The organism is Paenibacillus sp. DMB20 (assembly GCF_000987955.1).
In the GTDB taxonomy this organism is placed as follows: Bacteria; Bacillota; Bacilli; order Paenibacillales; family Paenibacillaceae; genus Paenibacillus_AQ.
Genome location: NZ_LAZU01000023.1, coordinates 1 through 57,236 on the forward strand (window position 1 = coordinate 1; position 57,236 = coordinate 57,236).

Below are 57,236 nucleotides of genomic sequence, written 5' to 3' on the forward strand. Positions count from 1 at the left end.
GAAATTCGACTCTCTTTCAATTCTATCAGCAAAAAACGAGACGAAGGCAAACCGGCAAAAGTCGCAATTGTCGCTGCTTCTCATAAGCTTTTACGCATTATTTTTGGCATGTGGAACTCAGGATCGGCATTTCAGGCTCATTAAACTCTTAAATTGGATTCTAATTCCAGTTTCGTCTGCTCTCATGGGTAGGTTTATTTAAGTATGTACAATTTTGGAATGACAAAGATTATTTTATCGAAGACTTGACTTTGATTAGCTGGTTTAGTCGAAGTTATTCTGCTTCTTCGCGCACTCTTTCAAATTCTTCTCGAATTAATTTCTGGCATTTATTCCACTTCTCCATTAATTCATCCGTATTCAAATTCATGTTTTTCAAAGAAATATATAATACTATCCTTGAAAGTTCACATGACTTAGACAAAATGTCAGTTGCTGAAAAAAATTAAGGGGCCTACGGCTACTGATAATTCATCATTTTCGTCGAACATAAAACCTTTAGATGCAGTTATATTAGAATGCACATAACTTGAATCAAGTTTATAAACTGCTTCATACCAAAAATCCATATTCACATCTTTAGCCATATCTGCAATAGAAATTTCAGACCATTGAGATTTATTCTTATAATTGCTTTTAGTCGCTTCATAATTTTCTTTAATTTTATTGCGACGTTGTTCATCTATTTTAGAACCACCGTAATGTTTCTCAATAGTTTCAAGCAACCTATGTTCTGCTATATGCCTATATTCAATAAATCTGTCCAATCTTTTTTTCTGGTTCTTTAGATATGTATGCAATAACAATGGCGATTTCGACCATTGTTCTGAGAATAACGCTTGCATCCTCATTAAATCCCGAAACTACTAGTAGCCGAAACGACAGCATTGATTTATGGAACTTAGCTAGAAAATAAAGAGATGTATGCGATAACAAGTTATTTGGAACTTCGCCTCCTAACAAATATTTATCCAGCTCTAAGACCATTAATTTGTGAGCTTCTAATGATTTTGAGTGACGTATTTCCATATCATTTACTACTTCTTTGATATACATCTATCGTCCTCCTCAAGAATAATTTCGACTAACGTTCCTGTATCCACGACGTCCCACCGACTTAAGCGACCATCGGGAGCGGCCGCGATGCGGTTAGTCGGTGCGGATGTGTCCGCCTGATTCCTCTTCCCTGCCAATCTCCTCGAGCGGACCGAGGAGCCATCAGGCTCCGAAGTGTGGATATGATGTTATACGAAGGTCGATGCTTCTCTGATACACTCACAAAATACTCTTATTAGATATCCTTCAATCTTTGAATATCATTACGTGAAACATAGATATAGTCTCCAGTAAACCCTGGACCTAATGATTCTATCTGTATTAGTACATCTTCATATGATTCGTGAATTATTGTATGATTGCCAATTATTCTAAATCGATCATTAAGTAAATTAGGATATAATAGACGGTTTCTCTCTTTGTCTTTGAGTTTATATAACGGTTCCTTTGTTCTTGTTTTCAATAATATCTTGCTTTCTTGTTCAGCTAAACTTAATAGTTCAGTTCGATGACCGACGCCTTCAAGTTTTGTAATAAGCTGCCGTGCAGTTTCGAAATTTAGCACGACCCTGCCTGAAGTTTCATAGCCTTCAGGTACAGGTAAATACTGTTTGACTCGAGCAACTACAAATACAGTATACGTATCAGTAGATTCCCAATACCATGAAGCTATTGGTATTCTATGCTTTTCTAATACAAGACCCGCTTCTTCGATTGTTTCACGATTGAGTGCTGTATTTAGATCTTCGCCCTCTTCAATCCTTCCACCTACAGTAGTCAATGTTTTCTCATTAATATCCCAAACAAATATCACAGATCCATCTTCGGTAATAGGTAGACTATGGATCCCAGCAATCTTCTTATCTTTAGGGTATTCATGGATAGCCTTTAACATCTAATCATCACACCTTACAGATAAATTGGTTTTCGCACTTCCGACTTTCGTATAACTCCATATTCACGAAGTTCGTGAATACCTCAATAATACGCTTGTTGCCGAACTTCGTAAATACACCTCATAAACACTAGATTTACGAATATTTTCCTGTACTTTAGCGGGTTTTCAATAAGCAGCGTAAAATCCTAAACTAGATAGCCGTCCTTCCAACCTGCCTCATAAAATACCCTCTCTCCCCTTTTACATCAAAAAAGCGACAGCCAGCAGCTGTCGCCTTGATATACTATCAATTTACTTAACATAATAATGTAGCGGATACGTCCGGTATTGGGCTGGCGGCATTTTTTCGGAGGTGTAGAAACCGGCCGGGGCCTGGAGAAGATCGGGGATCCGGTTGACCACCGTCGCGCACGTAAGCTCAACCGTGGCAGGACAGGAGATGTTTACCTCGGTTTTCGGTTCGCCCTGAATGACCCAGTCGTTATGGTCCACCTCATCCTCGGCATACACTTTGCCGATGCACTCGGTCACGATGACCGGACCTTGATGGGTCACCGTCGTGACAACAGCGGACATACCGGTGGCATCGCCTGCGGGAATCGTGCGGCCGAGCGTCGTGGATTGCAGATCCTTGTCATGCGTCATCGGCACAAGCTGCTGTTCCATCGATTTGATCGTCCAGCCAAATTGCGAGCAGAGCCATTCGTTCGCATTTCTCATGAAGGACGGGAGATCGTTGTTGCTCGCGATTTTTTCCTCGAATTCCTTCAAGGTCAGGCCGGCCCCATGCACTTCCGCAAGCGCAATGCCGTATTCCTCAACGTTGTAGCTCGACTTGCCTTCGATTCTCGTGATCTGATGAGTCGCTCCAGCCAGTACGGTGATGAGATTGCCCCAGAATACGTCCTGATAACCGGAGCCTGTCAAAGTACAGCCGTTGTCTTTCGCCAACCGGTCGAGACGGCTGGTCAATGCAGGGGAGGTTGTCCACGGATAGAAGGCTTCTTCGCATGTACTGATCGCGTTGACGCCATGACGGGCTGCCAGCTCGAACGCTGCATAGGTATCCGCCATCAAGCTGGTCGTTGATATGATGCAAACCTGCGCATCGCACTCTTTGAACACCTGCTCGGCATCGGAACGTATAGGTACATTCAGCTTCATGCCCAATCCCGCCACATCGCCAACGTCCTTGCCGACAACGCTCGGATTCACGTCGATCGCTCCGACGATTTCCGCGCCTTTTTCATGCAAATATCTTAGGAAAAACAAACCCATTTTCCCGCAGCCATACTGAATCACTCTAATTTTCTCTTTCATGATGGACAACCTCCCACAGATATTGTTATTTTTTTCACATATATCTTGTTGCAACATATTCCAGGAGCTCCTATGTCCTTATCATAAACTCTATAGTAGCTATAGAGTCAATCCTTTTCCGTGATTTCAGCAAGTATAAACTTCAAGGAAAACGCATCCTGATATCGTAAAAGAAACTATCGTTAAAACGGTCTGTCTTCTTGGAGCATTCGTCGATAGACGTTTCCTTCTAGATATAGAATTCATAAGTTATACGCAAAGCCGATGCGAATTCTATATCGCAAGAAAGCCTACTTATAATCGCGGTCGCTCATCGGGAAATTGCTTCGATTGAGGTTTTGTTATAGATATAGAATTGATAAGTTATCAGCGAAGCTGATAGAATTCTATATCGCAAGAAAATCTACCTTATAATCGCGGTCGCTCACCCGGGAATGGCTTCGATTCAAGGTTTTGTTATAGGAACCTGCAGCTTCATGAACATTTTTCGTTCATCGGTATGGAAAACCGGCAGCTCCACGACCACCTCGCAGATATAATCGCCAATCACTTCGTAACCCTTGTCTCTGATATGGTTCAGCAGCCGTTCGGCATATTCCCGTTCCTGAAAAAAGCTGCTGCAATAAATACACGCATACTCATGTTCCGGAATGATCTCCACCCCGGTTTGCATCTCAAAATCTTCGTCAACAAACAAAAACACCTCCGTCGAGACAAACTGTCCCCGTTCCAATGCCTCCCGGCGAATAATCGAGCCGACATTGCAAAAATAGGCCATCGGCAAATGGTTGACGATTGCCTGGTTACGAAGCTCCCTCAAAATATATTCATACGTTTCTAGCGGATGTTCGTAGATGTTGACCTCGCTGTCGTAGCAGTAAATTTTTCGAGCCGGGATATGCTGAAGCATGATGCTTCCGTCTTCCGGCGCATTCATATATGTATTGTAATTCCGAATACTGAGCTGGATCGCTTTGTCCATCTGCTCGAGTTCCTTGCGTTTTTGCTCGATAAGAATGGCCTGCTGGTGCAGCATCACGGGAATGGAGGTTATGTCTTCACTGTCGAACCAAGCCATGATGTTCTCTAAGGACATGCCCAAAACCTTCATATAATGGATCATGTCCAGCCTCGCACATTGTTTGATCGAATAGTAACGGTAACCGGTCTCCTCATCGACGAACTCCGGCTTTAAAAGTCCCAGCTTGTCGTAATAACGAAGCGTCTGCACCGATGTATGGTTCAGTTCCGCCATGCGGCCAATCGATAGTTTATCCATGATGTGTTCCTTCCTTCATTACCTAATCAAGTTACCAATACCAGACAGCAAAAAGCACAGCACAGCGCCGCAACTCACGCCCTGAAAGGCACCCGCTGACCATCGCTTAAGAATCAACCTCGGTCGCTATCCCGACTTGACGCAATTCCCCCATTGCCGATGCCACATCCGGATTCAGCTTTTTGACCATTTCCTCGCTGACCTTGCCACCGCTATAGATTTGCCCGACAATATCGTTCGAAACCTTCATCTCATAATAACTCTCGGCCCACTCGACATAATCCTCCGGCGTTTCATAAATCATGCCCAGCAAAAAATCGGAGCCGTCATCCAGGATCTGGGAATTTTTAACATCCCCTGTTCTCCACGCCGAATCGCCGGATACCCGCCATATACAGAAGGTGGCGTTTTCCTTGTTTAAGGCCTCGTCATCAAGCCGTTTTAGCAATGAATCGGGTGTCTGATCATATATGCCGGGCCAGACCTCATCATCATCCCTGGCATGGGGACTCATGTCCGACTCATGATCAAACCCTTTGATTATGACGCCCTCTGGCGCGAACACGATAAACCCATCGTCGCCCGCACCATTATCGATGCTTGCTAAAGCGGCGTCCTCTCCCCATTTCGGATCAAAACGGTATCTGCGCAGCCATTCCTCGGGACATAGAATGATATCGAGCGCGCTCAAAGCCATCAAACGCCGTTTTAATGCCTCCGGTTCCAGCAAAGGTTTCGGCCAAATGTTCATATATCCCAGACCTCCAAGATCATCTGCATAAAAATCCACCATGAGATTCTACATATGAATCTAATAAAAATCTACATAAGTATCAACAGTAATAAGCCGCAAAACCCTAAATCGTAATTTCAATCAAATTGCCTTCCGGATCCAGAACAACGCTCTCAAAATAACCATCCCCCCGTCGTTCTCGGCTCGCTGAAAATGGTGAACCCGTCTTTTCGCAACGTTTCCGTCAGCCCAATCACCTTGTCTTTACTTCCTACCGAAAAAGCAAGATGTGCGTACCCCATAAAATTGATTCTGTCCGCTTGATCCATTAAGCCGGGTTTCCGCATCAGCTCGATTCTTGCACCACTTTCGAAGGACACAAAATAAGACTCAAATCCCTTGGCCTCGTTCGTATATTTATCATTCGGAACCCCATGAAAGTATTTCATGTAAAATGCCTTCATTGCTTCCAGGTCACGAGTCCATATGGCTAAATGTTCGATTTTCATATGCAACCTTCCTTCTTTCCGGATTAGAGATTCCCCATATCGGGTAATTTGTTGAGCAATTTCTCATTGGCTTTAAGCATCTGCGTGTAATATGCATCATAGGCCGGGCTTAATCTCCTTATAGCCGGAATGAAACGATCATAATAGCCGCTATTTTCGCCAAACTTTCGAAATAATTCCTGGAGTTTTGCCATGTTCGAATTTTGGTACTCCTCTGACCTTTTGAATTCCGCATATTGGGTAATATCATCTTTGTTCTGTTCCCAAAACGTATCAAAATCATGAAAAGCCGTTCTCATAGCCGTGGAAAGGGTTTCGACGTTCTCCTGGTCCATAGCAGGATCCGCTTCGTCCAAAATCGATTGAAGCTCCTCCGGGATCGCGATGGAATCCATATTGTCCAGGAAATCAACCATTTCGTCATACAATCCTTTTTGTTCCTCTGTTTTGATCGGTTCGTTAAGAAACTGGCCGAAGTGAAAACTCACGTATCTCCCAAAATATCCCGGAAACGCCCTGACGAGCTTTTCCTTTATGGTCGTTTGTTGATCCAACAGATTGAGTTCGTCTTCGATTTCATATACGTCCTCGCCATCGATCAGCCGTTCCATCAATCCGAGGCGGGATACATGGGCTTTAACCTGAATCTCCTTAGCCTGTTTAATCGTGGACAGGGTGCGTTTCTTCTCTTTGCTCTCCAGCACCCGTTTAATCTCCTTGGTATTTAAATCCAGTTTTCGAAGCAAGGCGATTTCTTTCAAAATAGACAGATCGGCGTCGGAAAAGATTCGATATCCGTTTTCGCTGATTTCAGGCGACACCAAGCCCTTGGACTGATAATACGCGATCGCCTTTTTGGTCAAACCCGTCCGCCTGCAAATCTCGTTTACATGCATCCCTAACACCTCCTGATTACAGTGTAAGGCGTTCCCTTGGGGATCAGTCAATTACCTAAGGAAATGGAGCGTCTGACCAAATATTCTACGTTCAAATTCAACATACTCAACCCATCTGTTCTTCCTAAAGCTCAACCTTTAATTCCCTTTACGCATCAAGAGCTTGTTCTGAAAATTTTCCGTTCTTCTTTCGCATAAATACATTCAGTCTCTCCGAAAACAGGAACATGGCTGCTGCGGACACAATGATATACAGCGGGAATATCCCGATCGTTGAGCGGGAAGCCAAAAAGCCGAGAAGGGGCGGCATCAGCGTGCTGCCGGTATAGGCCACCGCCATTTGGTAGCCCATGATGGTTTGAGCATGCTTTTTCCCGAATCGGATCGGGGTTTCATGCAGCATGCAGGGATAAATCGGAGCCAAACCCAAACCGATGATCATGAAGCCCGCAAGCGAAAAACCGGACGGCAGCGGCAAAACGAGAAGCACCGATCCGGCCAAAGCCGTGATCTGCCCGCTCCGGATCAGGGCTTTGTTGCTTATCTTGAACGTGATAAATCCGCTAATAAACCTGCCGATCGTGATGCCCGCAAAATATAACGAGACCCATTGCGCCGCCGTAGCTGCAGTAAGGCCTTTCACGTTTACCAAAAAGCTGCTTCCCCATAGACCCACAGTCGCTTCGGCGCCGCAATAGAACAGGAAGGAGACGAGAGCCAGCTTTACTCCCTTAATCTGCAATGGCTTGCGCGGCTCATCTCCATCCTCGACGCTCAAGCCTTCCTGATCCTCCCGCTCTTGATTTGATCCGGTACTGCGGCTTGCTGCTACCCGGTCCCATAAAGGCAAGGTAAGAAACAGAATGACGACCAGCGCGAATTGAATGCCGGAAACCGCCAGATAACCGCCTCTCCAGGAAGATTCTCCGGAGATAAACCGAGCCATGATCATGGGGCTAAGCGTTGCGCCTACTCCCCAAAAGCAGTGCAGCCAACTCATGTGATGCGCCTTATAATGGGCCGCCACGTAATGGTTCAACCCGGCATCGACGGTTCCCGCGCCCAATCCCAAAGGGATCGCGCAAACGATCAGCCAAACCAGGGACGGTGAAAAAGAAAAACCCAACAAAGCCGCTGCCGTCATGATACAGCTGACAAGCGTTACTTTACCCGTACCGAAGCGCTTCAGTATGGCACCGCTCGCCAGGCTCGATACGATCGTGCCGGAGGCGATAATCATGAACAGAAGGCCTGCCGTCTCAAGCGGCGCCTGAAAGTCCGGCTGCATGACCGGCCATGCGGAGCCCAGCATTGAATCGGGGAGCCCCAAGCTGATAAAAGCCAAATAGATAATCAATAAAAAGAAGGTAGCCATAAATAAAATCTCCTACTCTCGTCTATATGCCCGGTTCAGTTATCATGAGGTTAAGCCCAAGATGCTGCAAACCCTGGATATAGTCCAGTTTCCAATCGCTAACGATAAGTTCGGGCAGATGCTGGGCCGGAAAATAAACAGCGCTCCTGTCTGCAATCCGGTCCAGGATAGCCTGATTGACTTCATCACGGTTAAAAACAATCCGGTTCGGATTAAGGATCGCCCCGAAAGAAGCAACCAACCGGCTGACGGCATCCATCCCCTCTTCATGAAGAAAAGCTTGTTCCGGTTTCTTTCCATCGTATAAAGCTTGCTGAAAATTCCGGTCATCGTATTGGGGAATAAATGAAACCTCCCCCGAAAAAAACGTACTCCCACGCACGACGTCTCCGTTGACCAAAATCCCCGCTCCCGGACCGTTCTGACCGAAATACAAGTAGACCAGGGACGGATTATTTTTATGATCCAATCGATGGTAATAGCCCAGGACGGCAGCATTCATGTCATTCTCCACGGCGACGGGAATGGAGAACCTCTGTTCCAAGTATCCCTTCACATCGGCTTGATCGAACCGCTCATAACCCGGGATATAAGTGATCCGACCCTCATGAACCGAAGCGGGAACGCCGACAGCGAGGGAGCGTATCCTCGGATACTTCTCGATGATCTCTGCAATATGCTCAGCGAGGCTTTGAAGATCCTCCATCAGGACGCTGGCCTTATGAAATTGTGCCTTCACTTCACCCAAGCAATTGAATACCGCGTAATTCGTTTCCGTTTTCTCCAAAAAAACAGTCAAGCCCAGCATATACTCCGGGTTGTAAACATAACGTTTAGCTCTTCTTCCTCCGCTGGAATCATCCATTCCAGCTAACGCAAGCTCTCCCTCCTCCTCCATTTGGGACAAAAACTTGCTGACGGTCGGAAAGCTGAGCCCCAGCTTTTTGCTCAGTTCGGCAATCGTTGCGCTTCCTTGTGTCAAAAGCGCCCCGCGGATGCCGCTCCGAATCGCTTTCTTCATCTCTTTTGGATCTGTAACATGCTCATTCACTTTGTTCACCACCTCTTTTTAAAACTTATTAAACACGTTTAATAAGTCCCCGCGATCATAACAGAAACTCCCTCAAATGAGAAGCGGATTTTTTTGAAGCGGTTACACCAGACATCGGATGTCAAGGTTTCTACGCCCGCTGTCACCTAATGGTTTGCTCGTGGCCCTGTATGGCGCGTCATCTTATCCTCGACTTCGTGCCACGTGCAGCAGCCATACACCGCGCGCCGGAAGAGTCACGCGGTAACGTTTTCGAATTCGGGACATCAATCCATTTTATGAGGGAGATGGAACTTCTGCACTTCCAGCGGTCCCGGCATGAACCCCAAGTTGTAATAAACCGATTCTGCGGTATTGCCCTGCATCACATAGAGTCTTAACACAGGATAGTGATCTTTTAAGCCGGTTAATGCTCGCTTCAACATTTTAGTAGCGATGCCTCTTCCATGAAAACCCGGCATTACTGCAATTTCATATACGGCTGAAAAAGTGCCTTCGAGGGAAACCAAACAGGCGCCAACCAGCTTGTTCGTCTGTTTTTCATAGACTAACGACGAAGCATTCAAACAGACCTTATTCGTTAGATAAGGATAAGAACCAATCATCGAAATATACGAATCCACTGTTTCCTGCTTTCTCCTTACGGCATCAATCCTTCCGATGTTGCATTCGTAGAAAAACTTCGTAATTTCATCCTGGTCTATTAACTTTTTATCCTCATTCTCTGTTCGTATTTTCGGTTCTATAACGATAAGCTCACCATCCCAATCCACTGTAAATGCTTCCGTGGGACGCTGCATCCAGCGGCATCGAAATTCATCGGGCCAAAACCCGGCTCGTGCGAACAAATCCGCTTGCTCTGGCAAAATCTCATAGACAATGATCGGTTTTGATGAATCTGACCATTGGATTAAGGCATTTTTCAGTATTTTCAAAACCATTCCTTCCTCGTTAAACGGCGGGATAAAGAACAAAAGATATAGCACATTGGGCTCTATGACCACGCCACCCACTTTATCTTCACCTTTATATATCCAAAAAGGATCTCTTCTCAATTGGAAATCATAAACTTGCTCTTTGAAAAAGCCGTTATACTCTGAACTATAATAAACGGAACAAAATATCCCCCATTCCGCTTTATCTGCTTTCTGCAGCCTGAACTCATCGGATAAAGGGTATGTTTTCTGTTCGATTGACCATGGACTCAATTTCATTTGTACCCTGCCTTTTCTATTAATCGATATAACCATTTAAGCATGGTCCCTCAAAACGACAAACTATATTACTCCGCCTCAAAAAGACTCTTCCGTTTTTTCTCCTTAAAGTTCTATTTCGCTATTTGCGTAATATCTAAAAAAGTAAGCGCTTTTATCGCACCAACAACTCATTTTCTGTAATCCAGCATCTGCAGCATTGTTCACGGTCAACCATATTTTACATCAAATGGACAAGGATGTGAAAAACGATGTTATCACGGTTGCGAAAGTACGGGCTTTTATGTATGGTCGCGGTTTTGGTTGCGGCATGCCTTCCCTCGCCCCCTGCCAAAGCTGCAGCACAGATCACGATTGATTCCCATCAAGAGGGTCAAATCATTGCCCCCGGCATGACGGAGCTGCAGGGAACATACTCCGGCGTATATGATATCGAGCTGATCGTCAACGGCATAACGATGACGGACGTACTCACGGATGACCCGAACGGCGATGACGGCGGCACCTGGTCTTTCAAGCTGGATACGACCAAAATGGACGGAACGGCAGAGGTTGTACTGAAGGCAAAAGACGCGATGACCAGGTACGGGGTCTGGTCCCCTTTTATCCATCTTAATATCGATAATCCCGAGGCGAACATTCCTCTTGTTCAGATTACCATTCCTGCCGAGAACACGCTGCTTAAAAACAAAGTAAACGTCATAATCTCGGTTGAAGGCAAAAATTCGATCGAGCTTGTCCAGCTTCGCATCAACGGGGGCGAATGGCAGCCGGCTCGTCCAGCCAACAGCGGATACATATACAGCTGGGATACGCGTCAAGCCGCAAATCGTGTTCACAGCCTGGAAGCCAGGGCAACGGATATTTACGGAAACACGGGTTACAGTTTAACCGTTTATGCAAGTACCGGTTCAAGGGCATCAATCAGCCAAGATGGAAACGAAGCGGTTTCTGACCACATTGACGTGGAAAATCCGCTAAAGAAGCCCAGCAGCGTAACCGACAGCGTATATGCCGAACCTGCGGCAGATACGGATATGGAAGCAAGCCGATTACATGATAAAAATCCATTGCTGCCGGAACAGGATCGCGCGATCTGGATATGGGAGAACGCCTCCTATCCCCTTGTGCTGAACCCGAACGCCCGGCATGTCCTCTCCTCCATGGCCAAGGATACGTCCACCTTTAACCAGCGCCCGATCACGACTTTATATTTGGGCGTGGACCAATACCACGGAGCGAACATGCTGGAGGATTATCGAACCGAGGTCCGGCATTTCGTGGAATGGGCTCACAACGAAGGCTTTTCCGTTCAGGCATTGATCGCCGGCGGCACCAAGCCTCCCTACTTCGGGGCCTACAGCCGTTATCATGCCCAGGCCGTAAGGGAATTCGAAAAGGTGCTGAATTATAACTTGGCCTCTCCGGAATCAGCCCGTTTCGACGGGGTCAATCTGGATACGGAGCCGTATATTTTGCCTGATTTCAAGACGGCGAAGCCTTCCGTTCAAGTCCAGTATCTCGACATGCTGAAGCTTCTTATGGAACGAAAACAGGCTTCGGGTCTTACCCTACCCGTGGGAGCCGCCATTCCGAGATGGTACGACACCTCTCCCGATGCCGCCGATATTCCTTGGAACGGCGAGACCAAATGGTTGTCCGAGCATATTCAGGACACCGCCGATTACATCTCGATCATGGATTACCGGGATCAGGCAGACGGTTCGGCAGGAATTATAGCCCATGCCATGGGCGAGCTGGCCTATGCATCCCGGATCGGAAAGCCCAAATCGGTCGTGATCGGGGTCGAAACGAAGGATATTGCCGATGGCGGCGATCCCGAAACGATAAGCTTTCACGAAGAGGGCCGTTGTTTTATGGAGCAGGAGTTGAAAAAGGTGTACGCCGCTTTTCCGGAAGACCCTGCTTTCGGAGGCGTTGCCCTTCATCACTACTCCTCGCTCCTTGACTTTCCGAGCGAATGGGGACCGGCCGGCTTCAAATGGGCTCCGCCTGCGGATCGCGAACCTCCGGGCGTGGTCAGCGGGGCCGTCACGGCGACCGCTTTTGATTTTCAAAGGATCGATATAACCTATGGCATGGCACAGGATAACGGCGCAGTGAATGAGTACCGTATATACCGGGGGACAGAGCCTGCATTTGAGGTTGGACCTGAAACCTACGCCGGAAGTTCCGAAGGGCTCGTTTTCAAGGACAAGGGACTGCTGCCGGATACGACTTATTATTATAAGATCACGGCGGTGGATGTCAGCGGGAATGAAGGGCTGCCTAGCGAGGCGGTATCGGCCGTAACCGCGCCTTCCACGCTGAAACCCATGATCATTGGGCAAATGGACATCTCCTATGCGGCAGGCAAAGCCTCCGTCACGCTGCAGGTGGTCGATATGGAAACCAAAGCCCCCGTTCCGGCAAACGTTAGCGGACGTTTCACTCATATGGCTGGAAGGTACGTCCATGCGATGACGAATGCGGAAGGATTCTTTCAGTCCCAGTCCGAGCAAGTATCGGCGGCTCAAGGGGAAATCGGTTTTCTGCCCCGGCGTATTATGGCCGATTCTTACTACTGGGCCAGCGCGTACGATCAGACCCCTTATCCAACGGCCGTTTGGTCGCCCTGAATCCTTTTCCCATTGACTATAATTTAGGCATGCAGCCCGGGCGCAAACCCGGGCTGTCTATTGTTAAAGCTATTGCGTCATACGAACGGAGTACCATTCCAGTGAATTCTGCATTCATCTCGTGAACCATCATCGACAATTTTATAGAATGGCAGAAGACTGCACTCAGGAGACTTTTTCAATTGCGGAAGGCTTCGATTGGCGAATCTATAGAACCTCGTATATTGAATTCGTTTTAGAACGAATCAGAGAACGTTTTTGTCCCCAATCCTGTCCGGAGATTAATCCTGAATAAGGAGCATCCTTCATATAACTCAGAGGTACATCTGGTTGTAGCGACTTTGACATAGCAGAGAGCCGATCCTTTTGCGTGTGGATTGATTCCAATCGCGCCTGTTCCTCTTGTTTCTTCTTCTGCTTTTCTGCTTCAATTTTTTTTGCCTTTCTCTACTTCTTCCGGCGAGGTTACCGAAGCGCTCCATACTGTTCGTGTGCCATCTTCGTGAATGATCAGGCTGGAAGCAACCGTAGTAATGCCATACATCTTATCCGTCCGTTCAAAGCCCGGACGTTCTACATTCGAATAATAATCGATGTATCCTTCCACCTTCGCTCGAAGTGCAGGATCGCCTATCATTTTTTCCGCAATGCTGGGCGCAATCATGACATCCATCATTCCGCCGCTTTTGCCTCGTCTGACGATTTCCTCTTCATTTTTGGGGATGGCCTCCAATCCTACGGACAGACCATATTTTTTGGAAATTCCATCCCTAACCCCTTCCAAATCGACCTTTGACAATAGCTGCTTAAAGTCAACGGAATCGGAGCTTCCGCTTACAACGTTGCTTTGCTTCAAATGCCGCATGTTCATGGCTGATGCCAAATACTCCATATTGTTGGCTGCACTTATATTCACTTTACAACCTCCTTCAAGAATTCATAGTCGACACAACTACCAAAGCTTCCAGCACACTCCTTAATGGTAGTATCGGCATTAATAGAGATTGTCGTTACCTTTTTTTTAGTAACAAATAGCACAATGAGGGTGACTTGTCTTTATTTCCTTTCATAGTCTTTCGCAAGCAATTGCATCTGGATAACCGTCTTCATCCACTTGGAACAAAAAGGAATAAGAATCATCCTTCAGCTTTGAAAAATAGTAATCTTCATCTTGAACAAGCCTTGGGTTTCCGTATATGAATCCATGCTTTTTCATAGTTTTCGAATTCGTCCCCTTTTCCCTTTATGGTTTCTGAAGTTTATACTTTCTTATCTCATAAAAAAAAAAAACGGCCAAAAACGGCCGCTTTTCACTATAAAAAACTATAGACCAACAACTTCATCCAAAAATAAATATCGAACAGAATTCAAAAAAAGTGGAATATTACACCCGAGTACGTTCATATAATCATCACTGGTAGTCCAGTCTGGGCTGATTCATTGGCAGCCAGCGTAACCTCCAGGGTATATGCGGCATCTTCGTATGGAGCAAGAATCAAGCTGCGGTCTCCGGTAGCCACTGCCTGGATGAAAGCATCGTCCTGCTGCTTGTAAAAGTCGCTCTTTCCCTGCCATATGGTCCTTCTGCCCGGTTCAACGATCGCAAGCGTGGTCCCTTTGATCGTGACCCGGAAGTCCCTGCCCATAATTTCAAGGGAAGAACGGTCCTCCGGCTGAGGCAGAAAACCCGTATCGATATGCCCGAGCGCCCCGGACGCAAACACCAGGTTGACCGATGCTGCGTCCGGCGTCGTAATCCCCGGAATGTCGCGATGGAGAAGAAGCGCCATATCGGCGGACACTTTTCGCACGGGGCCGGCCAAATACAGCATCAGATCCACGTTATGCGTGGTTTGTTCCACCAGCTGCCCGCCTGATTTCGCATGGTCGATCCACCAGAATGCCGGAGGCATTCCGCCAAAACGATAGGCACGGACCATCCCGATCTCTTTTCCTTCTAGATACTGCCTTGCCCGTTGTACCGTCTCCATGTATCTCAGGCAGTAGCCCGTGCCGGCCAGAATGCCCGCTTCCGAAATGACGGCCGCTTTACGCCGAACTTCATCCATATGAAGACCAACCGGTTTTTCAACGAGAAGGTGGATGCCCTTGCGGGCAGCCGTCTCCTCGATCTCTCCATGGACGAACGGAGGAACGCATAGGAAAAGCGCATCCAATCGTTCTTTATCCAGCATATCGTCCACCCGGGTGTACGGTACCGCCCCATACCGCCGGGCAGCGGCTTCCGCCAGCTCCGAAACGATGTCGCATACAGCGACGAACTCGGCTTGTTCATTTGCTTCGATATGCTTGAAATGCTCTGCCGCAATAACTCCTGCGCCAACCACGCCGATGCGAACCATGTGCAGTCCTCCTTCACTTACTTCAGATTAGCCGACCATTTTTCGGCGCGCGCCTGCAGATCGTCGAGGAATTTTTGGATGTCCGGCGCATTTCCGGACGCTGCCTGGCTGATAAATCCGTTGATTGCCGGAGCGATGTCGCTCATATAGAACGGATTTGCCTCATCCATCAACTCGGAATGGCCCACATCGGCGATTTCGAGCGCTTTTTTCACGAACTTGTCTTCCGGCGTGACAAAATCGGCGGCCTTCAATGTCGGGCTACTGGAAAAATTTTCATACATATATTTTTGCGTCATGTAGCTGGTCATGAATTTCAACACTTCCCAGGAAGCGTCCACGTCTTTCGCGTTTTTTGCCATGACGAACGGGTCGACCGCAACCCATCCTTCGCCTTTCGGTCCCATGTTCAGCACGGGCTCAAAACGGTCCAACAGTTCCTTGTTCTGCTTCGAACGGTATTCGCTCATCGTGGAGCCTCCGCTGGAATCGAGCGCGATGGCGATGTTATTCTTCTCGAGACCGAAGTTTTCCGCGCCCTGGGCGTTCACGAATCCGGCCGGCGGCAGCTTGGCGGCTTCCTTCAGCCATTCCAGCACCTTGACCATTTCCGGGGAGTTCAGATGCCACTTGATGCTTTTCACGTCCTTCAACGTTCCTTCCGCCCCTTTGGCGCCGAAAGCCAGGGTTAACGCAACGAAGGTCGATCCGTTCAGCGAATTGCCGCTCCAGTACAGGCCATAGTTGTCTTCCCCGGTTTTCGGATTTTTTCCGGTCATTTTCTTGGCCTTTTCCAATATCTCATCCGGTCCCGCCTGGGCGGACAGCGGCTCGACTCCCCAGTCCTCAAACAGCTTCTTGTCATAAATCGTCATCCGGCGGCCCAGGACGGCCGGTATCCCGAACTGTTTGCTCCCGTCCGGCGATTTGGTGCTGTAGGAATTGTTCATGATGCCTTCCAGGTAGGTGCTTGCATCAAACGATTTATCCTTTTCGATCAGATCATCCAGATCCCGCAAAAGTCCGTCCTGGTACCATTGCGATGCGAAGGCCCCGCCGGTATAAAGCACGTCCGCGTCGCCGGACAGCAGCATGGCCGTCTGTTTTGCCTTCACGTTCTCCCACGGGATTTGGTAGACCTCAAGCTTGATGTTGGGGTACATTTTCTTGAACGTTTTGTCAAGATATTCGTTGAGGCCGATCGTCGGGTTGCCCGTCAGGGCATCGATCCCGTTTTCCAGCTGCCAGCCCGCGAGGGCCATGCGCACGGTCCCTTCCATGTCCGACACCTTCTCGATCTTGACGCCGCCGGTTACGTCTTTACCCGAGCTGTCCGAGCAAGCAGCCATGGTAAACGCCAGCATAAAGGATAAAATCAGCAGTACCGCTTTTTTCATAACCCGTTCATCCCTCCATCAAATAGATTTCCTATGGTTTCATTACTGCTTGATGCCGGATAGCGCGATGCTCTCGATGATATAACGCTGCAAAAACAGGTATACGATCACGACCGGGATCAGGCTTGTCGTCGTGGCGGCCATGATAATGGACGGCTGCTGGTTGATCCCGTTGTTGTAGGTGAACATGGCCAGGCCGATCTGGATCGTATACTTGGCCGCCGATTTCAGGATCAGCAGAGGCCATAGCATGTCGTTCCATACGCCGAGAAACAGCAGGATGACCATGGTTGCGATAATCGGCGTGCAAAGCGGCAGGTACACCCGGCTGAACACCGTAAACTCCTTGGCGCCATCGAGTACGGCGGCTTCCCGCAAGCTGCTTGGCAGTTGATCGAAGAACGCTTTGGCCAAAAAGGTGCCGAACGCATAGTTCATCGCCGGCAAATAAAAAGCCAGGTAATTGTCGACCAAACCGAGCTTGCTGAACAAAAGGTATTGCGGAATCATGGTCATTTCAAACGGAATCATCATCGTGCTGAGCGCAAGCAGCAAGACGAAATTAGCTCCTTTAAAGCGCAGCTTTGACAAAGCGTAACCCGACAATAATGCGGACAGCGAGCTGATCACGATGACCCCGGCACTTACCAGCGTCGAATTGCCGATATAGCGGAACATTTTGATATTCGTAAACGCAGCCTCGAACGTCCGCAGGGAAGGCTCCTCCGGCCAGATTTTCGGCGGAAATGAAATGTTGAGCCGCGCTCCCCAATCGAAGCTTGTCACCAGCATCCACAAAAAAGGCACAATCATCACAAACGAGCCCAAAAACAGAACAATGCTCAAGATCAGCTGATTCAGCGTGATCGCTTTACGACGCACGGTTTCCTTGGGCAAGGCTGTACCGGCCATGGTCTCCCCCCTGTCCTTTTAGTAAACGATACTTGGATTGGCGAATGAGGATCATCGTTAATCCAGACTGTCCTTGCGGCGGTTAAGCAGCATAAGGAAGACGGTCAGGATGAGGATAATCAGGAACAACAGATAAGACACTGCGGTCGCCAAACCCATCTGCGAGGCCAGGAACGCATTCCGGTAAATGTAAAGCACCACCGTCATCAGGCTTCCGCCCGGATTTCCCGCGGTTCCCCCGATGAGCCATACATCGGTAAAGCGCTTCATGCCCCCGATGGTTCCCATGATGAGCATGAACACAAAGATCGGCCGCAAATACGGGATGGTGATATACAGCCACTTCCGGTACGTGCCCGCCCCGTCCACCTCGGCCGCTTCATACAGGTCTCGTGGAACGCTTTGCAGGCCGGCCAGGAAAATAATCGTGTTATAACCCAGCGCTCCCCATAAACTCATCAGCACAATGCTGTACCGCGCCACCTCCGGATTGGTAAACCAGCCGACCGGATCCATGCCGAACAAACCGATCACAAAGTTGATCAACCCTTCCTTGGACGGAAAAAACAAAAAAGAAAACAAAAGACTCGTCGCTACGCCGGACACCACGTTGGGCAAAAAAATACACCGCTTTGAAAAAATTCCGCCCGAAATGCCATTTCAAGTTGTTGATCAAACTGGCCAAAATAAAAGAAAGTGCAATTCCCAACAGAACGGACCAGATCCCCATCATGAACGTGTTTGAAAGCGCTTGCCAAAATAAGGAATCTTCAAGCGCATAACTGTAATTGCTTAGTCCCACCCACGTGCCGGTCAAATTCAGACCCGATGTTTGATGAAAGCTCATAAACAAAGCGGCAAACATCGGATAGATGGCAAATACAAGGACACCGATGATGAGCGGAGCGCTGAATAAATAGCCAATCCAGTCATTTCGGGTAAATCTGAATTTCCGCTTGGGCAGCCTCCTAACCGTGAGCATGTTCCCTTCAGGGGTGGATGACAAATCGAACCTCCTCCTTTCTTGAATAACCGAACAACGTATCGCCGGCTGGACAGGTGAAGCTAATCCATTCTGTACATGTTTATTTGGACGAATCGGGATTATGTATGTTTCTTTTGGAGTAGCCCGAAGTCTCTTTTTACTTGGCGACCTCTTTTTTTTCGACAAAAAAACCTGCGGCATCGCCACAGGTTTGCTTACCCCAATCGGTTATTAGGAATCCAATATGAAATACGGGATGATCATTCGTCTTCTGCCAATGAAACGGACAAGCCTGCTTCAAACATGCGGCTCCAAGGCATATAACAGTCTTTGATTTGAATCCGGTACGGTGCCGCATCCAAATAGCGTGCCGCAAACTGCTCCAACTCCCGGCGAACCAGATTCGTGCTGACGTGCCGACTCGAGCATCGGTCCGCCCGCCGCATTGTTGCATAACACAAGATCCGCATCCCGCCAGAAATCGCATAACAGTCCGCCTGCCGCCAATATTTGATGTTTTACGCTTTCATGAAGCATGCGGTCTTCGTATAAGGATGGCGCCGTTCGCGTCTTTCGCCTCCGCTAAAAGCCACTCCCACAGAGCCTCCACATGGCCAGGCCGTTTTTTGAGCCCCATCAGCTTCCGGCCCGGTCTTACCAATTCCACGTCCGTACCCTTGGCCAGTTCGGCCGGAAAATCGAAATTGCACGGCCGTTCATCCAACGGAATATACAACATTTTCGTTTTCATCGACTCCCCCCATGACATTTTTGGGGGCAGCCCTGCACCGCTCCCGTTTTCCACTCCATATTAATACTTCAGGGCGAATATGGAAGCCGCTACATCGGGCTTTTGGATTCATATGCTAAAAAAATAAAGAACCTGCGGTACCGCCGCAGGCTAATGAACGCATCATCCAGATGGCTTTATAACAGCAGGGTAATCGCCAGCAGGTCAAACAAAGCAAGCGGCAGGATGACACTGCTGTAATACGGGTTAAACGGCGGATAAAAACCCGGATAAAATCCCCGGCTTTCCCCTATCTCCACGCTAAGATACAAAAATTTGAAATCCACCTTCATGACCGTACCTTCATAAACCTCGTCATCTACCGTTTGGATCCGTACTTTTCGGTTAACCATGTCTTTAATCGCACGATACGCCTTATCTTTATGTTGTTTCATGGTATGCGCGAGATGATGGTCGCATTGGTACACGACTTGATGCCCGGGGTAGTTTGACATGAATATCACTCCTTTGCTCTTCTACCCGCATTGTATGCATCAGCCCGCTACAGGGTGTATGCCTATTTTCCCCCTTTGCGCCCGCCCAAATAAAAAAACGGCCGTCCCTCAAACCATCATTCCGATGATTGGGAACAGCCGTCTCTTGCATTTTATCAAAATTTATAATACCCGGTTTGCGCCGTTATACTTGGGGCCCCAATAGGAGCTGCCCAAACTCGCAATCGTTACGCCGCTGTTTGTGGCCGAAATAAACTTGTTATCCCCTATGTATATCCCCACATGCGATGTCGAAACCTTGTTCGTTACAAAAAACACGAGGTCTCCGGGTTTCAGATTGCTTTTGGATACCGCTGTGCCGGCATGGTTATGCATGGAAACGGAGCTGCGCGGCAGGCTGACGCCCATCTTGTTGTACACGTATTTAACGTAGCCCGAGCAATCAAATCCTGCGGAAGGCGATGACCCACCCCACACGTATTGGGTGCCCTGATATTGCTTGGCCAGCGATACGACCTTATTGCCGGCGGAGGTGGCGTGAGCCGGTGCCGTCCAGGCCGGTTTATGGCTTTTTCCGTCGGTGCTGATCATGGCTAGTCTGTTTTTGGCGTTCCATTCCAGGGAATACCCGAAGGTTTCGCTTACAAAACGAAGCGGAACATAGGCTCGTCCGTTAACGACCCGCATGCTTGTATCCATGGCGACTTGTTTGGAGCCAACGCGCGCTATTTTCGAACCGGATTTCAATACGACGACCTTGCTTCCCTTTACTATCGTTACTTTATCTTGGGATGCGCTGATTTTTTCATAATGGACGGCGGCACCCATTTTTTCCGAGATCATGCGAAGCGGCACTTGGGTATAGCCTTTGCTGTCTGCAAAAGGCTGGCCATCCGAGAAAGGCACTAAAGAGTCATTGATTTGAACTTTAATCGAAGAAACTGCTGCGTCTGCCGAAGTCGGCGCAAGTACAAGGGTTGAGGCGGCAATTGCCCCGGATACGATTACGGTTTTAAGAAAGTTATTCATGATGTCATCCTCCTAGTTGCTTCCGAGGTTAGTTGTCGGATTCGGAACGAGGCATTCCTAGTTTATGTAAAATAAACATTCACCCCATATAAAGCTCCCCCGTACCAAACGTTCTGCTCGTTTGGATTCAGCATGTTTAAACCAAGTTAGCCATTATAAAGTAACATATCCAGCTCACGATTTTACGTCTAAATTGTGAACATTCCATGAAATTATGAATATATTGTAACTATTTAACTGTAATTGATACCTCTTTGTTACAAATTGGAAATGGAGTTAAGCCGATCTTGACATTTTACAAATGAATACATTATATTTAAGCCATATCCTCAACTTGAAGGAGAGATTTTGATGTCGGTGGTTGTTCTTAACTAACCCAATTTCATATGCCAAGCAGAAACGAATCCATCGTCTAATTCAAGGACGAGCGCGGTTCTGCGTAAAATATAAGCCAAGTGTCACGGAATTCGATGCTTTCTTATATTTTGGAAAAAACTGTAACATGGCCCGAATAGGCTATGTCTATTTTCTTATGGTTTTTTTCGGCTATGCAATCTAGTTAAGAACGACGGATATCAATTGAAGCCCGGGAGATCTTTCCCTATATATGGCGTCCATGATCCGTGCTGTCTTCAGCACGGATTTTTTAAGGTACCGAAGCAGACACCTCGTGGAAACATGCTTTCCGTACCATAAGAAAAACTACCGCTTTATGCGGTCTGTCTGCATTGGGTTAAAACCGGCAGAGGTTTTTCTGATCATGGGTTATGCAAGTCAAGCATGTCTACCCTGTGATCCAAGGACGCCATAAATAATGGAAAACTCGATAACAAGGCGGAGAATGAACCTGTGTTCATTCTCCGCCTTTTTTGTTTACCGGCAAAAATCTTCATCCAAATGAAAAGGAGCTAATTTAACCATGAACACAGCCGCATTTAAAAAATTGCAGTACGACAAAGTTCAAGAGGAACTGGAGCGGTTCGCGCTCTCCTATCTCGGCAAAAAGCACATCCGGGATATGGTTCCCCTCACCCAGCTGAAATCGGTCCGGCAGCGTCTGGATGAAACGGCAGAGGGCGCGGTGCTGCTGCGGACGGGTGCCAGCGTTCCGATCCCTTCCCTGGAAGGAATCGAGCCCGTATTTCAGCTTCTCGGCACCGGCTATGTCCTGACCGAGCGCGATTTTACCCATATCATACAGTTTTTGCGCAGCTGCAGGCAGCTGATCCGTTACATGGCCTCCAAAAAGGAGATCGCGCCGACGGTCAGCTCCTACGCGGCATCCATGTATGAGCTCGCTCCCCTTCTATCCGGGATCGAACAGTGCATTCACGGCGGACGCGTCGTTGACGGCGCCAGCAAAGAGCTGGCCAAAATCCGAAAAAAAAATCATCGTTGCCGAGGATCGGATCAAGCGCAAGCTGGATTCCCTGCTCAGCAAGCACCGGACGATCATGCAGGAAAGCCTGGTCAGCAAACGAAACGGTCGCTATGTGCTCCCGATCAAGAAAGAACACCGCAAACTGGTGAATGGCGTCGTATTGGATGAATCGGCCAGCGGCCAGACGGTATACATCGAGCCCAGCGACGTATCGAATCTTCAGATGGAGCTCAGTTTTTTGCGAACCGAAGAAGCCCGTGAAGAGACGAAGGTACTCAGCGAACTGACCGCTTTGGCCGAAAAATACAGCCATGAGCTGCAGCTTAACGCCGACACGGTCGGCATGTATGATTTTATTGTCGCGAGGGCGAAATATGGATTATCGATCGGAGGACGAAGCGTCAAGTTGAATGATCAAGGCGTGATTAAGCTGAACCAGGCCGTCCATCCCCTGCTCGGCCATGCCATGATCCCGCTTGACTTCTCCATCGGACGGCGATATTCGTCGCTCGTCATCACGGGTCCCAATACCGGCGGGAAGACGCTGACCCTGAAGACCGTCGGTCTTCTGAGCCTGATGGCACAGTCGGGTCTGCTCATTCCGGTTGGAGAAAACAGCGAGTGCTGCGTATACGATCAGGTATCCGTGGACATCGGCGACGGCCAGAGCATCGAGCATGCCCTGAGCACCTTCTCGGCACATATCCGAAACGTAAACGAAAATCCTGCGCTCGGCTAATGACAGGACGCTCATCCTGCTCGATGAAATGGCCTCCGGAACGGATCCCGGGGAAGGCGTCGGCCTCTCGATCGCCGTGCTCGAGGAGCTGCACCGCCGCAAGTCCACCGTGGTCGTCACTACGCATTTTACCGAAATCAAAAACTTTGCCGGGTCCACTCCGGGCTTTGAGAATGCGCGCATGGAATTCGATACGGTGACCTTGGAGCCGAAATATCGGCTCGTCATCGGCGAGGCCGGCCAGAGCTACGCTTTTGTCATCGCCGAAAAACTGGGGATACCCTCGTCGATCATTGCCCGTTCGCGGGAAATCTCCGAGGCAGGACTGGGCACGACGAACGCTTCCAAATCCCCTGGCTTGTTTAACGGATTTCCGGAGGCATCCGAAATGGCAGAGACGCCGGACGGGAGCCGGGCGGATGAGGCAGCCGATTCCGAAAATTTTGACGAACAAAATGCCTTTCAAGCTGCGTCTCCACACCCTGAGCCATGCAAACCGAAGGACATGATCCGCGAGGTGGACCGGAAAGATGAGGAAGTCAGTCTCCCCCGCACTCTTCAGCTGGGCGATGCCGTGTATGTTCCTTACCTGAACCGCACCGGGATCGTCTGCGAAACCCAGGATGCCCGGGGCATGGTAGGCGTCATGATTCAGAAACAGAAGATCAAAATCAACCATAAGCGCATCCGGCTCCATATCGAGGGCAAAGACTTGTATCCTGACGACTACGACCTGGATATTGTTTTTGAAACCAAGGAAAACCGGAAGAAACGCAAACTTATGGAGCGGAAACATGTGGAGGGCTTAACCATTGAAACGAAGACCGAGAATTGATATCCCCGGGAGATCAAATCATCAATTGGAGGCGGTAAACATGATCAGAACCGAACAATGTCCGGACTACCCTCATGTCGATCAGATGCTGAAGCGCGCATTCAAGACCGGGGAAGAAGCCCGGCTTGTGGAAGGGCTGCGTGCTTCGCAGGACTATATTCCCGAACTGTCCCTCGTGTATGAAACGGACGGTTCCATCGCAGGACACATCTTATTTTCGGAAGCTTCGGTGCAAGAGGATAGCTCCATATACCGGGTAGCGGCGCTCGGTCCATTGGCGGTCGACCCTGCGTTTCAGCGTTCGGGGATCGGAAGCGCCCTGATGAAGGAAGGGCTGGAACGGTGCCGCTCTTATGGCTTTCCGCTGGTTTTTCTGCTCGGGCATCCGGAATATTACCCGAGATTCGGCTTCCTTCCGGCGCGCCGATATGGATTCGAATTGAAACAGTTCCAGGTCAGCGATGACGTATTTATGGTCTGCGAGCTGGAACCCGGTGCCCTGGACCGGCTGCAAGGGGAATTCCGATTCTCCTCCGTCTTTGAAAGCCTTCATTAACCGAGGTAAGCAGAGGATACAACTTTAGCGGGGCTTGTGGCATTATTCTCCGTAAATGTTGTACAATAAAGCTTAAATGACAATTTGAAGGATGGTTTTCAACATGTATGTAGCCGATGACTGGAAAGATTACGAAGTTATAGATACCGGAGGCGGAGAAAAGCTTGAACGCTGGGGCGACGTCATTCTCCGCCGGCCGGACCCGCAAATCATATGGCCGATTAAGAATGAAGGCGGCATCTGGAGAAACGTACACGGACACTATCACCGCAGTTCTTCCGGCGGCGGCAGCTGGGAGATGAAAAAAACGCTGCCCGAGCGCTGGAGCATTTCGTACGACCAACTCAAGTTCCACATCAGACCTACCAACTTCAAGCACACCGGACTGTTCCCTGAGCAGGCGGCGAACTGGCGCTGGATGATGAACAAAGTATCGAACGCCGGCCGGCCGATTTCCGTGCTGAATTTGTTTGCTTACACCGGCGGTGCAACGGTCGCTGCCGCTTATGCGGGAGCCCAGGTCGTTCACGTGGACGCGGCCAAAGGCATGGTGCAGTGGGCGAAGGAAAACCTGGCTTTGTCCGGGCTTGCGGATCGTCCGGTTCGATTCATTACCGACGATGTGTTCAAGTTCGTCCAGCGCGAGAAACGCAGAGGCAACAAGTATGATGCCATCATCATGGACCCTCCTTCCTATGGACGGGGGCCGGGCGGCGAGACGTGGAAATTGGAACAGAGCTTGTATCCTTTCCTCGAAAGCTGCCTGGATATTTTGTCCGACAAACCGCTTTTCCTCCTGATCAACTCTTATACGACCGGCATCTCCCCTACCGTACTGAAAAATATGCTGTCCATGACCCTTCAGCCTAAGTACGGCGGCACCATCAGCGCGGGTGAAATCGGCCTGCCGATTACGCAGTCCGGTCTGAACCTGCCTTGCGGAATATTGGGCCGCTGGGAGGATTAAGGCGATGACCCAACCGAATGCCCGTTATCCCGACATACCGGTATTGTTTGAGGATAATCACGTGCTCGGCGTCTGCAAGCCGGTCAACATCCCGTCCCAGGAGGATGCCACAGGGGATCCGGACATGCTGACGATTTTGAAAGAAGACATTAAAATCCGCTATAACAAGCCCGGTAACGTCTACCTCGGCCTCGTGCATCGGCTGGACCGTCCCGTCGGCGGAGCCATGGTATTCGCCAAAACCTCCAAGGCGGCATCCCGCTTATCCGAAGCGGTCCGAAGCAGGAGCTTCCGCAAGTTGTATGCCGCCGTGGTTCACGGCACACCCGCCAAGCCGGCCGGAAGGCTAACCGATACGCTCCTCAAAGATGCCCGCACCAATACGGTGCGGGTCGTTCCGAAAGGAACCGAAGGGGCCAAGGATGCGGTCCTTGATTACGAAGTACTGGGAACCGAAGGCGGTTTGAGCCTCGTGCTGATCGAGCTGCATACGGGGAGACCGCATCAGATCCGGGTCCAGCTAAGCCATGCCGGCTGTCCTCTGTACGGGGATCAGAAATACGGAAGCAGCCTCAACAAGGCAGGCCAGCAGATTGCGCTTTGGTCGGTGCTTGTCGGCTTTCCGCATCCCGTAAGCAAAGAGGAAGTCATGTTTCAGTCAAGTCCGCCTTCCATCCATCCCTGGAGTCTATTTCCGGATCGACTGCTGCATAATGCGATGGATAAACATCGTTGATCCTGCTCCGCCCCGTATTCATAACTTCTCCATCCAGAGCCGAAGTCTATCTTTTTGATAGATTTCGGCTTTTTGCCGTGCCGCTTTCGTTCTCATTATCATGACATCATGTTTTTTCAATTTATGTCATTTTGCATTATATTCCCCCTGAAAAAGACATATTTATCCTTTACTTATTTGAGTCATTATTTAAAAATAGTTAATACAAATACCAATTGAACCCATACCTGGTGTAAACATGAATCTTGTTTCGCTTATTCCGCAACTCGCTTGTCCACATGCTTTCATTTGACCGCAAGGCATTTCCATTCGATATAAACTCCCGCCGGAGTTTATATATAGGCAAGTGATATGACGCTGGAAGGAGGTTTTGCAGCAAGTTAGGGCGTAACAGGCGGCAGAGGGTCGCCGAGGCATGTATATCATGATTACATTATCCAAGGAGGCAAAATTATGACTTTGACGTCCGGACAAGCTTACAAGCGCTTACATTTGAAGCCGCTGTACATGGTTATCGGTTTTTCCCTTATGTTTATCGCAGTGATGATGATATTTTCGAGCAGTGCTTCTGCGCACGGTTATATAGAATCGCCTGGCAGCCGCGCCTATCTGTGCAAGACGGGACAGAACGCGAATTGCGGCAATGTGCAGTATGAACCGCAATCCCTTGAAGCCAAAGGCAATTTCCCGGAAGCCGGACCGGCCGACGGTCAAATTGCCGGCGCGGGCGTATTTCCTGAGCTTAACGAGCAGACTCCTACCCGCTGGGCCAAAGTAAACCTGAACGGCGGCCAAAATACGTTCACCTGGCGTTTAACGGCTGCGCATGCAACCAAGGAGTGGAAGTACTATATCACCAAAAAAGGCTGGGATTCCAGCAAACCGTTAACCCGTGCCGACCTTGAGCTGTTCTGCTCGTTTAACGATGGCGGCAAAAGACCGGAATCCGTCGTCACCCACACGTGCAACGTGCCGACGGACCGGACCGGATATAACCTGATTCTCGGCGTATGGGAAATCGCCGATACAGGAAATGCGTTTTACAACGTAATCGACGTTAACTTGAACAATGGCGGCGGTAACGGCGGCAGCGAAGATACCCAGGCACCTTCGGCACCTACCGGCCTGCGGTCCACGGACGTAACCTCTACGTCCGTGTCCCTGGCATGGAATGCGTCGAACGACAATGCAGGCGTCACCGGATATGATATTTACCGTGGAAGCCAATTGGCGGGAACGGCTGCCGGAACCGCTCTCAACTATACCGTAGCGGGTCTCGCGGCAAACACGGAATATACCTTTACGGTTAAGGCTCGCGATGCCGCCGGCAACGTTTCGGCAGCAAGCAATCCCCTCAGCGTCACGACATCCGGTTCATCGACACCCGAAATAACGGCATGGGAGCTTAACAAAACTTACGCGGTTGGCGACCTTGTAACCTATGGAAGCCGTACTTACGAATGCCTCCAGCCTCACACTTCCAGTAACGGCTGGGAGCCGCCGAACGTTCCCGCACTCTGGTTGATGAAATAATCATTTCATCCTTGAACAAGCCTGCAAAACAAAAAGCCTTCCGATCCTGCGGCCCCATAGGCCATGATCGGGAGGCTTTAAAACTTCTTGACAGCTTGTGCTCGGTTCGGTCAACAGGACCCCCAAGCTATCCCTTTGAACTCAGTATACAGATCATATAACGGTACTCAGGTGCAAAGCCTTGCTTACACCTCCACGTCCATAATCGGAAATGCCGCGCCGCTCTTCATTTTTACCCTGCCTCCTGCGGGGCGGCGCTGACCTTTCCAAGCAGGTACACCAATAGCTGCTGATTATGCGAGGATATACGGTTAAGCACGTGCGACAAGTAATCGTTCCGCACTTGAATGCCCCGTGCGGCCTCCTGCCGCCCTTTATCCGATATGGACACCCATACGATGCGCCGGTCATTTTCATCGCGCTCGCGAACGATCAATGCGTTTTTCTCCATGCGATCCAGCAGCATGGTTACCGCCGCAGGGCTTGTGGCCATATACGGAATGAAATCGGAAGGCTTCATTCTCCGGTGTTCCTCAAGCACTTCCAATACCGTTAATTGGGCTTCCGTCAATGAAGGGGCCAGACCGTTCTCCATATGCAGCTTATAATCCTTGGCCAGCCTGGACCACACTTTGGCGAATTCGGCTGTATGCATAATAAAATCCCTTCCTTTCCAATAACAAATATCCAACTCTTCTTCAAAAAAGAGTGAGGCCGCACACTTCAAGTTTCCGGTAATTTATATGATTAACTTTCGCGCCGAAAGGCCGTTATTCCTGCTAAAATCGCCAAAAAATAAAACTTCCAATGAACCGACAAAAGCCGCCGTCCCTTGACTGACAAGGTTTTTCAGACACGCCTTCTTTTCGACAGCGGGCGCCATGTTTAAACGGCTCGGCTAAAAAAAAAGACATCCGCACCTCCCATCGGAAGCCCGGATGTCTTTCGTTTTTCCATGTCATGTGGCGATTTATTCCGCCGTCGATGGCTTTAACTGAGGCGCCAGAATCAAGTCCTTGATTTCTCCCTTTTTGCCCACATCGGCCAGGAGTTTCCCGGTTGACTTCCGGTCGCTGATCGGTGCCTGTTCCGAGCTGAAGGCAAAAACGGTTCCTTCCTGGCCGTAAGCAAGGAGTGCCAACGGTTCACGGCAGTAGAAAGCTCCTTTAAGGTAACTGCCGTTCGGCTTTACCCGCTTCCCTTCCTTGAATTCAAAGGTGACAATGCCTTTGCCGCCTCTGCTCTGCGCCGGATAATCCACCAGCAGGGTGCGTTTTCCGTAGCCTAAATCGGTTATGGTCAATATCTCGCCTTCGTCATCCGATACCCACAAAGTCGAGGCCACTTCGTCTCCGTCCCGAAGCTGCATCCCCCTGACGCCGCCGGATACGCGGCCCATCGCATTCACTTCACTCTCGTTAAAGCGAATGCTCAAACCGTCCTTGGAGATAAGCATAATATCCTTGCTGCCGTCGCTCAGGGTTACGGAAAGGATACTGTCATCAGCCGCCACTTTCATGGCTGCTACCGCTCCGGTCCGCTTCGTCGCATATTCCTTCAGCTCCGTCCGCTTGACCTGGCCGTTGCGGGTCACAAACACCAGGGTCTTCCCTTCCTCATCGAAATGGGATACCGGAACAACGGAAACGATCTCGTCTTCCTTCGCCAGCTGAATCACGTTGACGATCGCCGTCCCGGCATCCTTCCATTTGTACTCCGGAATTTGGTGAACCGGCAGCAGGAAGTATTGGCCCTTTTGCGTAAAGATCAGCAAATTCTCAAGGGTGTTCACTTCCAGCAGGCGGGTGATGTAATCGCCCTCCTTCACGCCGGAGCTGTCAGGCTCGCCTCCGGACCGGGTAAAGGACAGCATGCTTGTCCGCTTGATGTATCCGTCTTTGGACAACGTGACAAGCACATCCTCCGCAGCGACCATCACTTCGAGATTGACCTTGATCTCTTCCACTTCCTCCTGGATGAGCGACCGGCGGTCAATACCGTACTTGTCGCGGATCTCCATCAGCTCCTTGCGGATCACGGCGATCAGCTTTTTGTCGCTCTCCAAGATGCCGCGCAGCGTGCCGATTTTTTTCATCAGCTCGTCCAGCTCTTTCTGAAGGGAATGAATCTCCAGATTGGTGAGCCGGTACAGCTGCAGCGTCAGGATGGAATCCGCTTGGCGTTCGGTAAAGCCGAACATCCACTGCAGGTTGTTTTGCGCGTCCTGGCGGTTCTTCGAAGCCTTAATGGCCGCGATGACCTCATCCAGAATGTTCAGTGCCTTGACGAGACCCTCGAGCACGTGCGCGCGGTCTTCCGCCTTCTCCAGCTCATACTGCGTCCGGAAGGTGACGACTTCGCGCTGATGGGCGATATAAGCCTCCAGCATGGCCTTGAGTCCTAGCTGCTGCGGCGTTTTTATTCACGATCGCAACCATATTGAAATTGTAATTGATCTGCAGATCCGTTTTCTTCAGCAGATAGGCAAGGATGCCGTTTGCGTCCGCATCCTTCTTCAGCTCCACCACGATCCGCAGGCCGTCGCGGCCGCTTTCGTCGCGAACCTCCGCGATGCCGTCGACCTTTTTCTCAAGCCGGATGTTCTCCATGGCCGTCACCAGCCGTGATTTCACGACCTGGAAAGGGATCTCCGTAATCACGATCTGCTGCTTGCCTCCGCGCAGGGACTCGATATCGGTCTTCGACCGAAGGTACACGCGGCCCTTGCCGGTCCGGTATGCATCTTCAATGCCGCTTCCGCCCATGATGATGCCGCCTGTCGGAAAGTCCGGTCCTTTGATGAACGTCATGATCTCGCTGAGCTCGATCTCGGGCTTTTGCATGACCGCGATGCACGCATCGATGACCTCGCGCAGATTATGCGGCGGGATTTCGGTGGCGAAACCTGCGGATATCCCGCTCGTTCCGTTCACGAGCAGGTTCGGATACCGCGAGGGAAGCACCACCGGTTCTTTCGCGGTATTGTCGAAGTTGTCTTTGAACAAAACCGTCCGTTTTTCAATATCCCGAAGGAGCTCCATGGCGATCGGAGACAAGCGGGCTTCCGTGTAACGCATCGCGGCGGCCGGATCGTCGTCCTGCGACCCCCAGTTGCCGTGACCGTCCACGAGCACGTGTCCCATTTTCCAAGGCTGCGCCATCCGGACCATGCCTTCATAAATCGAAGCATCCCCGTGCGGGTGATAATTCCCCATCACGTCGCCGACGGTTTTTGCGGATTTGCGGTAAGGTTTGTCAGGGGTATTGCCGGAATCGTACATCGCGTACAAAATCCGCCGCTGAACGGGCTTTAGTCCATCCCGCACATCCGGGATCGCGCGATCCTGGATTATATATTTCGAATACCGACCGAAGCGGTCACCGACGACCTCTTCCAAATAAGCAGGTAAAAATTGTTCCGATAAACTCATGCCTTCACCTTCTATTCCTCAAACTCTGCAAAGTTGACATTTTCAACGATCCAGCGCTTTCGGGGATCGACCTTGTCCCCCATCAATGTGGATACGCGGCGTTCGGCTTTCGCCGCATCGTCGATCTGCACCTGCAGCAGCGTTCTGGATTCGGGATTCATCGTCGTTTCCCACAGCTGGTCGGGATTCATTTCTCCGAGGCCTTTATAGCGCTGCAGCTCGTAATTTTTGAATTCTTTCAAGTAGTTGGCGAGCTGCTCCTCGGTCCAGGCATATCTTACCGTCTCCAGCTTGCCGGACTTGCTGGCGATTTTATACAGCGGAGGCTGTGCGATATAGACCCGGCCCTCGTCGATCAAGGGTTTCATGTACCGGTAGAAGAACGTCAGAAGCAGCACTTGAATATGCGCCCCGTCGGTATCCGCATCGGTCATGATGATGATTTTTGAATAATTGCTGTCCGCAGCCGTAAACTCGGTGCCGATCCCGGCACCGATCGCGGATACAATCGCTCGGTATTCATCGTTTTTCAGAATGTCCGCCAGCTTCGATTTCTCCGGGTTCATCGGCTTCCCTTTCAGCGGCAGGATCGCCTGAATCTTGGAATCGCGCCCTTGCTTTGCCGAACCGCCCGCGGAATCCCCTTCCACGATAAACAACTCGGTTCTCGTGAAATCCTTGGACTGAGCAGGGCTAAGCTTGCCGCCGAGGTTGGAGCTTTCGCTTCGCTTCTTGCCGGTTCTCATTTCGTCGCGGGCTTTGCGCGCCGCTTCGCGGGCCTTGGAAGCCTGGATCGCTTTTTTTCAGAAGCGTTTGCGCGATCTGCGGATTTTCCTCCAGGAAAATCTGCATCTTCTCCGTGACGATGCCCTCGACCGCGCTTCGGGCCGATGCGCTGCCAAGCTGGTCTTTCGTTTGTCCCACGAACTCGACTTCGGACATCTTGACGCTGATGACGGCCATCATGCCTTCGCGCAGATCCCCGCCCTCCAGGTTTTTGTCCTTTTCCTTCAGCAGGTTGTTTTTACGGGCATAGTCGTTCATTACCCGGGTGTATGCCGTCTTGAAGCCGGTCTCATGCGTACCGCCGCCCCGGGTCGGGATCGAGTTCACGAACGAGGCCAGCGTCTCCGTGTAACCGGCGTTGTACTGCATCGCGATCTCCACTTCGATGTCGTCCTTTTCGGCGTAGAAATGAATGACGTCATGCAGCACATCCTTGCCTTCGTTCAAAAACGCTACGAACTGGCTTGCTCCGCCCTCATAAAAGAACTCGTCGGCGTTGCCGCTCCGTTCGTCCTTCAGCACGATCCGAAGCCCCGAATTCAGGAAAGCAATCTCCTGCAGGCGCTCGGACAGCGTTTCGTAGTTCAAATGTATTCCAGAAGCAAACACGCGGGCATCCGGTCGAAACGAAACCTTGGTGCCCGTCTTGTTTGTATTGCCCAGGATTTCAAGCCCCGTTACCGGCTCGCCGACATGCTCTTTGCCTTTTTTGTCCTGCCAGTATTCAAAACGCTGGCGGTGGATTTTGCCGTCGCGGTAAATCTCGACCTCCAGCCATTCCGACAGCGCGTTCGTTACGGAAGCGCCCACGCCGTGAAGGCCCCCGGATTTCTTGTAGCCGGATCCGCCGAATTTCCCCCCCGCATGCAGCATCGTAAATACGACCTGCGGCGTCGGAATGCCGGCTTTATGCATGCCGGTCGGGATTCCCCGGCCGTTATCATATACCGTGACGGAACTGTCCTTGTGCAACGTAATTTCGATTCTCGAGCAGTACTTTGCCAGATGCTCGTCCACTGCATTGTCCACGATTTCCCATACGAGATGGTGGAGACCTGACGAGCTGGTGCTGCCTATGTACATGCCTGGCCGTTTGCGTACCGCAACTAAGCCCTCGAGCACTTGAATGTCGTCAGCATCGTATCCCGAGCGGTTGTTCTGACCGCTTTGTGATGACTCTGCAAACCAATCGATCTGTTCGACCATTCATGCTCCTCCTTCATCTTTCTCTAATAAAGGGGTACCCAGACCCCGAAATGCAAACAAATGTTTTGTATACCTCGTCCATTTTAATTCAAAATGTCCCTTTTCGTAAAGACGGTGAATGAAACGACCACCGCCGCAAGCGCCCAAACCGCCAATACAGCCAACGAAAAGTTCAGCGACATTCCCTCGATCGGCGGGAGGGTACCCGCCAAATAACCCGTGAGGTTCAGGTTAACCATGAACAAATACTTGGCGCTGGTCCAGGCGGAGGCCATATTCGTCAAAATCGTTCCGGCAATCAGCGCGGCCATCATGATGACGATGCTTGCCGCCGTGCTGCGGACGAGAACCGAAACCATGAACGCCAGCATGGCAACCGCTAAGCTGACAAACCAGATCAGTCCTCCCTGCATCAGCAGGTATTTCCATTGAGGTACGGCATGCACGGCCGACATGTCCACGTCGGAGCCTACGATTTTAAAACCCGTAAATACCGGCAACTGAAATCCTTTATAACCGAAAGCGAGGCCTGAAATCAAGTAGGCGATGACAAACGTCGCCAAAACGATCAGCGATACGAACATCACCAGCGCGAGCAGCTTGCTGAGCAGGACCTTCCACCGTTTGACCGGCCGGGTAAGGAGCATTTTTATGGTTCCGTTCGTCCGCTCTCCGGATACGAGATCCGAGGCGACGGCCATGATCAGCAGCGGTATAAAAAGGGATACCGCATTGTTCATAAACTCCCGGGTAAAATTAACGCCGTTTGGTTGATTAGGATTGACGTCATGCTCCAAATAATACTGCATCTGCTGAATAAAAATCATCCTGTACTTTTTCCATTCCTCCGGCACCCGGTCGCTTCCCAGCGAATTTTCATTATCCGTGATCCGCTGCTGAAGTTCAAGCCGCCAATCGCCGTTGAATTTGCCTTTGCTGCGCTCCGCCGATTTCATCTGCGCATAGGTAAACATGGGAACAAGAACAAGCAGTACCAGGAGTATCACATAAAATCGTTTTCGCTTTACGATTTTAACCGTTTCATTCTTCACAAGCGGAAGTATGCTATTCAATGCTCTCCCCCTCCGTCATTTGAAGGAACAGCTGTTCCAGCGTAGGATTGATGCGGTTTACGCCCAGGATTTCCACGCCAGCCGCCACGAGCCGCTTAACCGCATCCGGCGTATCCTCCTCCCGGATTCGCGTAACGATCGATTCTTCCGGCATTCCTGCCAATACGGAATCATCCAGAACGGCCTCGGGACGCTCCACGACCTCACACTGCTGCACCTGTTGCAGGATGCTCCTACCCTGGTTAGCCGGATGCAAATGCCAAACGACATATCCCGCGCTTTCGGCGATTAGCTCTTCTACTCCCCCCACGGCGAGCACCTTCCCGCGGCTGATGATCGCGACACGGTCGCACAGCAGCTGGATCTCGCTGAGCAGATGGCTTGATACAAAGACCGCCATGCCCTCCGCCGCCAGCCGCTTGATAAATTCCCGCATTTCCTTGATTCCTTTGGGGTCGAGGCCGTTTGTAGGCTCGTCCAGGATCAGCAGCTTGGGTCTCCCCAGCAGGGCCTGGGCGATGCCGAGCCGTTGGCGCATGCCAAGCGAATAGGTGCGTACCTTATCGTGAATCCTTTTGTCCATCCGGACGATCTCCACGACTTCGCGGATGCGGTCGTCATCTATGTTATGCTGCATGCGGGCGAAATGCTCCAGGTTCTCCCATCCCGTCAGATAAGTATACATCTCCGGGTTCTCCACAATGGATCCGACATACTGGAGGGCCTGCTCCTGCTGCCGGTTGACATCATAACCGCATACCTTAATGACGCCTTCCGTCGGCTTGATCAGGTCGACCAGCATTCGGATCGTCGTCGTTTTGCCAGCCCCGTTGGGACCGAGAAAACCGAATATCTCGCCGGCCCGGACATCGAAAGTGACGCCCTGAATGATCCACTTCCGGCCGATTTTTTTCTTTACCTGTTCAACGGACAGCACTATCTTCTGTTGAAGATCGACCATTTCCTTTCCCCTCCTTCCACTTTACCGTACGGAATCCTACTGGATTCCCTGTGCAATCCTTTCGGCAATCAGCCGGTAGCCCTCGCCGTTTGGATGAAAATGATCGGAGGACAAATACTTGTCCAGTTTCCCTTGAAAGATGTCAAAGGTCGGTATCATGACCATGTTCGGATCCCGGTTGATGATTTGCAGCGCCGCGTGGTTCCAGGTTGAAACCGCAACATTGCCTGGCAGAAGAAGCTCCTTCAAATCCGCGAACGGGTGGTACAGTCCGACGTAGACCACTTTGGCATCCGGATTAATGGCCCGTATCCGCTCCAGAGTTAACTTTAGCCGCTCCGACGCTTTCGGTATCGCCGCAACCAGCTGCTTCGGATCCAGCTCCCCGGCACCGGCTTGACCGTTCTTGACAAGTCCGCTGCTATCAAACAAATCATTGCCTCCGATGGACAAAAGGATCAAATCCGCCTGTTCCAGGGCGTAGCGGATCCCTTTCTCCTCCAGCTTCGGCAAAAGTCCTTCCGTCGTCAGGCCGTTAATCGCTAGATTGTTTAATAATTCGCTTTTGCGACCGCCTTCATTCAGCATCTCGATGCTCCGGCGGACAAAACCGCTGCCCGTGTTATCCCCCGTGCCCTTGGCTAGCGAATCCCCGATCGCGGTTATTTTCAGCTGTTCGGGCAGTTCAGGCGGCTTCGCCGTTCCTTCGGCGCTCCCCGCTTCCGTCCCCGGTTCGTACGTATCCGCTTCCTCCTTGGATTTGTCTGCATTCCCTTGGCTAATCGCTGAGTCGGCCTGCGGGGCATTAATGTCTTGTACGGCATATATAAAACCGGCAAGCAAAATGATGGTAACGATGACGGATACCGAAGCGGTTATTCGCCAAATCCATTTCGAAGAATTCAAACAAGATCCCCCCGGCTGCATTTTTTTTCATAAAAAAAGAGATTTTTTTGACCGCAAGTTGACTCAATAACAGCCTCTATAATATTGTCGGCTTCCCTTGCGGCTGTATGTACAATAACATAAATCTTCTATGATAAATTTGCAAACAAGCGTCATTTTAAGTTCGTTATGGGCTAGTAGCAAACGAATGCTTGGCTTTCTTTTTTTCCGGGCAAAAAAAACGCATCCGCCCAATGGACGAATGCGTCGAGACCTGTTTCTTTTCACTGCACCGTCAGCCATTTCGCGGCCGCCGGATTTGACGTCAGTCACCGTACCTTACCCTTTCTTCCCGCATAGGGGAGAGCCGGACGTCGAGCGCGATGTCCGGCCCCAGCTCTTTTAATATGCCGGAAAGATCCGTAAACTGCTCCATATGATAGACGCCTCCAGGCATAGCCGAGTTCATAACCATCGCAGCCGCCGCTGCCGCCACCTGGGCCGTCGCGTCGGATTGATTCCTCCCACGGATCAAGCATTCGGCACTTTCGGTCCTTCCCTCTTGGCTTCTTCCCCAAGCTTCCGCCTTGACGGCAAAGCGGTCTCCTCCGAAGCGCAGCAGCTTAAGGCTCCGGACAATCAGCCTGCGGATCCAACCGACTTGCAGCAGGCGGACCATCCCCGTTTTACCGGCAACGGCGAGCAATCCGGTGACGATGGCAGAGTCGAGACAGAATCTCGTGGAAACGGAGGGAACCTCCAGGGTCCGGGGAAGAGCTTGCTGATCGGAAAACGGAAAACGATAGGCTCTCCGGCGGCCGATACCGCCGCCGAAATCGAATGTTTTGCCGTCCGTAAAACTTCGCACCTTCACCTGTTGGCGGTTTTCCATCACTTTAAACCGAGCTCCCATATTCTCTACCGTCCATTCGATCGCCGCTTGCCCATGGGCGTCTCCCTGTCCGAGCATGATCGCCAGCTCAATCCTCTCCGCTCCTCCAAGCTTCCGGTGTGCTTCAAGAGCAAGCAAATTGGTTAAGCCGGGGGCAAGCCCGACGCTCAGCAGCGCGATGGCGCCATATGCTGCCGCTTCATCCTTGTGCTGCTCTACCTTCTCCAGAAACGCGCCGTTGGCCGTCACGTCGATATAATGGATTCCGCTGCGCAAACACTCATGGACTAAGCCGGTATCGATTTGCTCCAGACACGTGATCATCAGCTTGACTCCATCCAGCCGGCCGGGAGGCAAAGGCTTGCGGATATCGAGCTGCAGCGGTTTTACCTTGCCGCCGGTTGAACGGCTGAACCTCTCGGCCCGATCCAGCCTGCGGCCGGCGGCATACACCTTGCCCGGGTACCTCTCGCCCAGTATCCTGCAGATGGTGCTTCCTACATGGCCGTAGCCGCCGACGACAACAATATCTTCTTTCTTATGCATTTCCATCACCGCATCCTGTATAATATGGTTAATTAAGAATCATTCTCAATTATAGTGACAGCGATGAAATTCACCATCCCATATATGTGGGATATCGAATGATTCCGATCTTATTCACGTTATCAACCTTTGGATTAGGAGAGCTCCATTATGAAGACCACCAGACAAACGCCCCGAGTCAAACAACAGATTATCCGTCTCGGCGCCGCATCCATGACGTCTCCCGATTTTCGTTCCAAACTGCTTTCGCTTTTGCGTGAAACGGTACCCTTCGATGCGGCCTGCTGCACGCATGTCGATCCGAATACGCTGCTCTCCACCGGCGCCGTCACCGAAGAAAACATTGAGGCGATCCATCCGCATCTGTTCAGAATTGAGTATGGAAAGGGGGATTACAATGCCTATGAACAGCTGGTACATGCCGAGACGCCTGTTGCCACTTTATTCGAGGCAACGGAAGGACAGCCCGAACGCAGTGCCCGGTACCGGGAAGTGCTGCGTCCTGCCGGCTTCCATGACGAGCTGCGAGCCGCCCTCGTCCATGACCGGGCCTGCTGGGGATATTTAACCCTTTACCGCAATACGGGGCAGCCCGTCTTTTCACCGGATGAACGCAAATTCATCGCCATCCTGGCGCCGGTAATCGCAGCCTGCCTGCGGACCTACAGCGTTGCCCTGCCTGAATCGGGTTCCGTTGGGTCCGAAGGCGGGAATGAACCCGGCATCGCCATCCTGTCCGGCCAATTAGCGCTACTCTCTACCAATCCTGCGGCAGATGCCTGGATCCGAAAGCTGCAGTCATGGGAACGGATTGACAGCGGTACGCTCCCCCGTCCGATCCGTGCCGTCAGCACGCGGGCGCTCCATGCCGCTTCCCAATCTCCGGCGCTGGCCAAAGCTTGCATCCGCATGCCGGACGGGCCGTATTTGACGGTCAGGGCCAGCCGCCTTCAAGCCGTTAACGGCGATATTCAGCTGGCCGTTACATTCGAACCGGCGCGTCCGTCGGACATGCTGCCCATCATAGCGGAAGCGTATCAATTCACCGAGCGCGAGCTGCAGCTGTTGGAAGGCCTCATACGCGGACTGTCCACCAAAGAGTTGGCGGCTACCCTTCATATCTCTGCTTACACCGTCCAGGATCATTTGAAGTCCATCTTCGCCAAGACGGGGGTTGCCAGCCGCAGAGAGCTGATCTGGCATCTGCATTCCCGTTTCAGCCTTCCGAATGTTTGAACGCTCTCCTGGGCTGCCGTCCTTCCCGAGACTAGAAAAAAGCAGGAGGATCATCCTCCTGCTTCCAAAATGAATATCGATAAGTGCATGTTCAAAAACGAACGGCCGTGATTATTGGCTAATAAATTCCTGAACCCAATAACCGTTGTAATAACCTACGCCGATCATCGTGAAGTTCGGAGACATGATGTTTTTGCGGTGGCCTTCGCTGTTCATCCAGGAATTCATCACTTCTTCAGGCGTGCGCTGTCCCTTGGCGATGTTCTCTCCGGCATAACGATACGAAATCCCGTACTTTTTCATCATATCGAACGGGGAACCGTATGTCGGGGAATTGTGATCGAAATAGTTTTTGCTGTTCATATCCTTGGCTTTATCCAAAGCCATAACCGTTAACGCGTCATTTACGGTAAGAGCTTTCAGCCCTGCTTTGGCACGTTCTTTATTGACGAGCTCAACCACGCGGCTTGCAAAAGCGGACTTTTCCGTTGACGCCGGGGCGGAAGGCTTGGTCGGCACAGCCGGCTTGCTGACCGACGGAGCCGGAGCAGACGGCTTTTCCGGTTGCGGAGCTGCCGGTTGGCTTGCCTGCGGCGTTGCGACAGGCTTTTGGATGACCCAAGTAAAGTTTCCTCCCCAGTTTTGGCTTTCCATAAACTGCTGGATTTTTTTGCTGCCAGCTTTGAACGCTGTCGTCCGGAGCTGCTGCGAATGCGGAAGAAGGGAGCATAATGCCTACGGACAATACGGCTGCAATGCCGCCGCTAACGAATTTTTTTTATCATCGTATTTTTCATGGATTATTTCACATCTCCTTCAAGGATAAATGGTTACAATTTTGTAATCATCGACATGAACAGTGTAACATATTCGACACCATACGCCATCCTTCAAAACTTGGAAAATGCATAAAAACACAAAAAAAACCATCTATACCGCTGTTGAAGTTATATCCCCCGCAGCAGATAGACGGTTTTAAATACGACTTCTTTATGGCTTGATCATGTAGGTTTCTTCATTCTTGCAAACATTGGCGATTTGCCGGTTACACGTCGTAATTCACGACATAACTTTGGAGCTCCGTATTATAAAAGCCTTCGCTGTATTCCACGGCACTTCCCTCTTCGCTGCAGGAGTAGCGCGATCTTTTTAACAGCGGGGCTCCCGGGGGAACGCCTAGGACCTCGGCCACATCCGCAGGCGGCACCGCCACCGCAAATTCATCCCTTAGCCGGCCGAAGGAAATATGCCTCTCCTCCAGCAGCTCATAGAGGGATTGGACCTTCAATTCGTTCAATTCCAGCTCCCCGATGTCCGCCGATAAGTAATGCGTATAATGGATATACGGCTTTTGGTCCAAAACATAGACCCGTTCCAGCTTCAAGCAGCTCTTGCCGAATAAACGCCAAGGCTCGCTTCCCTCGGGGTTCTCCGCTATTTCGGACCGGAGCCATACCTTTTGGATTTGATGGCCTTCCTCGACCAGCACTTCCGTAAAGCGTTTCAGCCTTGAGAGCTTGGTGCCCGACGTATTGCGGATGACCTTGGTGCCCTTTCCGCTCCCTTTTTCGAGATATCCCTCCTGCACAAGCTCCTGGATCGCCCCGCGTACCGTTATTTTGCTGACGCCAAACTCCTTCTCCAGCTGAGGCTCCGGCGGGATGTTCTCATGCAGGGGATAGACCCCGTGCAGGATCCTGTCTTTAATGATGTTCTTCAGCTGAACGTATAACGGTTTGTCATTCCGGCGTAAACTCAATCCTGATTCACTACCTTTCTATATCTCCTGCCGCTTCCGTCATGGCACGAAAAATGTCGCTCTCCGTCGCCATGGGCGTATCTCCCGCCACCGTATGCGCAAGCATCCCCGCTGCCGCCGCAAACCGCACGGTTTGTTCCGGAGGATAACCCTCCAGCTCGCCATGAATGATCCCGCTGGCATATGCGTCCCCCGCTCCGATCCGGTCATAGACGGAGAAGGTAAGCTTGTCGGAGAAGTGAAACTTCGTATTCTTATAAAGATAACCGGTCAGGCTGTGCGTATTGTCATCATTGACGGACCGGTGCGTCCCGGCCACGGCGCTCAGCCCGAACCGCTCGGCCACAACCGGGATCAGCTCGACCAGCTGTTCCCCGCGCTCCGTTTTTGCCGATGAAAGGCCCAGTATATGCAAAGCGTCTTTCTCGTTCATGAGGACGATATCGGAGAGCCCCAGCATATCTTCATAATGCCGTTTGGCCTTCGAATACCCCTCCTCTCCCCAGAGCGAGGGGCGGTAATTGCAGTCGAAAATAACGGTGCCGCCCCGTTCCTTCACCTTTTCGGCGATAGACTTCATATGCTTCCGGACGGATTCGTTCATGGCCAGAGCGATCCCGCAAAAATGAACCGCGTCCACCGCATCCGCAATGCCGCCGTAGTCATAAGTCCTTTCCGGGGCCGTGTTAAAGCTGCTTCCCAGACGGTTGCTGTAGGTGACCCGGCTTGGCCGGACCCCAAAACCGTTCTCCAGGAAATACATGCCCAGATACTGCCCGCCCCGTTCGATAAACGATGTCGCAATCCCCAGTTTTCTTAGTGAAGACATTGCAGCTTCACCCAAGGGATTGGCGGGCAGCCTGGAAATCAGATACCCGGCATGGCCGAACCGTGACAATGCCGAAGCGACGTTTACGCCGGTTCCCGAGAACGAATAGTTGAGCGTAGAGGCTTGGGACAGCATATCATGGCCCGGCACCTGCAGTCGCATCATGACTTCGCCGAAAGCCGCAATCCTCTTAGGCATAACGGTCCGCCAGCCTTTTCATCGTCCGGGTCAGTTCCCGCACATCCTCCAGCCGCGTTAAACCGCTATCCTTATCGATGATCGACGAATACACATGCGGTATAACCCGCGGGACGCCGGCTTCCAGCGCGATTCGCAGAATTTCCTCGAAATTGTCCATATCGATGCCTCCGGTCGGTTCCAGGGCGAAGCCTTCCTCCGCACAAGCTTTCGCTACCGCGCGGTACTCTTCCTCCCTGCTCAGTCCTTCCATCGGAAAATATTTCAACGCGTTCCCGCCCATATCCTTCACAAGCCCAATGGCCGATTTCACGGGAACGATGGCAGGTTCTCCTTGAGCCGCGCTGATCGGTCCTGTGGAAATATTAACGAAGCCGGCTTCACCTGCAGGCGATACCAGACTGTTGATCCAGCTGTTTCGACCTCCCAGATTGGCTCGGGTTGCTCCCACTGCCGGGAACACCTGATTGATGTGGCTTCCGGGATAGAACTTGGCGATTTCCGCTACGACGGCTGCCTGACGGTTATCTCCGGCACCCAGCCCGATGGATACCGCGTCTTCGATCTCCTGACCGTACTGCTTCATGGCCGCAACCGCTTCTTCGACCGTGTTGTAATTCTTGGACAAAACTCCGACCAGCACATATCCCTCCGCGGCTTCGAATATCTCTTTGGCATTGGCGATATCCTTCGCCAACACGTTTAAAGCAACCCGGTCTTTGTAAAATCGCTTTTCAATCGTTGCCATCTTAACGTCCCCCTGTAAGTTCCCGTATTTTCGCTTCAATGACCTGCAGATCGTCCCCCATCAGCGGACGGGGATCGATATCGAAATATCCCTGTCTGACGCCATAATCCCTTGTGTATATGGCAATTTCCCCATTTTGCAGGCGTTTGGCCGCTTCCTGTGCCGTTATGCCCGCTTCAACCGGATCGATGTGAACCCGTGCCCGGAAAATCGCCCGCCCGGCTTCGTCCTGCACGACCGTTACTTTAATGCCGGGAAGGTCATTTAACGGCATAAGCGCCTGAAGCGCTTCCTTTTCCTCCTCGCTTCTGTCTTCCTTGACGGTATATTCATCCAGCGCCTGAAGCAGCCCGAAAGTCGTTTCTTTTCCGACCTTCATGCTCCGGCCGATGCCGTGCAGTTGGACCTTCACCCAATCGATATAATTCCGCTTACCCGCGACAATGCCCGAAGTCGGTCCCTCTATCGCTTTGGAGCCGCTGTAAATGGCGAGATCCGAATAACGGACATACTTCTGCAGATCTTCTTCCGCGGCCGCGTCCACGATCATCGGCACCCCTTTCCGCCGGGCCACCTCCCAGGCCTCCTCGACGGAGATCATGTTTTTCTGGACGGCATGATGCGATTTCACATAGAGCACGGCCGCCGTCTTGTCCGTAATGGCATCCTCGATATGCTCCACACGGCCTTCGTTGGCATAACCGACTTCAACCAGCTTGCCGCCTCCCAGATAAACCATCGTCTCGACAGGGGCGCCATACTGCACATTATGGCCCTTCAATACGATGATCTCATTCACGGGTATGGCCTCCTGATGCAATCGCTCGCTCAAACGGCGGTTTCCGCGCGTAACGATCGCAGCCACGGATAAAGCGATCCCGCTGGACGCGGAATTGACAACCACCGCAGCCTCCGAGCCGATCACGCTCGCAACGTGATCACCGGCTTTATCGACGAGATCCGCAATCTCCACGTAACGCTGACCGCCCTGCTTCATCGCTTCCATCACCGTGTCGGTCGGAGCGGAAACGCCCAGGATGCTCATCCGTCCGCTGGCATTAATGACTCGTTTCAGACCGTACTTCGCATTCCATGAATTGTCCATTGATCACGACTCCTTTAGGTTCGATGTTACGACCGTATACTCTTCGTTCCCCTTCCGAATCCACCAATTCCACTGCCTCGTCGTTCAAGGCAAAAACCGTCAAATTCGCTGCCTCCCCAACATGAATCCGGCCAAGCTCCGGCCTGCCCAGCCAGCGGGCCGCATGCTCCGTGACCAGCGGGATCACTTCCTGCAGCGGATAGCCCAGGCCGAGAAATTTCGTGAGCACGTTCGCCATGCTGTATACCGGCCCATGCAGCCGGTTCCCCCGGTAAATATCCGTGCTGATCGTATCCGGGCGGATGCCGTGGAGCTTCGCCGCTTCAGCCACCCGGAAGGAAAAGCTGGCCGTGCCATGACCCACGTCCAAATGAACGCCGCGCCGAACAGCCTCCGTCAGCACCTTTAGCGGCCCTCCGCTCTCGTCAAACAAATTATTGCTTTTTCCGTTAAGATAATGGGTGATGATATCGTTCTTCCTCAGCATCGGAATGACCTCCGTAATGTCGGGAGGCGCCGATCCGATATGCACCATAAGCGGGAGCCCCGTTTCATCCGACAGCTCCCTGGCAATGACAAGCGGCCGGATGCCGCTATCCTTCACCACGCTTCGGCTGATTCTCGCTTTCAAGCCGACGATAAACCCAGGGTAGGCATGGGCGGCGCTCAAAACTTTTTGCCGGTCGATCCACTCCAGACGGGATAACTCGTCCACCCTTTGCAGCCCGATCCGCGATATGTTTAAAAAAAGCAAACACATTCGTCAATGCCTGTTCAGCGCTCCTGGCAAGGTCGCCGATCCGGTCGGCGCCGCAGCTTCCCGCGTCCACGATCGTGGTTACACCCTGCTTCACTCCGATTTCATCGATCTCATCGCCGTAAGGATCGAATTCAGGAAACGCATGAACATGCATATCGATCCAACCGCTGGATACATATAAGCCTGAGCAATCCTTTACGATGCTCCCGTGCCCCAGGCCTCCTGCGGTTATCCCTGCAACAGTTCCGTTTTCAATCTCGATGTCAACCTCTGTCCCGTCAACAAACCTCAAATTTCGCAATACATATCGTTCTTGTATGGTTCTCACCTCCAGCAATAGGAACATTATAATGTTTACATTACCACGATATAAGGCAAACGTAAATAAACATTATAATGTTTTGCCGAAATAAACGTTAAAATCGTCTGCGCATCCTGTTTCTCAAATAACAAGCGTATTTGGCGAGAAAAACGAGCCATGATGAACCCCACATTCATATAAAAAAAGACCTCAAACCGTTCCACGGAAACGGATAAAGGTCTTTCGACAAGCCAGGAATATTTCAAGCACTTAATACACTGTCAGGAGATGTTTTACTTTTTCGCAGCGTATTTACGCATATCGAACGCTACGGCAGCTACGATAATAGCTCCTTTAATAATCAGCTGCCAATACGGGCTGACGCCGATAAACGTGAGGCCGTAGTTGATGATGGTGAAAATCAGCACGCCCGCCATCACGCCAGGCACCGTACCGATGCCGCCCGTTGTGGATACGCCGCCGACCACGCAGGCTGCGATGGCATCAAGCTCGTACATGTTTCCGTAGTTGTTCGTCGCTCCGCCGGTTCTGGCGGCTTCGAGAACGCCGGCCATGCCGTAAAGAGCCCCGGCGATGGAATAAATAATGATGAGGCTGCGCGCGACATTAATTCCCGATACGCGGGCTGCCTGGATGTTGCCGCCGATCGCGTACATATTTTTGCCCAGCCGGGTTTTATTAAAAATAACCCATACAATGCAAGCCACTCCCAAAGCGATCAGCACAATGTAAGGAACCGTGAAGTCTCCGCTGCCGATATACCCCGTACCCAAACTTTTCGTAAAATCTTCCCTAAGACCGCCGATCGGCTGGGAATTGTTCGGTTCCATATCAAAATAAATCGAGTTGACGCCAAGCACCGCAACCATCGTGCCGAGCGTGGCAATGAACGGGGGAACATTAAACTTGGCCACGATGACACCGTTAATGAAGCCGAACGCAATTCCTGCTGTAATCGCCAGAATTACGGGCACAATAAACCACAGCTCCGGCATGTCCGGAAAGAACGGTTTGGGATAGTCCGATTTTTGCAGCATGGAAGCCGATATGACCGCCGATAATCCCACGATTCGCCCTGCAGACAAGTCCGTGCCCCCGGTGATCAGAATAAAGGCTACGCCAAGCGCTATGATCGCCCGAGTGGAAGATTGGACCAGCACGTCGCGTAAAGACTGGATCGAAAAAAATGAAGGATCATAGACGGTTATGCCCAAAACAAGAACGATAAGAACCAGGTATATCGCGTTCTCCGACGCAAAATGACGCATTTTCAGTGTATTCATACTTTTCCTCCTTCTGCCCCTTCCTAATGCTGTGCCGCAAGGCGCATGACGTTTTCTTCCGTTGCCTCGCCGCCTTCGAGTATTCCGGTCAGGCGTCCTTCCGACATGACCAGAATCCGGTCCGACATGCCGAGCAGTTCGGGCATTTCGGACGAGATCATAATAATGCTTTTTCCCTGCTTCGCGAGATCCGCTATAATACTGTAAATTTCAAATTTGGCGCCGACGTCGATTCCGCGAGTCGGCTCATCCAGCAGCAGAATATCCGGTTCTGTCAGCAGCCACCGGGCCAGAAGCACCTTCTGCTGATTCCCGCCCGACAGGTTCATGATCCGGGTGCGCTGGGAAGGCGTTTTCGTTCTTAACTTCTCGACCATTCTGGTTACATCCGCCTTTTTTTTTCTTTTCATTCAGCAGAAAATACATGTTCCTGTAATTTTTCAGATTGGCCACCGCTCCGTTTTCGTGCACGGACAGCACAGGAAATATCCCCGTTGCGCGTCTTTCTTCCGTCAAAAGGGCAAACCCTTGTTTTTTGGCATCCTCCGGCGATTTGATGTTCACTTCACGTCCCTTCAGCAAAATGTTTCCCGATGCAATTTCCCGGAGCCCGAACAGCGCCTCGATCAGTTCCGTCCTCTGGGCACCCACCAAACCGCCAATCCCAAGAATCTCTCCGCGGCGAAGCGAGAATGTAACACTCCTAAAAGATTTCGGAATGATCGAAGTCAGATTCCGTACCTCCAGCAGTACTTCGCCCGGCACATGCTCCCGCTCGGGGAAGCGCCGCGTCAGATCGCGGCCCACCATTTTGGATATGATCGAATCGGTCGTCAGCTCCGCTGCCGGCCAAGTCCCGATCTTCCTGCCGTCCCGCATGATCGTGACGTCATCCGAGATTTGCAGAATTTCCTCCATTTTGTGGGAGATATAAATTATTGCGACTCCGCGCTCCTTCAAATCCCTGATAATTCGGAACAAATGATCGACCTCGACGGCGGTCAAAGAAGATGTAGGCTCATCCATGACGATAACGCGGGAACGGTATGATACCGCTTTAGCGATTTCTATGGACTGCACCCTGGAAACGGATAACCTGCCGACCTTGATATCGGGATCGATGTCAATGCCTAGATCGTGGAATAACTCCACCGTGTCTTGTTTCATCTTTTTGTGGTCTACGAACTGAAACGGCCCGTATCCGACCGTCGGGAATCGGCCAAGCCAAATATTCTCCATAACACTCCTAAACGGGATCGGGTGAAGCTCCTGATGAATCATCGAGATGCCCAGAATTAGCGCATCTTTGGAATTCCGGATCACCACCTTCCCGCCGTTCAGATAGATCTCCCCGCCTTCCGGCTCATAAATTCCGAACAGGCATTTCATGAGCGTGGATTTGCCTGCTCCGTTTTCCCCCATCAGGGCATGTACCGTACCCGGTCTCACCTTAAGCGTCACTCCGTCAAGCGCCTTAACCCCGGGAAATTCCTTGGTGATGTCGTTCATCTCAAGCAAAAAAGGATGCTCCGACATGAGTTTCCCCTCCTTTGTTCCGTTTTCGTTGCTTCAATCCCGTACCCGAATGAGAGAGCCGCTATATTGCCCCAACGCCACAGCTCCAAAAATAAAGGAGCAGACTGCCGTCCGCTCCCGCCTGCAATTTTAAGAAAGGCCTTATTTAGCTTCATCCATGTTGTCTTTCGTAATTTTTTTTATAGGAGATCCAAATGTATTGATTATCCGTGATTTCATAGCCCACGTTTTCCATGGTCGGCGATTCGCCTTTGGCCAGCAAAGAAGCCAGCACGACGGAGGCTTTCCCCTGATTGGCGGCATCGTTCAAAACCGTTCCAAGCAGGGTCCCTTCCTTGAGCGCTTCGAGAGCCGGAGCGGTTGCATCCACGCCCACGACCGGCATCGTTTTATCGCCTTTGAAATAGCCCGCCGCTTTCAGTGCCTCGATTGCTCCGAGCGCCATGTCGTCGTTGTTCGCCAGCACGGCTTCGATTTTATCCCCATGGGCTGACAGGAAGGCAGCCATCTTCTCCTGGCCTTTGACGCGGTCCCACATGCCTGTATCCTCGGCGACTTTTTCCACCTTGATGCCTGCGTTAACGATGGCATCCACGGAAAACTTCGTGCGAAGCTCCGCGTCCTGATGACCCGGCTCGCCCATCAGCATCACGTACTGCAGAACGCCGTCCCCGTTCTTATCGGCCTTCGGATTGGCTTTCCAATAATCGGCGATCAGTTCGCCGGACATCGTTCCCGATTCCGCTGCTTTCGCGCCAACGTAGTAAACCTTCTCCCATTTCTTCATATCTTCCGGCAGCGGCTCGCGGTTCAGGAACACGACGGGCGTATCCGCCGCTTTAGCTTTATCGATAATGACTCCCGCAGCCGTCCGGTCGACCGGGTTGATCACCAGAGCATCCGATTTTTTGCTGATGAACAAATCAATTTTGTCGTTTTGGGTCGGCTGGGAGTTTTGGCTGTCCACGATATCGACGGAAGCGACCCCTTCGGCATTCTCTTTGATGGAATTCCGGACGCCGGTCATAAAGGTGTCGTCGAATTTATAAATCGCGACTCCGACCTTCGGGTCTTTGTCCCCGCTTCCTTCCTTGCTTCCCGTGCCGGAACAGCCGGCAAGCGCGCCCCCGAGCAGAGCTCCGGCGAGCAGTACGGATGTTGCTTTTTTCATCATGCAGACCTCCTGTTTATCTTTTCAATTATCAGACCGGAATTTGTTTACGCTTTCATTATTGCGGATTCCACTTCGCTTCTTAATACAAAATTCTCATCAGTTCTATAAAAATTCTCATGTGTTTATGTTCTTCATTTAAAAACGGAATGCTTCAGAAGCACTCCGCTTTCGATTATCGGACAAATGGGAATAGCTGTTTCTGGTTCTCGGGCCACAGCATGTTGACCAGATCGATCATTTTGGTCGGCGTTTCCACCATTTCCGGAACTTTATTGCCTTTTAGCGCTTCAACCGCATGCTGCACAGCCAAATACCCGTTGCTGAAGGGGTTCTGGATCAGCGTGGCCTGAACGATCCCATCCTGGAGCAGGCCGATGATTTCAGGAGTACTGTCAAAGGTGACCAGCTTGACTTTGCCGCCGAGCCCAAGATCCTTGACCTCCCGGGCCGCCCCCACGGAGGAAACGCTGTTCAATGTGATGATTCCGTCCAAATCATGGGTTCGGATCATTCTCCTTGTAATGCTGGATGCCAAGTCCTCATCGGAACCGGAATAACCGATCTCCATCAGTTCGATACCGGGAAAACGGGCGATATAATCCGTCAGCCCCTCAAGGCGTTCCTCCTCGTCATAAGCTCCTTTTACAAAGCTTACGACACCGATTTTTCCGGTACCGCCAAGCAGCTTGACCATCCGTTCCGCCACTTTCTGCCCCGCTTCGTAGTTATTCGCTCCAATTCGGGTTTCCACTCTGGCCGAGGCCACGTTCGCGTCCAAGGATATAACCGGGATTCCGTTATATGCCGCTTTATCCGCCGCTTGCCCAAGCTCCATATAATCGCTGGCAGCCAGCACGATCGCGTCAGTCTGCCGCTCGATGGCGTTCTCCACCATCTCGATCTGTCCTTCAATGTCGTCCTCGTTGGCCGGCGCATCGAAACGCAGCTCCACGTCAAATTCCTTTGCCGCGACTTGCGCGCCCATTTTCACGGTTTTCCAGTATTCCCCGCGATTCATCTTGACGATCATATCGATGCGTCGAGTGCCTTGCTTCTGGCTATCCGGCGCATCTCCGGAACAGCCGGTTATGCCCAGAAACATGACGGCAGCCAATATGTTGGCTATTGATCGTTTCATGAAGAAAGCCTCCTCTCCGCCGGACCGGTGTCCAGTTGCACGGGGAGGGTCACCGTAACGGTGGTTCCCTCTTCCCTCTCGCTCTCAAAAGCAAGCCCGTAAGCCTGGCCGTAAGCCAGACGAATACGCTCTTGGACGTTTTGAACGCCCACCCCCGATCCTCTCTTGCTGTCCGGGCAACCGTTCAATACAGACACCAGCTTTTCGGGCGACATTCCCAAACCGTTATCCGTTATCATGATTTGAACATTCCCCTCAACTCGACGCGCCTCGATACGTATCATGCCGGGCCCATACAATTCCTCCAGACCGTGCACAATCGCATTTTCAACCAAAGGCTGCAGGATCAGCTTTAAGGTCAGGCAGTCCAGCACCTGCTCCTCCGCATCAATGGTGAATCGAAACTTGTTCTTGTAGCGGATGTTCTGGATAATCAGATAATTGCGGACATGCTCCAGCTCTTCGCGCACCGTAATAATATGACTGCCTTTGCTAAGGCTGATCCGGAACAGCTTGGACAATGAGGTAATGGTCTTGACAACCTCTTCATTCCTCCCGCTTTCCGCAAGCCGTATAACGGAATTCAGCGTGTTGTACAAAAAATGCGGATTGATCTGGGCCTGCAGAACATCCAGTTCGCTTTTCCGCTTGGCCTCCTGCTCCCGGATGATCTGCTGCATCAGCTCCCGGATCCGCTGCACCATCAAGTTGAAACGATGGGACACACGCTCCACCTCCACAAAACCCTGCACGTCTACCGACGATGAGAAATCGCCCCGTTCCACCTTTTTCACCGATTTTTCAAGACGGCGGATCGGCTTGGAGATTTTGGCGGATACGAAAACGGAAATGACCACCACAAAAGCGAGCACCACCGCAAGAAACCAAATCAGGAACTCTCCCAGATCCCTCTTGGTCGTCACGATTTCATCCGGGTAGGCCACGCCGACAATCTTCCAGCGGATGGGGCGAACCGACCGGACCGTGATGTATCGCTCTTCCCCAGTCGAATGGTCGGTATAACTGCCGAAACTATAGTTTAGAGCGGTCTCCAAGTTTTCGTACTTCAAGCCGGCGTGGATCAACTGCTGCTGTGGATGATACACGATATTGCCAACCGAATCCGTGATGTAGGCATAGCCTTTTTTTGCCGAGGCTTACGCGGGAGCTGAGCTCGTCAATCGTACGAAAATTAATGTCCACCAGGAGCACTCCCGTTTTCTTTTGACCTTGGGATGTATATGTGACCGTTTTGCTCATGGACACGACCCATTTGTACTGCCCCGCGTACAGATTTTGGATATGAGGGGCCGAAATCAGCCATTTTCCCGGCTCCCTCACGGATGTCTCAAACCAGCTTTGGGAGGTTAGCCCGGTATTGCGCATCATCGGAAGCTCAGGCACGTGAATGACAGGTTCGCCTTTCGGGGTGAAAAGAGCAATCGACACCAGATCCTCCCTCGTTTGCAGCAGGGTGGACAACTGCCCGTAAAGAGGGCCGTCTCCGACTTCAAGTGCGCTGTCGAACTGTTCTTCCACCACGGCGTAAATATCCTGCATGCCTTTTACGTAAGTTTCCAGATTGCTCTTTACCTGATCGATAATTTGCTGAATATTCAAATAAGCATTGTCTTCGGCGGTCCTGGAAAATTTATCGTACAACAGAAAACTGACGGCAAGCACAACCAGCATCGTGACGATGGAAAAAAGAAAGGTGATCATGACCTGAATGCTCCTCAGGCGGATTGCCATCAGGTCGCACAGCCTTTTTTTCCAATAAAACAAACCATTTTCGTCCCGCTTCATCCGGCTCTACCCCTCTCCCGACAAGCGGTACTCTTTCGGGGACAGGCCAAACTTCTTCCGAAAGCAGAAGCTGAAATAATTCGGATCCGAAAATCCGGTTTTTTCCGCAATTTCAAAAGCCTTTAACTCCGTTGTCCGCAGCAGCTTTTTGGCCGCCTCCAATCGCACAAACATCAAATAGGTAACAAACGTCATTCCCGTTTCCTTTTTAAAAATGGTGCTGAAATAGCCCGTGCTGATATGCAGCTGTCTGCAAACTTCCCCGATGGACAGCTCATTGTCCGCGTAATGCCTTTGCACATACGCCTTGGCATCTTCCACCGAGGAGCGGGTACTTGAAGTTCGGCCGCTTTCAAATTTGCAGGCTAGTTGTGCACATATGTCCTTCAGCCGTTCCTTTAAATGTTCCGGTCCCGTAAAAGAGGAAAATTCGGACAGCGGATTGCTGCCTGGACCGAACAGTTCCTGCGGGTCGGTTCCGCTCTCCTTGGCGAGCCGGAGAACCACCGCCATCAGTTCAAGCCAATAAATCTGGTAGTCCTGGATGGAGGCTGTTACCGATTTATGTTGATCAAACAGTTCTTCAACCACGCGCGAGCGTTCCTCCCCGGTTCCTACCTTAATGCCGCGAATCAGCTGTTGTTCCATGAAACCGTCCAAACTCAGCCTCTCCCGCCGCGCACCTGATGTTTCGACGTCGTGGATCCAGATAACCTTGCCGCCTCCCATAACAAGCCGGTAGTCCAGGGCCTGCCTCGCATCCCGATAAGATTGATGCAAACGGCTTACTTCCTCCATCACGGACCCCACGCCGATCGTGATGCTCCGATGGAGAAAACGCACCACCTTGTCGCGAATCAATTCCAGCAGCCGCAGCGTTCTTCGGGGGACTTCATCCGTGTCGCGAAGACGGCAGGCAATCAGGGCAATGTCCTCTCCTGCCATAAACACCAAATGATCCGGCGTATCGGCACACAGCTCCTCCGCAATGTTGCGTACGGCAAACAGCTGCAAGCTCCGGCTTTCCCGGCCAGTCCCAAGAATCGAGGCCTGCTGATGCCCCGGAGGATCAACCTGAACCGGAGCATCAAGAGAGATCACCGAAGCCAGATACGGTCCCTCCGTCAGATCCATTCCGAGCGTGTCCCGCTTTTCCCGGATATCCTTCTTCGAAATGCGGCCGGATACCAGTTCGGCCAGAAACAGCTCTCTTAAAACAGGCAGGCTTCTTTGGTAATGCTCCCGCAGCAGCTGGATATTTTCCTTTTCAACGGTTTCCAGTTCGATTTGTTCTTTCACTTTCCGCAGTATATCAACCAACTCCCCGGCGGAAAACGGTTTCAGGACATATTCGTCGATCTGCAGCCTTATCGCCCGGCGGGCATATTCAAACTCGTCATAGCCCGTTAAAATAATGATTTTTGTCAAGGGATACGTCTCCCTGACCCATTCGGCAAGCTGAAGGCCGTCCATAAAAGGCATATGGATATCCGTCACGACGACGTCCGGCCGACTCTTTTCGATCATCTCCATGGCTTCGCGCCCGTTCTCCGCCCGATCCGTGACCAGAAATCCGTTTCCTTCCCAGTCGATCTGCCGGATCAGCCCCTCTCTGACATCCTCTTCGTCATCGACCAATATCAGCTTTAGCATATTTTTTCTTCCTTTACTTGTTTTTCAGCCCGGAAATCCCGCTGCCAACACCAGGATGTAACCGATTTCCATAAAAAGGCTTGTCTGGATTGTATATCAATCCCCGATTCACTGTAAACAAGCAGAAACGACTTCGTCTTCCCTCTAATGGACGATAGCGTATCTCATATTTTAAAAGAAAAACCCGGCCCCAAATGGGACCGGGTGGAGAAAAAGCGGCGGTTTACAGATGCTTTATAAACTGATAACCCGCTTTTTCAAATCCGATATGTTCGAAAAATGCATGTGCCGGGGCCAAACCTTCCCGGTTGCCGCTTTTGAGAAACAAGAGGTTGCTTCCCTGCTGTTTTCCCCAGTTCTCTCCGCTGCGAACCAATCGTTTACCGATGCCTTGGCTGCAGCAGCTTGAGGTAACAATCAACGAAGTAATTTGAGTGGCCGTTTCGGCCTTTACGAAGGATTTAACTTGACGAAGCATAATCATGCCGATGACCTTCCCGTCCAGCTCCGCAATCAAATTGCAGTACAGCGGGTTGGCCGCCATCGTCTCCATCCGTTCACGCATCACATTCAGCGTCGTGGGATAATTCAATTCGCGCATCAGGGACGTGACAGACTCCAAATCTTTCTCCTCAAACGTTCGAATCAGCAGTGCAGGCGCAGACAAAACGCTTTCCATGCTCATTATACCCTCATGCTTCCCTTCTACTATAATATGATATTAACTCTCCACATCCTCTATTTTCCCGGTTTCTGAATCAGATTGCAAGTATAAAGCGACAAATTTCTGCTTAATTAGCCAAGTTTCCTATCGCTAATTATTTCCTCTAACCTCAGGTTTCGTGGTTCAAGTCTTATCCTGGTCGTCATATCCGTTGGACTGCATCCTTGGTATTATGGCTTCGAGCCTTCGCTCAGTGCCATGTCCCTGGCCGGGGAGGTTATTGCATATGCGCATGAATCGTTTCCTTGCGGATGATTGTCCTGATTTTGGCCGTAAATGCCGCTTTTGCAACGGCATAAATGATTTGCATCACCACAAATATAGCCACCACAATGAAAACGTTCGTTTGAAATGGCATATAATCGCCCGTTTGCATGGACAGGCTTCTCTGGATTTGCCGACATATAACGATACCCGGGTACAGCATGAGCAGGAACGCGGCAGCGATAATCGGCCCGAACACGCCAATGAGCATGTTATTGATTTCTTTCGGCCGGTATCCCAATAAGCTTAAAATTAAAATTTCCCGGGTACTGTCCTGGAAATTCAGAAGCAGTACCAAATAGATTAAAATACCTCCCGCAATGCAGCCGAGCAGTTGGTTGATCACCGCGCTCATCCGGTTCGAAACCGCCGCTTTGTCCAGGGCAAACAGCCGCTCCTCTTCGGTTATGACCCGTCCGCTCGGAACGGAGTGCACATCGTTGCTTAACAATCCGTTATACGATGATTTCTCTACATTCATCCATTCGGCCAATTGCTCTTTATTCATATAAATACGATTCGATTCCGCGTTTGCCGCCACGTCGGAGACGATCGCCGAATAGCGCTTGTTTGAGACATTTAGGGTGACCGTATCCCCTTTCTTGACTCCATAGATCTCCTCAAGGCCGGGGCCGATCCAGATTTCATTGCCTTGGGGCTTAGATAAGCGTTGACCGTTTTGATTGTATAGCGTTAATAAATCTCCACCGTCCGTCAAACCGATCAATTGCTGCCGAACAGGCTCCTTGCGGTTGCTCGTCATAACGGATGCCGAAGTCTCAAGGTACAAAACTGAACCTGCATACGCCCCTACGTCTTGACCAAGCGCGTTCAATTTCACGTCAAAGGAATAATGACGGCCATTCGTCTGCGATTCATAAACTTTATTGCTGCTTAAATAGAGTGAAATGCTCATGATAAAAAGAGTGACGCTGACCCCGACGGCAATCACGCTCAAAACAAGCGTCGCCGGTTTACGGAAAACGATTCGCACGGGGAACCGTTTGCTTTCCGGCATGGCCGCAGAAATCCGGTCGGCAATTCGAACCAGCAGCGCCGATTCTTTTCTTCTCAGCGTTCCTTTGATCAGCAAGGCCGGCTCTTTTTTGAAAAACACTTTGCAAGAATGGGCGGTTGTCAAACCAGCCGCCAATATAACCGGAATTACGCCGATAAAGAAACTGCTTGTTTGAATGCCCTTTTTCACATCCGATATGCCGTAGGAAGCGGTATACGCATCCAACAACACGCCCGACAGCATCCAGCCGAACAGCATGCCCGTCAATGCGGCAGAGGCGGACAAAGCAATCGTGAGATATAGATAAACCCGTGCAATGGTCAAATCCGCAAATCCCAAGGCTTGAAAGCAGCCCATTTTTTGCAAATGCCGTTTAAAATAAAACGTGTAGAATAGATGCACCACAAAAGCGCTCAGCATTAAAAAGCATAATAAAAAACGTCCATGCGAGAGCCCCGTTGGCCTGCAGGCCCGTAAGAAAATCGCTCTGATTCTTCGAAAGCGTCCTGCCGGACCGAACCAGTTCCTGCAAGCCGTCCCTATTGCTATCGATCGAAAACTGGACAAAGAAATACATGAATGAAGTCAACGACATGAAAAGATAGAGCAGAATGATGTAACTTCTATTATTCAACAGGCTCTTATAAACTTCCTTATACAGATACTTCATGGTTCCCTTCGTTCCCGACATCATGGCCCCCAGCTCATTTCATCCGCGCTGATCGGCGCTTCATTCCACTGGTCTTTATGGACGAGCCCATCCTTCATCGTGATAATGCGTTCGGCCGTATCGGCGATTTTCAAATTATGGGTAACGAAAATAACGGTGATTCCGTATTGTTTTTTTACCTCATGCAGCAATTTCACAACCCTTTTGCTGTTCCCCTCGTCCAGCGCCCCCGTGGCTTCGTCGCAAAATAAAACCGCCGGCTTCTTGATAATGGCTCTGGCTATGGAGGTCCGCTGCTGCTGTCCGCCGGATAATTGCGAGGGGAACTTGTCCAGAATATCCTCGATCCCCAATAAAGCGATAACCTCGCGAAAAGGCAATGAACTTCGGTCTTGCGCGATTCCGATCCGAATGTTTTCGGCAACGGTCAAGTTCGGCAGCAGCAGGTAATCTTGAAAGATGGTGCTGATTTCATTCCGTTTTAAGTATGACATCCGCTCATTGTCCAGGGAGGTAATCTCCGTTTCGCGATAGTAGATCCTGCCTGTCGTCGGCTTTAACAAGCCGGACATGATATTCAGCAAGGTCGTCTTCCCGGACCCGCTGGCTCCAAGTATAGCGTTAAACGTATGGGAGGTTACCGAAAGATTCACCCCATTCAAAACCGTCTCGTTATCGCTGAATTTTTTGGTGACTTCCTCCGCCCTTATAATTGGATTCATTAGGCATACCTCCCCTTCAGGCTTTGACCAGCATGTTCATGATCAGGCCCGTTTGTTCTTCTATCAGCTTTGGCGGGACGGATGTGCCCATCGCCAGCGTATTTAACCCTTCAAGCACGAGCACGATATGCCTTGCCGTTTGTTCCGTGTCCAGCGGAACGATTTCCCCTCTGTCGATCCCGTAAGCAAGCGTTTGGGACACAAGGGCAACCGCGCCATTGAAGTAATCTTTTAATAGGTCAGCGGCCAGATCGTTTTTTTGAGACAAGAAATACTCGTAGACGGCGATCCGAATGCTTCCTTGCATGTTGACCATTTCCGTTTTTTGTTTTTCAAAAAAATTCATGAAATATGTCAGTCGCACTTATCCTGTTACTCATCCCTTCCAAAAAGAAGGAAACGTCGTTTCCTTTTTGCCCGGATAGCAGCTCCTCGAAAATTTCCCGGGTTGAACCGAAATATTTGTATAAACCGCCGCGGCTTATTCCGCATTCTTCAACGATGTCTTTCATCGTGACCGAGGTGTAACCTTTTCTCGCAAATACCTGCTCCGCTTTTTTCAAAATATAGTTCTTTTTTTTCTTCCCCTTTTTGCCCCATAATCGAAAATCCTCCTGCCGATTAACAATTCAAAACATGACACAGATGTCACTTTTTTGATTATACGACACACGTGTCACTTTTTCAAGCGCATGGCTCAGGATAACCGATCCGGTTTTCAATAAGAAAAAACGTCTATCGACGTACTTTCTCAGAAGACAGACCGCATTTAGCAGAAGTTTTTCTTGCGAGATCAGGATGGCAAACCTCTGTAGTTTATACGTTCTTATCTCTTAAAAAAAAACGCCTTGGACGTACTTTCT

Annotated in this window: 45 protein-coding genes, 8 pseudogenes and 1 riboswitch; of the genes and pseudogenes, 7 read left to right on the forward strand and 46 right to left on the reverse strand. The window is 50.8% G+C overall.

From position 1 onward, the window contains the following. Positions 1–428: 428 nt before the first annotated feature. The 11 genes and pseudogenes from XI25_RS10395 to XI25_RS10445 form a co-directional block, all read right to left on the reverse strand. Complete coding sequence (locus XI25_RS10395) at positions 429–725, reverse strand: DUF5677 domain-containing protein (protein WP_046678535.1); 297 nt, start codon at positions 723–725, stop codon at positions 429–431. 25 nt (positions 726–750) lie between these two features. Further along, positions 751–1,056, reverse strand: coding sequence for a DUF5677 domain-containing protein (locus XI25_RS10400; RefSeq protein ID WP_046678536.1), 306 nt, complete (start codon positions 1,054–1,056; stop codon positions 751–753). A gap of 235 nt (positions 1,057–1,291) precedes the next feature. Further along, positions 1,292–1,951 (reverse strand): NUDIX hydrolase, encoded by a 660-nt coding sequence (locus tag XI25_RS32080; protein WP_082112315.1) that lies wholly within the window; start codon positions 1,949–1,951, stop codon positions 1,292–1,294. 294 nt (positions 1,952–2,245) lie between these two features. Further along, positions 2,246–3,274 (reverse strand): NAD(P)H-dependent amine dehydrogenase family protein, encoded by a 1,029-nt coding sequence (locus XI25_RS10410; protein WP_046678537.1) that lies wholly within the window; start codon positions 3,272–3,274, stop codon positions 2,246–2,248. A gap of 445 nt (positions 3,275–3,719) precedes the next feature. Further along, positions 3,720–4,553, reverse strand: coding sequence for a MerR family transcriptional regulator (locus XI25_RS10415; protein ID WP_046678538.1), 834 nt, complete (start codon positions 4,551–4,553; stop codon positions 3,720–3,722). A gap of 106 nt (positions 4,554–4,659) precedes the next feature. Next, positions 4,660–5,304, reverse strand: coding sequence for a hypothetical protein (locus XI25_RS10420; protein WP_046678539.1), 645 nt, complete (start codon positions 5,302–5,304; stop codon positions 4,660–4,662). Positions 5,305–5,410: 106 nt separating this feature from the next. Beyond that, positions 5,411–5,795: pseudogene (locus XI25_RS10425) on the reverse strand (VOC family protein). 23 nt (positions 5,796–5,818) lie between these two features. Further along, a complete protein-coding gene (locus XI25_RS10430; protein WP_046678540.1) occupies positions 5,819–6,691 on the reverse strand; it encodes a MerR family transcriptional regulator in 873 nt (290 codons plus the stop codon). A 148-nt stretch (positions 6,692–6,839) separates the two neighbouring features. Then, positions 6,840–8,066 carry an MFS transporter gene (locus tag XI25_RS10435; RefSeq protein WP_046678541.1) on the reverse strand — a complete coding sequence of 409 codons (1,227 nt, stop codon included), beginning with the start codon at positions 8,064–8,066 and terminating at the stop codon, positions 6,840–6,842. Positions 8,067–8,088: 22 nt separating this feature from the next. Next, positions 8,089–9,087 (reverse strand): ROK family transcriptional regulator, encoded by a 999-nt coding sequence (locus tag XI25_RS10440; RefSeq protein WP_046678575.1) that lies wholly within the window; start codon positions 9,085–9,087, stop codon positions 8,089–8,091. 296 nt (positions 9,088–9,383) lie between these two features. Beyond that, positions 9,384–10,331: a GNAT family N-acetyltransferase gene (locus XI25_RS10445; protein WP_046678542.1), complete on the reverse strand. Its 948-nt coding sequence runs from the start codon at positions 10,329–10,331 to the stop codon at positions 9,384–9,386. A 251-nt stretch (positions 10,332–10,582) separates the two neighbouring features. On the opposite strand from XI25_RS10445, the gene XI25_RS10450 reads away from it, so the two are divergent. Further along, the gene (locus tag XI25_RS10450; RefSeq protein WP_046678543.1) at positions 10,583–12,970 is read left to right on the forward strand and encodes an Ig-like domain-containing protein; all 2,388 of its coding nucleotides are present in this window, start codon (positions 10,583–10,585) and stop codon (positions 12,968–12,970) included. Between the two features lie 427 nt (positions 12,971–13,397). Here XI25_RS10450 and XI25_RS10455 read toward each other — a convergent pair whose 3' ends face one another. The 10 genes and pseudogenes from XI25_RS10455 to XI25_RS10495 all read right to left on the reverse strand — a co-directional run bounded on the left by XI25_RS10455 (position 13,398) and on the right by XI25_RS10495 (position 20,901). Next, the gene (locus XI25_RS10455; protein WP_046678544.1) at positions 13,398–13,886 is read right to left on the reverse strand and encodes a DUF6033 family protein; all 489 of its coding nucleotides are present in this window, start codon (positions 13,884–13,886) and stop codon (positions 13,398–13,400) included. A 150-nt stretch (positions 13,887–14,036) separates the two neighbouring features. Further along, positions 14,037–14,186 carry a hypothetical protein gene (locus XI25_RS33335; protein WP_160308903.1) on the reverse strand — a complete coding sequence of 50 codons (150 nt, stop codon included), beginning with the start codon at positions 14,184–14,186 and terminating at the stop codon, positions 14,037–14,039. 184 nt (positions 14,187–14,370) lie between these two features. Beyond that, entirely contained in the window at positions 14,371–15,333 is a 963-nt protein-coding gene (locus XI25_RS10460; protein WP_046678545.1) for a Gfo/Idh/MocA family protein, read from the reverse strand. 17 nt (positions 15,334–15,350) lie between these two features. Next, the gene (locus XI25_RS10465) at positions 15,351–16,730 is read right to left on the reverse strand and encodes an extracellular solute-binding protein (protein ID WP_046678546.1); all 1,380 of its coding nucleotides are present in this window, start codon (positions 16,728–16,730) and stop codon (positions 15,351–15,353) included. 42 nt (positions 16,731–16,772) lie between these two features. Further along, positions 16,773–17,642: a carbohydrate ABC transporter permease gene (locus XI25_RS10470; protein ID WP_046678547.1), complete on the reverse strand. Its 870-nt coding sequence runs from the start codon at positions 17,640–17,642 to the stop codon at positions 16,773–16,775. A 57-nt stretch (positions 17,643–17,699) separates the two neighbouring features. Further along, positions 17,700–18,648, reverse strand: a pseudogene (locus XI25_RS36210) (carbohydrate ABC transporter permease). Between the two features lie 239 nt (positions 18,649–18,887). Next, positions 18,888–19,088, reverse strand: a complete 201-nt coding sequence (locus tag XI25_RS10480) for a DUF4127 family protein (protein WP_152669114.1) — start codon at positions 19,086–19,088, stop codon at positions 18,888–18,890. 65 nt (positions 19,089–19,153) lie between these two features. Further along, positions 19,154–19,378 (reverse strand): DUF4127 family protein, encoded by a 225-nt coding sequence (locus tag XI25_RS10485; protein WP_046678549.1) that lies wholly within the window; start codon positions 19,376–19,378, stop codon positions 19,154–19,156. 176 nt (positions 19,379–19,554) lie between these two features. After that, positions 19,555–19,872, reverse strand: a complete 318-nt coding sequence (locus XI25_RS10490) for a hypothetical protein (protein WP_046678550.1) — start codon at positions 19,870–19,872, stop codon at positions 19,555–19,557. A gap of 162 nt (positions 19,873–20,034) precedes the next feature. Beyond that, positions 20,035–20,901, reverse strand: coding sequence for a C40 family peptidase (locus XI25_RS10495; protein ID WP_046678551.1), 867 nt, complete (start codon positions 20,899–20,901; stop codon positions 20,035–20,037). A gap of 2 nt (positions 20,902–20,903) precedes the next feature. Further along, positions 20,904–21,044, reverse strand: a riboswitch (cyclic di-AMP (ydaO/yuaA leader). A 776-nt stretch (positions 21,045–21,820) separates the two neighbouring features. Between XI25_RS10495 and XI25_RS10500 the strand changes: the two are divergent. The 5 genes and pseudogenes from XI25_RS10500 (at position 21,821) to XI25_RS10520 (ending at position 27,648) form a co-directional block, all read left to right on the forward strand. After that, positions 21,821–23,856, forward strand: a pseudogene (locus tag XI25_RS10500) (endonuclease MutS2). A 40-nt stretch (positions 23,857–23,896) separates the two neighbouring features. Further along, positions 23,897–24,412, forward strand: coding sequence for a GNAT family N-acetyltransferase (locus tag XI25_RS10505; protein ID WP_046678552.1), 516 nt, complete (start codon positions 23,897–23,899; stop codon positions 24,410–24,412). A 103-nt stretch (positions 24,413–24,515) separates the two neighbouring features. Next, positions 24,516–25,379 carry a class I SAM-dependent methyltransferase gene (locus XI25_RS10510; RefSeq protein WP_046678553.1) on the forward strand — a complete coding sequence of 288 codons (864 nt, stop codon included), beginning with the start codon at positions 24,516–24,518 and terminating at the stop codon, positions 25,377–25,379. Between the two features lie 4 nt (positions 25,380–25,383). Next, entirely contained in the window at positions 25,384–26,115 is a 732-nt protein-coding gene (locus XI25_RS10515; protein ID WP_046678554.1) for an RluA family pseudouridine synthase, read from the forward strand. Positions 26,116–26,568: 453 nt separating this feature from the next. Next, on the forward strand, positions 26,569–27,648 hold the full coding sequence (locus XI25_RS10520; RefSeq protein WP_046678555.1) for a lytic polysaccharide monooxygenase: 1,080 nt from the start codon (positions 26,569–26,571) through the stop codon (positions 27,646–27,648). 232 nt (positions 27,649–27,880) lie between these two features. On the opposite strand, the gene XI25_RS10525 is transcribed toward XI25_RS10520, so the two are convergent. The 7 genes and pseudogenes from XI25_RS10525 to XI25_RS10555 all read right to left on the reverse strand — a co-directional run bounded on the left by XI25_RS10525 (position 27,881) and on the right by XI25_RS10555 (position 37,428). Beyond that, on the reverse strand, positions 27,881–28,303 hold the full coding sequence (locus XI25_RS10525) for a MarR family transcriptional regulator (protein WP_046678556.1): 423 nt from the start codon (positions 28,301–28,303) through the stop codon (positions 27,881–27,883). A gap of 315 nt (positions 28,304–28,618) precedes the next feature. Beyond that, positions 28,619–31,079 (reverse strand): annotated as a pseudogene (gyrA, locus tag XI25_RS10530) (DNA gyrase subunit A). A gap of 11 nt (positions 31,080–31,090) precedes the next feature. Continuing rightward, positions 31,091–33,071 (reverse strand): annotated as a pseudogene (gene parE / locus XI25_RS10535) (DNA topoisomerase IV subunit B). Positions 33,072–33,154: 83 nt separating this feature from the next. Continuing rightward, on the reverse strand, positions 33,155–34,144 hold the full coding sequence (locus XI25_RS10540) for an ABC transporter permease (protein ID WP_046678557.1): 990 nt from the start codon (positions 34,142–34,144) through the stop codon (positions 33,155–33,157). Beyond that, positions 34,137–35,105 carry an ABC transporter ATP-binding protein gene (locus tag XI25_RS10545; RefSeq protein ID WP_046678558.1) on the reverse strand — a complete coding sequence of 323 codons (969 nt, stop codon included), beginning with the start codon at positions 35,103–35,105 and terminating at the stop codon, positions 34,137–34,139. Before XI25_RS10545 ends, XI25_RS10540 begins: the two co-directional genes overlap by 8 nt. Before the next feature lie 36 nt (positions 35,106–35,141). Next, positions 35,142–36,011 carry a GDSL-type esterase/lipase family protein gene (locus tag XI25_RS10550; protein WP_052759556.1) on the reverse strand — a complete coding sequence of 290 codons (870 nt, stop codon included), beginning with the start codon at positions 36,009–36,011 and terminating at the stop codon, positions 35,142–35,144. A gap of 304 nt (positions 36,012–36,315) precedes the next feature. Then, the gene (locus XI25_RS10555) at positions 36,316–37,428 is read right to left on the reverse strand and encodes a saccharopine dehydrogenase family protein (RefSeq protein WP_046678576.1); all 1,113 of its coding nucleotides are present in this window, start codon (positions 37,426–37,428) and stop codon (positions 36,316–36,318) included. 150 nt (positions 37,429–37,578) lie between these two features. Here XI25_RS10555 and XI25_RS10560 point away from each other — a divergent pair, with 150 nt between their 5' ends. Next, positions 37,579–38,664, forward strand: coding sequence for a LuxR C-terminal-related transcriptional regulator (locus XI25_RS10560; RefSeq protein WP_046678560.1), 1,086 nt, complete (start codon positions 37,579–37,581; stop codon positions 38,662–38,664). A gap of 111 nt (positions 38,665–38,775) precedes the next feature. Here XI25_RS10560 and XI25_RS10565 read toward each other — a convergent pair whose 3' ends face one another. From XI25_RS10565 to XI25_RS36820, 18 genes and pseudogenes are all read right to left on the reverse strand, one after another. Next, positions 38,776–39,318, reverse strand: a complete 543-nt coding sequence (locus tag XI25_RS10565; RefSeq protein WP_082112318.1) for a CAP domain-containing protein — start codon at positions 39,316–39,318, stop codon at positions 38,776–38,778. Between the two features lie 391 nt (positions 39,319–39,709). After that, positions 39,710–40,423 (reverse strand): GntR family transcriptional regulator, encoded by a 714-nt coding sequence (locus XI25_RS10575; RefSeq protein WP_046678562.1) that lies wholly within the window; start codon positions 40,421–40,423, stop codon positions 39,710–39,712. 10 nt (positions 40,424–40,433) lie between these two features. Next, positions 40,434–41,450 carry a sugar kinase gene (locus XI25_RS10580; protein ID WP_046678563.1) on the reverse strand — a complete coding sequence of 339 codons (1,017 nt, stop codon included), beginning with the start codon at positions 41,448–41,450 and terminating at the stop codon, positions 40,434–40,436. Further along, on the reverse strand, positions 41,443–42,198 hold the full coding sequence (gene dagF, locus XI25_RS10585) for a 2-dehydro-3-deoxy-phosphogluconate aldolase (protein ID WP_046678564.1): 756 nt from the start codon (positions 42,196–42,198) through the stop codon (positions 41,443–41,445). Before dagF ends, XI25_RS10580 begins: the two co-directional genes overlap by 8 nt. A 1-nt stretch (position 42,199) precedes the next feature. Next, on the reverse strand, positions 42,200–43,303 hold the full coding sequence (locus XI25_RS10590) for a DgaE family pyridoxal phosphate-dependent ammonia lyase (protein ID WP_046678565.1): 1,104 nt from the start codon (positions 43,301–43,303) through the stop codon (positions 42,200–42,202). Beyond that, positions 43,257–44,382 (reverse strand): annotated as a pseudogene (locus XI25_RS10595) (amidohydrolase/deacetylase family metallohydrolase). Before XI25_RS10595 ends, XI25_RS10590 begins: the two are co-directional and overlap by 47 nt. A gap of 275 nt (positions 44,383–44,657) precedes the next feature. Next, positions 44,658–45,668 (reverse strand): galactose/methyl galactoside ABC transporter permease MglC, encoded by a 1,011-nt coding sequence (gene mglC / locus XI25_RS10605; protein ID WP_046678567.1) that lies wholly within the window; start codon positions 45,666–45,668, stop codon positions 44,658–44,660. Positions 45,669–45,691: 23 nt separating this feature from the next. After that, positions 45,692–47,204: pseudogene (locus tag XI25_RS10610) on the reverse strand (sugar ABC transporter ATP-binding protein). A 141-nt stretch (positions 47,205–47,345) separates the two neighbouring features. Then, positions 47,346–48,375, reverse strand: a pseudogene (locus XI25_RS10615) (galactose ABC transporter substrate-binding protein). Between the two features lie 175 nt (positions 48,376–48,550). Continuing rightward, positions 48,551–49,516, reverse strand: a complete 966-nt coding sequence (locus XI25_RS10620; protein WP_082112319.1) for a substrate-binding domain-containing protein — start codon at positions 49,514–49,516, stop codon at positions 48,551–48,553. After that, positions 49,513–50,622 carry a sensor histidine kinase gene (locus XI25_RS36215; RefSeq protein ID WP_327204763.1) on the reverse strand — a complete coding sequence of 370 codons (1,110 nt, stop codon included), beginning with the start codon at positions 50,620–50,622 and terminating at the stop codon, positions 49,513–49,515. Before XI25_RS36215 ends, XI25_RS10620 begins: the two co-directional genes overlap by 4 nt. Beyond that, positions 50,549–51,322 (reverse strand): cache domain-containing protein, encoded by a 774-nt coding sequence (locus XI25_RS36220; RefSeq protein ID WP_327204764.1) that lies wholly within the window; start codon positions 51,320–51,322, stop codon positions 50,549–50,551. Before XI25_RS36220 ends, XI25_RS36215 begins: the two co-directional genes overlap by 74 nt. Before the next feature lie 6 nt (positions 51,323–51,328). After that, positions 51,329–52,975, reverse strand: coding sequence for a response regulator (locus tag XI25_RS10630; RefSeq protein ID WP_046678568.1), 1,647 nt, complete (start codon positions 52,973–52,975; stop codon positions 51,329–51,331). Between the two features lie 223 nt (positions 52,976–53,198). Next, positions 53,199–53,654: a GNAT family N-acetyltransferase gene (locus tag XI25_RS10635; protein ID WP_235439816.1), complete on the reverse strand. Its 456-nt coding sequence runs from the start codon at positions 53,652–53,654 to the stop codon at positions 53,199–53,201. A gap of 262 nt (positions 53,655–53,916) precedes the next feature. Then, complete coding sequence (locus tag XI25_RS10640; protein WP_327204765.1) at positions 53,917–55,548, reverse strand: FtsX-like permease family protein; 1,632 nt, start codon at positions 55,546–55,548, stop codon at positions 53,917–53,919. Between the two features lie 123 nt (positions 55,549–55,671). Beyond that, positions 55,672–56,373 carry an ABC transporter ATP-binding protein gene (locus XI25_RS10650; protein WP_046678572.1) on the reverse strand — a complete coding sequence of 234 codons (702 nt, stop codon included), beginning with the start codon at positions 56,371–56,373 and terminating at the stop codon, positions 55,672–55,674. A 16-nt stretch (positions 56,374–56,389) separates the two neighbouring features. Further along, positions 56,390–56,719, reverse strand: coding sequence for a hypothetical protein (locus tag XI25_RS10655; protein WP_046678573.1), 330 nt, complete (start codon positions 56,717–56,719; stop codon positions 56,390–56,392). Further along, positions 56,706–56,885 (reverse strand): helix-turn-helix domain-containing protein, encoded by a 180-nt coding sequence (locus tag XI25_RS36820; protein WP_442950377.1) that lies wholly within the window; start codon positions 56,883–56,885, stop codon positions 56,706–56,708. Before XI25_RS36820 ends, XI25_RS10655 begins: the two co-directional genes overlap by 14 nt. Between the last annotated feature and the right edge of the window lie 351 nt (positions 56,886–57,236).

Coding starts and splice junctions, on each gene's coding strand:
- XI25_RS10430 (WP_046678540.1), bottom strand. CDS start 6,691: ATGCATGTAAACGAGATTTGCAGGCGGACGGGTTTGACCAAAAAGGCG.
- XI25_RS33335 (WP_160308903.1), bottom strand. CDS start 14,186: ATGAAAAAGCATGGATTCATATACGGAAACCCAAGGCTTGTTCAAGAT.
- XI25_RS10525 (WP_046678556.1), bottom strand. CDS start 28,303: ATGCATACAGCCGAATTCGCCAAAGTGTGGTCCAGGCTGGCCAAGGAT.
- XI25_RS10420 (WP_046678539.1), bottom strand. CDS start 5,304: ATGAACATTTGGCCGAAACCTTTGCTGGAACCGGAGGCATTAAAACGG.
- XI25_RS10445 (WP_046678542.1), bottom strand. CDS start 10,331: ATGAAATTGAGTCCATGGTCAATCGAACAGAAAACATACCCTTTATCC.
- XI25_RS10470 (WP_046678547.1), bottom strand. CDS start 17,642: ATGGCCGGTACAGCCTTGCCCAAGGAAACCGTGCGTCGTAAAGCGATC.
- XI25_RS10560 (WP_046678560.1), top strand. CDS start 37,579: ATGAAGACCACCAGACAAACGCCCCGAGTCAAACAACAGATTATCCGT.
- XI25_RS10545 (WP_046678558.1), bottom strand. CDS start 35,105: ATGGTCGATCTTCAACAGAAGATAGTGCTGTCCGTTGAACAGGTAAAG.
- XI25_RS32080 (WP_082112315.1), bottom strand. CDS start 1,951: ATGTTAAAGGCTATCCATGAATACCCTAAAGATAAGAAGATTGCTGGG.
- XI25_RS10650 (WP_046678572.1), bottom strand. CDS start 56,373: ATGAATCCAATTATAAGGGCGGAGGAAGTCACCAAAAAATTCAGCGAT.
- XI25_RS10620 (WP_082112319.1), bottom strand. CDS start 49,516: ATGAAACGATCAATAGCCAACATATTGGCTGCCGTCATGTTTCTGGGC.
- mglC (WP_046678567.1), bottom strand. CDS start 45,668: ATGAATACACTGAAAATGCGTCATTTTGCGTCGGAGAACGCGATATAC.
- XI25_RS10555 (WP_046678576.1), bottom strand. CDS start 37,428: ATGCATAAGAAAGAAGATATTGTTGTCGTCGGCGGCTACGGCCATGTA.
- XI25_RS10495 (WP_046678551.1), bottom strand. CDS start 20,901: ATGAATAACTTTCTTAAAACCGTAATCGTATCCGGGGCAATTGCCGCC.
- XI25_RS10440 (WP_046678575.1), bottom strand. CDS start 9,087: ATGAAGAAAGCGATTCGGAGCGGCATCCGCGGGGCGCTTTTGACACAA.
- XI25_RS10590 (WP_046678565.1), bottom strand. CDS start 43,303: ATGGACAATTCATGGAATGCGAAGTACGGTCTGAAACGAGTCATTAAT.
- XI25_RS10655 (WP_046678573.1), bottom strand. CDS start 56,719: ATGAATTTTTTTGAAAAACAAAAAACGGAAATGGTCAACATGCAAGGA.
- dagF (WP_046678564.1), bottom strand. CDS start 42,198: ATGGCAACGATTGAAAAGCGATTTTACAAAGACCGGGTTGCTTTAAAC.
- XI25_RS10410 (WP_046678537.1), bottom strand. CDS start 3,274: ATGAAAGAGAAAATTAGAGTGATTCAGTATGGCTGCGGGAAAATGGGT.
- XI25_RS10415 (WP_046678538.1), bottom strand. CDS start 4,553: ATGGATAAACTATCGATTGGCCGCATGGCGGAACTGAACCATACATCG.
- XI25_RS10580 (WP_046678563.1), bottom strand. CDS start 41,450: ATGCCTAAGAGGATTGCGGCTTTCGGCGAAGTCATGATGCGACTGCAG.
- XI25_RS10565 (WP_082112318.1), bottom strand. CDS start 39,318: ATGGAAAGCCAAAACTGGGGAGGAAACTTTACTTGGGTCATCCAAAAG.
- XI25_RS36820 (WP_442950377.1), bottom strand. CDS start 56,885: ATGAAAGACATCGTTGAAGAATGCGGAATAAGCCGCGGCGGTTTATAC.
- XI25_RS10485 (WP_046678549.1), bottom strand. CDS start 19,378: ATGAAAACGAAAATGTTGTATATTCCGTTGGATGAACGGCCGTGCAAT.
- XI25_RS10460 (WP_046678545.1), bottom strand. CDS start 15,333: ATGGTTCGCATCGGCGTGGTTGGCGCAGGAGTTATTGCGGCAGAGCAT.
- XI25_RS10465 (WP_046678546.1), bottom strand. CDS start 16,730: ATGAAAAAAGCGGTACTGCTGATTTTATCCTTTATGCTGGCGTTTACC.
- XI25_RS36220 (WP_327204764.1), bottom strand. CDS start 51,322: ATGAAGCGGGACGAAAATGGTTTGTTTTATTGGAAAAAAAGGCTGTGC.
- XI25_RS10515 (WP_046678554.1), top strand. CDS start 25,384: ATGACCCAACCGAATGCCCGTTATCCCGACATACCGGTATTGTTTGAG.
- XI25_RS10435 (WP_046678541.1), bottom strand. CDS start 8,066: ATGGCTACCTTCTTTTTATTGATTATCTATTTGGCTTTTATCAGCTTG.
- XI25_RS10505 (WP_046678552.1), top strand. CDS start 23,897: ATGATCAGAACCGAACAATGTCCGGACTACCCTCATGTCGATCAGATG.
- XI25_RS10450 (WP_046678543.1), top strand. CDS start 10,583: ATGTTATCACGGTTGCGAAAGTACGGGCTTTTATGTATGGTCGCGGTT.
- XI25_RS10630 (WP_046678568.1), bottom strand. CDS start 52,975: ATGCTAAAGCTGATATTGGTCGATGACGAAGAGGATGTCAGAGAGGGG.
- XI25_RS10510 (WP_046678553.1), top strand. CDS start 24,516: ATGTATGTAGCCGATGACTGGAAAGATTACGAAGTTATAGATACCGGA.
- XI25_RS10520 (WP_046678555.1), top strand. CDS start 26,569: ATGACTTTGACGTCCGGACAAGCTTACAAGCGCTTACATTTGAAGCCG.
- XI25_RS10490 (WP_046678550.1), bottom strand. CDS start 19,872: ATGTCAAACTACCCCGGGCATCAAGTCGTGTACCAATGCGACCATCAT.
- XI25_RS10400 (WP_046678536.1), bottom strand. CDS start 1,056: ATGTATATCAAAGAAGTAGTAAATGATATGGAAATACGTCACTCAAAA.
- XI25_RS10635 (WP_235439816.1), bottom strand. CDS start 53,654: ATGGAAAGCGTTTTGTCTGCGCCTGCACTGCTGATTCGAACGTTTGAG.